This is a genomic window from Kocuria rhizosphaerae, assembly GCF_044462265.1.
Taxonomy (GTDB): domain Bacteria; phylum Actinomycetota; class Actinomycetes; order Actinomycetales; family Micrococcaceae; genus Kocuria; species Kocuria rhizosphaerae.
Map to the genome: position 1 here is coordinate 1 of NZ_JBISWL010000132.1, position 50939 is coordinate 50939.

General features: G+C 71.9%; 47 protein-coding genes. 25 read left to right on the top strand and 22 right to left on the bottom strand.

The genetic code is table 11. From position 1 onward, the window contains the following. The coding region (locus ACH9EU_RS15145; protein WP_396414744.1) for a fatty acid desaturase at positions 1 to 792 on the top strand (792 nt) is incomplete at its 5' end. A 109-nt stretch (positions 793 to 901) separates the two neighbouring features. Here the strand turns inward: ACH9EU_RS15145 and ACH9EU_RS15150 are convergent. Then, positions 902 to 1738 carry a TSUP family transporter gene (locus tag ACH9EU_RS15150; RefSeq protein ID WP_396414787.1) on the bottom strand — a complete coding sequence of 279 codons (837 nt, stop codon included), beginning with the start codon at positions 1736 to 1738 and terminating at the stop codon, positions 902 to 904. 46 nt (positions 1739 to 1784) lie between these two features. Continuing rightward, positions 1785 to 2570 carry an ATP-binding cassette domain-containing protein gene (locus ACH9EU_RS15155; RefSeq protein ID WP_396414745.1) on the bottom strand — a complete coding sequence of 262 codons (786 nt, stop codon included), beginning with the start codon at positions 2568 to 2570 and terminating at the stop codon, positions 1785 to 1787. A 100-nt stretch (positions 2571 to 2670) separates the two neighbouring features. Here ACH9EU_RS15155 and serB point away from each other — a divergent pair, with 100 nt between their 5' ends. From serB to ACH9EU_RS15175, 4 genes are all read left to right on the top strand, one after another. Continuing rightward, entirely contained in the window at positions 2671 to 3600 is a 930-nt protein-coding gene (serB, locus tag ACH9EU_RS15160) for a phosphoserine phosphatase SerB (protein WP_396414746.1), read from the top strand. 96 nt (positions 3601 to 3696) lie between these two features. Next, positions 3697 to 5472 carry a sensor histidine kinase gene (locus ACH9EU_RS15165; RefSeq protein WP_396414788.1) on the top strand — a complete coding sequence of 592 codons (1776 nt, stop codon included), beginning with the start codon at positions 3697 to 3699 and terminating at the stop codon, positions 5470 to 5472. Next, positions 5469 to 6137: a response regulator gene (locus tag ACH9EU_RS15170; protein ID WP_396414747.1), complete on the top strand. Its 669-nt coding sequence runs from the start codon at positions 5469 to 5471 to the stop codon at positions 6135 to 6137. The genes ACH9EU_RS15165 and ACH9EU_RS15170 overlap by 4 nt, the downstream gene beginning before the upstream one ends. Positions 6138 to 6540: 403 nt before the next feature. Continuing rightward, positions 6541 to 9312, top strand: coding sequence for a choice-of-anchor G family protein (locus ACH9EU_RS15175; RefSeq protein WP_396414748.1), 2772 nt, complete (start codon positions 6541 to 6543; stop codon positions 9310 to 9312). Positions 9313 to 9381: 69 nt separating this feature from the next. Here ACH9EU_RS15175 and ACH9EU_RS15180 read toward each other — a convergent pair whose 3' ends face one another. Continuing rightward, entirely contained in the window at positions 9382 to 10779 is a 1398-nt protein-coding gene (locus ACH9EU_RS15180; RefSeq protein ID WP_396414789.1) for an LPXTG cell wall anchor domain-containing protein, read from the bottom strand. 285 nt (positions 10780 to 11064) lie between these two features. Here ACH9EU_RS15180 and ACH9EU_RS15185 point away from each other — a divergent pair, with 285 nt between their 5' ends. Beyond that, positions 11065 to 11844, top strand: coding sequence for a class E sortase (locus tag ACH9EU_RS15185; RefSeq protein ID WP_396414749.1), 780 nt, complete (start codon positions 11065 to 11067; stop codon positions 11842 to 11844). Positions 11845 to 12099: 255 nt separating this feature from the next. Here ACH9EU_RS15185 and ACH9EU_RS15190 read toward each other — a convergent pair whose 3' ends face one another. Beyond that, positions 12100 to 12654, bottom strand: coding sequence for a dihydrofolate reductase family protein (locus ACH9EU_RS15190; protein ID WP_396414750.1), 555 nt, complete (start codon positions 12652 to 12654; stop codon positions 12100 to 12102). 107 nt (positions 12655 to 12761) lie between these two features. On the opposite strand from ACH9EU_RS15190, the gene ACH9EU_RS15195 reads away from it, so the two are divergent. The 3 genes from ACH9EU_RS15195 to ACH9EU_RS15205 are packed head-to-tail and all read left to right on the top strand — an operon-like array spanning position 12762 to position 14194. Beyond that, entirely contained in the window at positions 12762 to 13175 is a 414-nt protein-coding gene (locus tag ACH9EU_RS15195) for a VOC family protein (RefSeq protein WP_396414751.1), read from the top strand. A gap of 34 nt (positions 13176 to 13209) precedes the next feature. After that, on the top strand, positions 13210 to 13602 hold the full coding sequence (locus ACH9EU_RS15200) for a VOC family protein (RefSeq protein ID WP_396414752.1): 393 nt from the start codon (positions 13210 to 13212) through the stop codon (positions 13600 to 13602). 28 nt (positions 13603 to 13630) lie between these two features. After that, positions 13631 to 14194 (top strand): dihydrofolate reductase family protein, encoded by a 564-nt coding sequence (locus tag ACH9EU_RS15205; RefSeq protein ID WP_396414753.1) that lies wholly within the window; start codon positions 13631 to 13633, stop codon positions 14192 to 14194. A gap of 26 nt (positions 14195 to 14220) precedes the next feature. Here ACH9EU_RS15205 and ACH9EU_RS15210 read toward each other — a convergent pair whose 3' ends face one another. From ACH9EU_RS15210 to fabG, 5 genes are all read right to left on the bottom strand, one after another. Then, entirely contained in the window at positions 14221 to 14730 is a 510-nt protein-coding gene (locus ACH9EU_RS15210; RefSeq protein ID WP_396414754.1) for an SRPBCC domain-containing protein, read from the bottom strand. Between the two features lie 137 nt (positions 14731 to 14867). Further along, a complete protein-coding gene (locus ACH9EU_RS15215) occupies positions 14868 to 15704 on the bottom strand; it encodes an ABC transporter permease (RefSeq protein WP_396414755.1) in 837 nt (278 codons plus the stop codon). Next, positions 15701 to 16726 (bottom strand): ATP-binding cassette domain-containing protein, encoded by a 1026-nt coding sequence (locus tag ACH9EU_RS15220; RefSeq protein ID WP_396414756.1) that lies wholly within the window; start codon positions 16724 to 16726, stop codon positions 15701 to 15703. The genes ACH9EU_RS15215 and ACH9EU_RS15220 overlap by 4 nt, the downstream gene beginning before the upstream one ends. Positions 16727 to 16871: 145 nt before the next feature. Next, a complete protein-coding gene (locus tag ACH9EU_RS15225; protein WP_396414757.1) occupies positions 16872 to 17630 on the bottom strand; it encodes an SDR family oxidoreductase in 759 nt (252 codons plus the stop codon). A 44-nt stretch (positions 17631 to 17674) separates the two neighbouring features. Continuing rightward, on the bottom strand, positions 17675 to 18403 hold the full coding sequence (gene fabG, locus ACH9EU_RS15230) for a 3-oxoacyl-ACP reductase FabG (RefSeq protein WP_396414758.1): 729 nt from the start codon (positions 18401 to 18403) through the stop codon (positions 17675 to 17677). A 234-nt stretch (positions 18404 to 18637) separates the two neighbouring features. On the opposite strand from fabG, the gene ACH9EU_RS15235 reads away from it, so the two are divergent. The 3 genes from ACH9EU_RS15235 to ACH9EU_RS15245 are packed head-to-tail and all read left to right on the top strand — an operon-like array spanning position 18638 to position 20429. Continuing rightward, positions 18638 to 19174, top strand: coding sequence for a DUF3099 domain-containing protein (locus tag ACH9EU_RS15235; RefSeq protein ID WP_396414759.1), 537 nt, complete (start codon positions 18638 to 18640; stop codon positions 19172 to 19174). A gap of 14 nt (positions 19175 to 19188) precedes the next feature. Beyond that, positions 19189 to 19461 carry a hypothetical protein gene (locus ACH9EU_RS15240; RefSeq protein ID WP_396414760.1) on the top strand — a complete coding sequence of 91 codons (273 nt, stop codon included), beginning with the start codon at positions 19189 to 19191 and terminating at the stop codon, positions 19459 to 19461. Beyond that, on the top strand, positions 19458 to 20429 hold the full coding sequence (locus ACH9EU_RS15245) for an SURF1 family cytochrome oxidase biogenesis protein (protein ID WP_396414761.1): 972 nt from the start codon (positions 19458 to 19460) through the stop codon (positions 20427 to 20429). Before ACH9EU_RS15240 ends, ACH9EU_RS15245 begins: the two co-directional genes overlap by 4 nt. A 393-nt stretch (positions 20430 to 20822) precedes the next feature. On the opposite strand, the gene ACH9EU_RS15250 is transcribed toward ACH9EU_RS15245, so the two are convergent. Next, the gene (locus ACH9EU_RS15250; protein ID WP_396414762.1) at positions 20823 to 22055 is read right to left on the bottom strand and encodes a TerC/Alx family metal homeostasis membrane protein; all 1233 of its coding nucleotides are present in this window, start codon (positions 22053 to 22055) and stop codon (positions 20823 to 20825) included. 401 nt (positions 22056 to 22456) lie between these two features. Continuing rightward, on the bottom strand, positions 22457 to 23797 hold the full coding sequence (locus ACH9EU_RS15255; RefSeq protein ID WP_396414763.1) for a CNNM domain-containing protein: 1341 nt from the start codon (positions 23795 to 23797) through the stop codon (positions 22457 to 22459). Between the two features lie 255 nt (positions 23798 to 24052). Between ACH9EU_RS15255 and ACH9EU_RS15260 the strand changes: the two genes are divergently transcribed. Continuing rightward, on the top strand, positions 24053 to 24430 hold the full coding sequence (locus tag ACH9EU_RS15260; RefSeq protein ID WP_396414764.1) for a hypothetical protein: 378 nt from the start codon (positions 24053 to 24055) through the stop codon (positions 24428 to 24430). Between the two features lie 644 nt (positions 24431 to 25074). Beyond that, positions 25075 to 25236, top strand: coding sequence for a hypothetical protein (locus ACH9EU_RS15265; protein WP_396414765.1), 162 nt, complete (start codon positions 25075 to 25077; stop codon positions 25234 to 25236). A gap of 36 nt (positions 25237 to 25272) precedes the next feature. Here the strand turns inward: ACH9EU_RS15265 and ACH9EU_RS15270 are convergent, their stop codons facing one another. The 3 genes from ACH9EU_RS15270 to ACH9EU_RS15280 all read right to left on the bottom strand — a co-directional run bounded on the left by ACH9EU_RS15270 (position 25273) and on the right by ACH9EU_RS15280 (position 28494). Then, positions 25273 to 26031 carry a magnesium transporter gene (locus ACH9EU_RS15270; RefSeq protein ID WP_396414766.1) on the bottom strand — a complete coding sequence of 253 codons (759 nt, stop codon included), beginning with the start codon at positions 26029 to 26031 and terminating at the stop codon, positions 25273 to 25275. Positions 26032 to 26090: 59 nt separating this feature from the next. After that, positions 26091 to 27689, bottom strand: coding sequence for an ATP-binding cassette domain-containing protein (locus tag ACH9EU_RS15275; protein WP_396414767.1), 1599 nt, complete (start codon positions 27687 to 27689; stop codon positions 26091 to 26093). 121 nt (positions 27690 to 27810) lie between these two features. Then, positions 27811 to 28494 carry a histidine phosphatase family protein gene (locus ACH9EU_RS15280; RefSeq protein ID WP_396414768.1) on the bottom strand — a complete coding sequence of 228 codons (684 nt, stop codon included), beginning with the start codon at positions 28492 to 28494 and terminating at the stop codon, positions 27811 to 27813. A gap of 238 nt (positions 28495 to 28732) precedes the next feature. Between ACH9EU_RS15280 and ACH9EU_RS15285 the strand changes: the two genes are divergently transcribed. From ACH9EU_RS15285 to ypfJ, 7 genes are all read left to right on the top strand, one after another. After that, complete coding sequence (locus ACH9EU_RS15285; protein WP_396414769.1) at positions 28733 to 29701, top strand: glucosyl-3-phosphoglycerate synthase; 969 nt, start codon at positions 28733 to 28735, stop codon at positions 29699 to 29701. Then, entirely contained in the window at positions 29698 to 30837 is a 1140-nt protein-coding gene (locus ACH9EU_RS15290) for a glycosyltransferase (protein WP_396414770.1), read from the top strand. Before ACH9EU_RS15285 ends, ACH9EU_RS15290 begins: the two co-directional genes overlap by 4 nt. Further along, the gene (locus ACH9EU_RS15295; RefSeq protein ID WP_396414771.1) at positions 30834 to 31808 is read left to right on the top strand and encodes a Gfo/Idh/MocA family oxidoreductase; all 975 of its coding nucleotides are present in this window, start codon (positions 30834 to 30836) and stop codon (positions 31806 to 31808) included. The genes ACH9EU_RS15290 and ACH9EU_RS15295 overlap by 4 nt, the downstream gene beginning before the upstream one ends. Continuing rightward, positions 31805 to 32899, top strand: a complete 1095-nt coding sequence (locus tag ACH9EU_RS15300; RefSeq protein WP_396414772.1) for a zinc-binding dehydrogenase — start codon at positions 31805 to 31807, stop codon at positions 32897 to 32899. Before ACH9EU_RS15295 ends, ACH9EU_RS15300 begins: the two co-directional genes overlap by 4 nt. A gap of 104 nt (positions 32900 to 33003) precedes the next feature. Then, entirely contained in the window at positions 33004 to 34428 is a 1425-nt protein-coding gene (locus ACH9EU_RS15305; RefSeq protein WP_396414773.1) for an AI-2E family transporter, read from the top strand. A gap of 10 nt (positions 34429 to 34438) precedes the next feature. After that, positions 34439 to 35062, top strand: a complete 624-nt coding sequence (locus ACH9EU_RS15310) for a biotin transporter BioY (protein WP_396414774.1) — start codon at positions 34439 to 34441, stop codon at positions 35060 to 35062. A 44-nt stretch (positions 35063 to 35106) separates the two neighbouring features. Beyond that, a complete protein-coding gene (gene ypfJ / locus ACH9EU_RS15315; RefSeq protein ID WP_396414775.1) occupies positions 35107 to 36015 on the top strand; it encodes a KPN_02809 family neutral zinc metallopeptidase in 909 nt (302 codons plus the stop codon). Positions 36016 to 36100: 85 nt separating this feature from the next. On the opposite strand, the gene ACH9EU_RS15320 is transcribed toward ypfJ, so the two are convergent. Continuing rightward, positions 36101 to 36823 carry an NYN domain-containing protein gene (locus ACH9EU_RS15320; RefSeq protein WP_396414776.1) on the bottom strand — a complete coding sequence of 241 codons (723 nt, stop codon included), beginning with the start codon at positions 36821 to 36823 and terminating at the stop codon, positions 36101 to 36103. A gap of 156 nt (positions 36824 to 36979) precedes the next feature. Here ACH9EU_RS15320 and ACH9EU_RS15325 point away from each other — a divergent pair, with 156 nt between their 5' ends. Beyond that, on the top strand, positions 36980 to 40681 hold the full coding sequence (locus tag ACH9EU_RS15325; protein ID WP_396414777.1) for a hypothetical protein: 3702 nt from the start codon (positions 36980 to 36982) through the stop codon (positions 40679 to 40681). Between the two features lie 73 nt (positions 40682 to 40754). On the opposite strand, the gene ACH9EU_RS15330 is transcribed toward ACH9EU_RS15325, so the two are convergent. From ACH9EU_RS15330 to ACH9EU_RS15355, 6 genes are all read right to left on the bottom strand, one after another. Then, positions 40755 to 41546 carry a ZIP family metal transporter gene (locus ACH9EU_RS15330; RefSeq protein ID WP_396414778.1) on the bottom strand — a complete coding sequence of 264 codons (792 nt, stop codon included), beginning with the start codon at positions 41544 to 41546 and terminating at the stop codon, positions 40755 to 40757. Positions 41547 to 41729: 183 nt separating this feature from the next. Beyond that, complete coding sequence (locus ACH9EU_RS15335; protein WP_396414779.1) at positions 41730 to 42086, bottom strand: iron-sulfur cluster assembly protein; 357 nt, start codon at positions 42084 to 42086, stop codon at positions 41730 to 41732. A gap of 33 nt (positions 42087 to 42119) precedes the next feature. Next, positions 42120 to 42881, bottom strand: coding sequence for a Fe-S cluster assembly ATPase SufC (gene sufC / locus ACH9EU_RS15340; protein WP_396414780.1), 762 nt, complete (start codon positions 42879 to 42881; stop codon positions 42120 to 42122). Between the two features lie 47 nt (positions 42882 to 42928). Next, positions 42929 to 44185, bottom strand: a complete 1257-nt coding sequence (gene sufD, locus ACH9EU_RS15345; protein ID WP_396414790.1) for a Fe-S cluster assembly protein SufD — start codon at positions 44183 to 44185, stop codon at positions 42929 to 42931. A gap of 109 nt (positions 44186 to 44294) precedes the next feature. After that, complete coding sequence (gene sufB, locus ACH9EU_RS15350) at positions 44295 to 45749, bottom strand: Fe-S cluster assembly protein SufB (protein WP_396414781.1); 1455 nt, start codon at positions 45747 to 45749, stop codon at positions 44295 to 44297. Continuing rightward, positions 45742 to 46569, bottom strand: a complete 828-nt coding sequence (locus ACH9EU_RS15355) for an ArsR family transcriptional regulator (protein ID WP_396414782.1) — start codon at positions 46567 to 46569, stop codon at positions 45742 to 45744. Before ACH9EU_RS15355 ends, sufB begins: the two co-directional genes overlap by 8 nt. A 305-nt stretch (positions 46570 to 46874) precedes the next feature. Between ACH9EU_RS15355 and ACH9EU_RS15360 the strand changes: the two genes are divergently transcribed. The 3 genes from ACH9EU_RS15360 to ACH9EU_RS15370 all read left to right on the top strand — a co-directional run bounded on the left by ACH9EU_RS15360 (position 46875) and on the right by ACH9EU_RS15370 (position 49749). Then, complete coding sequence (locus tag ACH9EU_RS15360) at positions 46875 to 47879, top strand: ATP-binding cassette domain-containing protein (RefSeq protein ID WP_396414783.1); 1005 nt, start codon at positions 46875 to 46877, stop codon at positions 47877 to 47879. Next, positions 47876 to 48649 (top strand): ABC transporter permease, encoded by a 774-nt coding sequence (locus ACH9EU_RS15365; RefSeq protein ID WP_396414784.1) that lies wholly within the window; start codon positions 47876 to 47878, stop codon positions 48647 to 48649. Before ACH9EU_RS15360 ends, ACH9EU_RS15365 begins: the two co-directional genes overlap by 4 nt. 77 nt (positions 48650 to 48726) lie before the next feature. Beyond that, a complete protein-coding gene (locus ACH9EU_RS15370) occupies positions 48727 to 49749 on the top strand; it encodes a COX15/CtaA family protein (protein ID WP_396414785.1) in 1023 nt (340 codons plus the stop codon). Positions 49750 to 49755: 6 nt separating this feature from the next. Here the strand turns inward: ACH9EU_RS15370 and ACH9EU_RS15375 are convergent, their stop codons facing one another. Next, positions 49756 to 50670: a dihydrodipicolinate synthase family protein gene (locus ACH9EU_RS15375; protein ID WP_396414786.1), complete on the bottom strand. Its 915-nt coding sequence runs from the start codon at positions 50668 to 50670 to the stop codon at positions 49756 to 49758. Positions 50671 to 50939 lie beyond the last annotated feature (269 nt).

The following is a 50939-nucleotide window of genomic DNA, read 5'->3' on the forward strand; positions in this document are numbered from 1 at the left end:
CAGTGGGACTGGATGCGCGACCCCGACATCCACTCCACCACCTGGGAGTGGGACTTCGTGACCCCGTCCAAGGCGTGGCAGCACACCCACAACGATCTGCACCACACCTGGACCAACGTGGTCGGCAAGGACCGCGACGTCGGGTACACCATCCTGCGCATGGACGCCGACCAGCCGTGGCGGCTCAAGAACCTCGGCAACCCCCTCTACAACGCCCTGCTGGCGCCGGTCTTCGAGTGGGGCATCGCCCTCTACGACCTCGAGCTGGACCGGGTGCGCGAAGGCACCAAGTCCAAGGCCGAGCACCGTCGGTCGCTGAAGGCCCTGGGGGTGAAGTTCGCCAGGCAGGCCGCCAAGGACTACGTCGCGACCCCGGTCGCCGCCGCGGTCCTGAGCGGGTCGGGGAAGCAGGCGCTGGTCGCCGCGGCCACCGCCAACGCGGTGCGCAATGTGTGGGCCCACGCGGTGATCTTCTGCGGACACTTCCCCGCCGGGGCGGACACGTTCACGGAGGAGCAGATCGAGGGCGAGACCCGCGGCGACTGGTACGTGCGGCAGATGATCGGCTCCGCCAACATCTCCGGCTCGCGGCTGATGCACCTGATGACCGGGAACCTCTCCTTCCAGATCGAGCACCACCTCTTCCCGGACCTGCCCTCGAACCGCTACGCGGAGGTCGCCGTGACGGTCCGGGAGATCTGCGAGCGGTACGGGCTGCCCTACACCACCGGCCCGCTGCTCAAGCAGGTGGGCTCGGCCTGGGCAAAGGTCTTCCGCCTGGCCCTGCCCTGACCGACCGTCATGACGGCTTCGCCGTGCCCCGGGGGAGCCGACGACGGCGGGCACCCTTGGCACCCGGGCCCGGCGGACGAGCTCCCCGGGGACGCGGGTCCGAGGGCGCTCAGACCAGCCGGGAGACCAGGCTCACGAGGGCGACGACGCCCAGCACCACGATGACCGCGCGCAGGACGGGCGGGGGGAGCCGGCGGCCGATCTTGGCGCCGGCCCAGGACCCGGCGCTCGAGCTGACCGCGATCAGCAGCACGACCCACCAGTCGATCCGCTCGGGCGCGAACAGGATGTAGGAGACCGCGGCCACGATGTTGACCACGGCCACGAGCACCACCTTCACGGCGTTGGCCGACTGGAGGGAGGCCAGCAGGAACACGCCGAGGATGCCCAGCAGCAGGACGCCCTGGGCGGCGACGAAGTACCCGCCGTAGACGCCGGCCAGGAGCACGAGGACGTAGAGGGACGCCGGCTGGGACGTGCGGTCCGGGTCGAGGGGGCGGGGGCTCTCGCCGCGGGCCAGGGCGGCCGCCTCGGCGGCGTCCGCCTGCTGCTGCTTGCGCCGCCGGACCAGGGCCTGCAGCCGCGGCTGGAAGATCACGAAGAGCAGGGAGACGACGACGAGCACCGGGGCCGCGTAGCCGAACACGGTCTCCGGCAGGTGCAGCAGCAGGGCCGCGCCGCCCACGCCGCCCACCACAGAGAACGGCACGAGCTTGAGCAGGGTCCGTTCCACGCCCTTGAGCTCGGCGCGGTAGTGCCAGGCGCCCGTGAGGTTGCCGGCGATCAGCCCCATCGCGTTGGACATGGTCGCGGTCACCGGCGGGACGCCCATGGCCACGAGCACGGGGAACGTGACGAGGGTGCCCGAGCCCACGATCGTGTTGATCAGCCCCGCCCAGACGCCGGCGAGGAGGATGAGTCCGGCCTGCCAGGGCTCGAAGGGCATGGCGGCGGCGAGGTCGCCGAGGGTGTCCACGGGTGCGGTCCGCCGGTCAGTGCCGGGCGAAGGCCGCGTAGCGGTTGCCGACCTGCACCAGCTTCAGGGGCACGCCGAAGGTCTCGGAGAGGTTCCTCTGGGTCATGACCTCCCGCACGGGCCCGCGGGCCACCACCCGTCCCTCGCGCAGCAGCAGGGCGTGGGTGAAGGCGTCCGGGACCTCCTCGAGGTGGTGGGTGACCATGACGATCGCCGGGGCCGCCCCGTCCCGCGCCAGCTCGTCCAGGCGCGCCACGAGGTCCTCGCGCCCGCCCACGTCCAGGCCGGCGGCCGGCTCGTCCAGCAGCAGCAGCTCCGGGTCGGTCATCAGGGCGCGGGCGATGAGCACGCGCTTGCGCTCGCCCTCGGACAGGGTCCCGAATCGCCGCTCGGCCAAGTGGCCGAGTCCCCAGGCGTCCATGAGCCGCCGGGCCTGCGCCTCGTCGTCGTCGTCATAGCTCTCGATCCACCGGCCGGTGACCCCGTAGGCGGCGGTGACCACGCAGTTGAGCACGGTCTCCCCTGCCGGGATCTGCGCGGCGAGCACGGTGGAGCTGAGCCCGATCCGGGGCCGCAGCTCGAAGACGTCCACCGCGCCGAGGATCTCGTCCAGGATGTCGACCATGCCGCGCGTGGGGTGCAGGCGTGCGGCGGCGATGGAGAGCAGCGTGGTCTTGCCGGCGCCGTTGGGGCCGAGCACGACCCAGCGCTCGCCCTCGTTGACGACCCAGTCCACGGAATCCAGCAGGGTCTTCCGTCCGCGGACCACGCTGACGTCCACCATCTCCACCACAGCAGTCATACCCGCCACTCTAGGACACCGTGGACGGCCGTCGGCCCCAAGCCCGGCCCGGTCCCCGGCCCGGGCGGGTCCGGTGGGCCCGCCCGGATAGACTGGCGGCATGACGACCGACCTCGCCGTGATCGCGTTCGCCCAGAACCCCGACCCCGAGGCCCGGGAGCGGATCCTCACGCTCGTGCAGGACGTCGGCGCCGAGGTCGAGCGGTTCTCCGCCGTGCGGGTCACCGGCTCCGGCTCCGCGGGGCCCGACTCGGGAGTGCCCGGCTACAACGCCTTCACCGCCTTCGTCCAGGGTTCCGAGGCGACGGCGCTGCTCGCCGCGCTGCGACCGGATCCCCTGACCCAGCTCCTGCCGGGTGTGGACGTCAACGTGGTCCCGACCCGGCTGTTCGACCCGGAGCGCAAGAAGCTGCTGATCATGGACGTCGACTCCACCCTCATCCGGCAGGAGGTCGTGGAGATGCTCGCGGCCCACGCCGGGGTCGAGGCGGAGGTCGCCGCCGTCACCGAGGCCGCGATGCGCGGGGAGCTGGACTTCGCCGAGTCCCTGCACGCCCGCGTCGCCACCCTCGCCGGACTGCCCGCCACCGTGGTCGACGAGGTCCGCGCCGCCGTGCGGCTCTCCCCCGGTGCGGACGTGCTGGTCAAGGCGTTCCTGCGGGAGGGGCACGCCGTGGCGGCCGTCTCGGGCGGGTTCCTCGGCATCCTGACGCCGCTCGCCGAGCAGCTGGGCCTCACGCGGCACACCGCCAACACGCTCGAGATCGAGGACGGCAAGCTCACCGGCAAGGTGGTCGGCGAGGTCGTGGACCGCACCGTCAAGCAGCGGTGCCTGCGCACGTGGGCCGAGGAGCTCGGGGTGGCCCCCGAGGACGTGATCGCGGTCGGCGACGGCGCCAACGACATCGACATGCTCACCGCGGCCGGCCTCGGCGTCGCCTACAACGGCAAGCCCGCCCTGCGCGCCGCCGCCGACGCCCAGGTCAACCTCCCGAACCTGGACGCGGTCCGCTTCTTCGCCGACCTGTGAGCCGGCCCGCGGCGCCGTGAGACCCACCACCCGGCCGGAGGAGGAACCGTGACGTCTCCCGTGGCCCGGCCGCAGCGGCCCGGCTTCCTGACCCGGATGATGCTCCTGCACCTGGCCGTGGTCGCCCTCGTGGTCGCCCTGTGCGGTGGGGTCTACGGGTGGCTGACCTACGAGCGGCTGGGCCGCGACGCCGAGCACCAGGCCCTGGCCATCGCGCGGTCGGTCGCCGCCACGGACGACGTGCGCGCCGCCGTCGCCGATCTGGCCGACGCCGGCCCGGACGAACTGGCCCCGGGCGTGCTGGCCGGCGGCCCCCTGCAGTCCTCGGCCGAGGAAGTGCGGGCCCGCACGGAGGCCCTGTTCGTCGTGGTCACCGACGACGAGGGTCTTCGCCTGTCGCACCCGAACCCCGCGCTGCTCGGCGAGCGCGTCAGCACGGACCCCAGCGAGGCGCTCGCCGGGCACGAGGTGACCAGCCAGGAGCGCGGCACCCTGGGGCACTCCGCACGCGCCAAGGTGCCCGTCCACGCCCCGGGCTCGGACACCACCGTGGTGGGCGCCGTGAGCGTGGGCATCTCCCGGGAGGACGTGCTCTCCACCCTCCGGTCGGACATCACCCCGGTGGCCGCGACCGCGGTCGGTGCGCTGGGCCTCGGGGCCGCGGCCTCCACCGCGATCGCCCGCCGGCTCAAGCGCCTGACCCTCGGGCTCGAGCCCGAGGAGATCACCGCGCTGGTCCAGGACCAGGAGGCCGTGCTGCGCGGCGTGGACGAGGGGGTCATCGGCGTCTCGGCGCAGCACCGCATCACCGTGTTCAACCGGGAGGCCGGGCGGCTGCTCGGCGTCGCGGAGCCCACCCGGCTCGTGGGGCTGCCCCTGGAGACGGCCGGTCTGCCGGACTGCGTCCCCGCCCTGCTCGCCGCGGCGACCCCGGCCTCCCCCGCCGTCGAGCAGGTCGTGGGGCCCCACGTGCTGATCCTCTCCGCGCGGGCCGTGCGCCCGGCGGGAACGGGTCTTCCCGAGCTGGGCTGGGTGGTCCTCGTCCGCGACCGCACGGAGCTGCAGTCCCTGACCCGCCAGCTCGACGCCGTGGGGGCGCTCAGCACCGCGCTGCGCGCCCAGCGCCACGAGTTCGCCAACCGGCTCCACACGATCTCGGGCCTGCTCGGCATCGGGGAGGTCGAGGAGGCCCGCCGGTACGTCGCCGAGGTGACCGAGACCGGCCCCCTGACCTACCCCGCCGAGCAGGCCGAGCTGCTGCGGGACCCCTACCTGCAGGCGTTCCTGGGCGCCAAGAGCGTCGAGGCCGCCGAGCGCGGGGTGAGCCTGCGGATCGGGGCCGAGACGCTGGTGCGCGGGCAGGTCGTCGACCCCCAGGACGTCACGACAGTGATCGGCAACCTCGTCGACAACGCCGTCCGCGCCGCCGTCCAGGGCTCGGCGGCCGAACGCTGGGTCGAGGTCGAGCTGCTCGACGACTGGTCCGGCGGGGAGGGGACCCTGCACCTCGTCGTCGCCGACTCCGGCGACGGCCTGCCCCTGGAGGAGACCGAGCCGATCTTCGCCCAGGGCTGGTCCACGGCCTCGGGCCCCGGCCCGACGCAGGACGGCGCTCCCCGGGACGGCGTCGCCCACGACGGTGCGGCGGTCGCCGGGCGTGCCGAGGCGCACGGCCAGGGCTTCGGCCTCTCGCTGAGCCGAGAGCTCGCCCGGCGACGCGGCGGGGACGTGTGGGTGGCGGACCGGGGCCGACCCGGGGGCCCTGGCGCGGTCTTCTGCGCTCGCCTCCCCGGTACCGTGGTCCGTGCCCCCGCCCCCGGCACGGAGGCGCAGGGCGGCGCCGGCGCGAAGCGAGCGGGAGGAGCGGGATGAGCGACGACCTGGTGGTCCTCGTGGTCGACGACGACTTCCATGTGGGGCGGCTGCACGCCGGCTACGTCAACGCCGTGCCCGGGTTCACGGCCCTGACCCCCGTGGGCACGGCGGAGCAGGCGATGCGCACGGTCCACGCCCACCAGCCGGACCTCGTGCTCCTCGACGTCTACCTGCCCGACGCGCTGGGGCTGGACCTGCTCCGTGCGCTCGACGTCGACGTCATCATGCTCACCGCCGCCGCGGACGCCGCCTCCGTGCGCGCCGCGGTCCGCCGCGGGGCGCTGGGCTACCTCATCAAGCCCTTCACCGGGGAGCGGCTGGCCCGCACGCTGCGCGCCTACGCCCGGTACCGGCGGCTGCTCGCCGACCGGGACGGCCTGACCCAGGAGGGCGTGGACAGGGCCCTGCACGCCCTGCACCCCGGCGAGGCGGCCCCCGGCGAGCGCGCCCGCTCGGCGACCGAGACCTCCGTGCTGGGCGCCCTCGAGCCGGGGAACGCGCTCTCGGCGGCGGAGATCGCCCGGAAGGTCGGGATCTCGCGGGCGACCGCCCAGCGGTACCTCTCCGCGCTCGCCGAGGACGGGTCGGTCGAGATCCAGCTGCGCTACGGGAGCACGGGCCGCCCCGAGCACCGCTACGGTCCGGCGTCGGCCGGAGGCTGACCCCAGGATTACCGAACCGTGCGTGTCCGACCGCACGACGGGGCGGGCAGTTTCGGCAGATGACCCCGACCGTCCTCACAACGACCCACAATGCGTCTGACATGCGCCGACGCCACGTCCACACTGAGGCCCACACGGGCCGAATTCCCTTCTCGAACGCAAATACCCGGCGGTAGGGTCGGTTCCACGCGTCGGCCACATCAATTCCAGGCTCCCACCTGGAGCCCTCCCACCGGGCCACGCTCCGTATTCCGCCGAGGACGTGGGGTCGTCCTCGGAACCCTCCGAAAGTTGCAGCATGCAAACGCTCCCAATTCCAGGGGCGCCCGTGGGCCGACCACAGCGGTGGCGACTCGTCGCCGCAGCGGCGGTTGTGTTCGCTGTGCTCACCGCGAACAGTGCCGTGGCCCTGGAGCCCGAGGACCGATCTGCCGCGCTGGCCCGGCTCGTCGACTCCAGCCTCTTCCGTTCGGACACGAGCCTGCTCCGGGCGATCTCCGCCGCCCAGGGGTATCCGAGCGACGCCGGGGAACCGGCGTCCACCTCGGGGATCGAGGTCCTCGAGTCCGTCGACGTGGAGGTCCGGGCCGGAGTCCCGCTCCTGGGATCGCCCGATCGACCCGGCATCCTGACATGGGGTGAGGCCGGGGTCCTCCAGGCGTTCGCCTCCGCCCCGGACGCCCGGAACGCGGCCGCCGGCGCCGGTTCGGTGGGCGACGACGGCAGCATCGACCTGGACACGAGCGGCTCCGACCCGTACGACTCCCCGTATGCCTCGGTCGATCTGTCACCGCTCCTGAGCGACCTGGAGATCGAGAGTCTCGTCGACGGAGCGCGTCTGGATCTCGGGGTGCTCGCCTCCTCGGCACGCCGGAGCAGCCCCGACGGTCCGACCTCGGACTACCACGTGGCGGGTGGTCGTCTGCTCCTGAGCAGCCCGGCGATCCAGGTGCTCGGAGCGGACGTGACCCGCTCGATCGGCGACGCGGAGACGTTGATCCAGCAGAGCCTGCGCTCTCAGGTCGAGACCCAGGAGCTGGACCTCACGGCCCTCGGACTGGTCGATGCACGGGTGGACGGCGTCTCGGTCTCCACTCCCGGCCTGGGCACAGCCCTCGGCGAGATCTCACAGGCCCTTCTGGACGAACCGCTCCAGGACCCCGATCACGTGGTATCCGTCTCGTTGGCCGACGGCGGCATCAGCATCGATCTCGACCGATTGGCACAGCGCGTCCATGGGCGGAGCATCAACGACCTGCCCCCGAACACCGAACTCCTCACCGCCGAGGCGATACTGGTCATCGAGACTGCGCTCGCCGAGGCCCTGCAGACCGTCTCCGTCCCGTTGTCGGAGACCCTGAACCAGGCGCCCTTCCAGATCAGCTTCGGCGTCCGGGCCCGCATTGCCCCACTGAATCTGCCCCTGGTCGGCGGCACCGTGACGGTTCGGGGCACCCTGGGCGACCTGGCCGGCACTTCCGGTCAGCCACCGGTGGTCGAAGCCAACGCGGCGCTGCTCGGTGTCGTCGACGCGGACGAACTCGTCCGCGCTGTGACGGAACAGGTGGTGACCCCGCTCTCCGTCGTGGCAAGCGGTCTCCTGTCCGACACGTCCTCCGGCATTCCCGGCGGCATCGGGGAACTCGCCGATGAGACGTACGTTCTGCTGGCCCCCGCTGTGACAACCGTTCTGGACACCCTGCTGGAGGTTGTGGTGAACGAGCAGCCGACCGAGGGCGATCTCGGACCGGACTCCTTCACGGTCAGGGCCATTGCCCTCACACTGCTCCCACACGCGGACGCCGTGCTGGTGCACCTGGCGTCCTCGACGGTTCGGGTCTCCGAGGAGATCGTCCTGCCGCCCGACCCCGAGCCGGAGCCGGACCCCACGCTCGAGCCGACACCGGACCCCACGCCCGAACCCACCCCTGAGCCGACACCGGACCCCACGCCCGAACCCACCCCTGAGCCGACACCGGACCCCACGCCCGAACCGACACCGGAACCCTCGCCCGCCCCGACACCGGAGCCCGAGCCCTCGGCCGAGGCTTCACCGGAGCCCACGCCTGAGCCCACGACCGAGGCTTCACCGGAGCCCACGCCTGAGCCCACGACCGAGGCTTCACCGGAGCCCACGCCTGAGCCCACGACCGAGGCTTCACCGGAGCCCACGCCTGAGCCGACACCGCAGCCCGAGCCCTCGCCTGAGCCCGAGCCCTCGGCCGAGGCTTCACCGGAACCGTCCCCCGAGCCGAGTCCGGAGCCCTCGCCCGCCCCGACACCGGAACCCTCGCCCGAACCCACGCCCGCCCCGACACCGGAGCCCGAGCCCTCGGCCGACGCTTCACCGGAACCGTCGCCCGAGCCCACGACCGAGGCTTCCCCGGAACCGTCGCCCGAGCCCACGACCGAGGCTTCCCCAGAGCCCACGCCCGAGCCGACACCGGAACCGTCACCCGAGCCCACGCCTGAGCCGACACCGGAGCCCGAGCCCACGACCGAGGCTTCACCCGAGCCCACGCCTGAGCCCACGACCGAGGCTTCCCCGGAGCCCACGCCCGAGCCGACACCGGAGCCCGAGCCCACGACCGAGGCTTCACCCGAGCCCACGCCTGAGCCCACGACCGAGGCTTCCCCGGAGCCCACGCCCGAGCCGACACCGGAACCGTCGCCCGAACCCACGCCTGAGCCGACACCGGAGCCCGAGCCCTCGGCCGAGGCTTCACCGGAACCGTCACCCGAGCCCGAGCCCACGCCCGAGGCTTCACCGGAACCGTCACCCGAACCAGAGCCCTCACCCGAGCCCACGTTTGAGCCGACACCGGAACCGTCCCCCGAGCCCAAGCCCGAGGCTTCACCGGAACCGTCGAAGCCCGAACCGTCGCAGGGCGGATTCGCATTGCTGGAGTCTGGGCATCCCCCCGGGGGTGCTCTCTCGCCGGCTGCACGGTTCCCGGATGTTCCTCCTCGGGAGCCAGATCTGCTGCGCTCCGAGGGCATGACGGAAGCGTGGCCCAGCCACGATGTCGAACGACTCTCGCGGAACCATCCCGGCTCCGGTGACGTCCTCGCCCTGACGGGAGTCAACGTCTCTCTGCCGGTGGCAGCGGGACTGGTACTGATGCTTCTGGGATGTGCCGCTCTCTGGAAGGGTCACCGGCGCAGGAACGGCTGATGACGGCATGGTCCTGACCGCCGAGTCCGCACGGGTCCGGCGACCGCCCGGCAAGGACTGCTGCCGGACTCAGCGATCGATGCGTCTGCGGCGCGCGAGGCCCAGTGCCCCGGCACCGGCGAGCATCAGCGACAGTGCTACGGCCGCGTCGTGAGCGATCCCGGCACCCGTTCGTGGGAGGTCACCGGCCGGACCCGGCGGAGCGGCAGCCGCCGCGGCCCGGCCGTGGGCTGCGGGGGCGGGTGGGCCTGCGGCCGCTGCGGCCGGTGACCTTGGCTGCGCCGGTGGCAAGCGCGCGCCGTCGGCGACCGCCGATTCGGGGAGGGCGCCGGAATTTCCCGGGCGTTGCGGCGCCTGGGATGCCGGGGCCTCCAGCGTCGGCTCCTCCGGCTCTGGGACCGCCGGGGTGGGCGCGGGCGACGTCGGCGCCGGACCGGACGGCGTGCCGAGTCCTCCGTTCGGGTCGACGCCCTCGGCGGCCGCCACGGTGTGCTCGCCAGGGGCGAGCCCCTCGGTCGACACGTCCACCCAGTACGTCCCGTCCTCGTCCAGGTCCGGCTGGTAGGACCTCCCCGTACCGCGGACGGTGACCGTGACGCCCCAGGGGCTGCCCGTGCCCTCGACGGAGAGCGACTCGCCCACCCGGGGGACGGGCGTGGTCACGGCGACGGACAGATAGGCCGGGACTGAGAACAAGACCAGGAACTCCTGTCCGGAGACCGTGTCCGTCACGATCAGGTAGTATCCGGCGCCCGGGTACAGGTGGCCGGTCGGCAGTGTCACGGAGAAGGTGCCGTCCGCCCCCACCAGGACGGTTTCCACCGCGGTGTTGTGCAGGCCCCAGGCCATCAGGGTCATCTCTCGGTGCGGCTCGAAGCCCGTGCCGCTCACGGTGACCGGCTCTCCGGAGCCGGGATTGCCAGGCACCACGGTCACCCGACCATCCGTGTGCTGCGGTTCCCCGGCCGTGAGCACGAAGTTGTTCACCACGCTGTTGCCGGTCATCCGGTCGACCACGTCGAAGACGTAGGTCCCGGGCACCAGGCCGGTGGTCGGCAGCTGCACCGAGAACGTTCCGTCCGCGGCGGCGGTCGTGGACACGGTGGTGTCCGTCCCCCGCAGGGTGACGGTGACCTCGTGTCCTGCGAAGGACGCGGAGCCCTCCACCGTCACGGGCTGGTCCACCCACGGGACCTCCGTGACCACCCGCGCCCTCAGGGCGTTGTAGAGCAGGACGTCGGCGGACCAGGACGCTCCGGACGCGCGATCCGTGAAGTGCACAGCGTGGTATCCCGGCTGCAGGCCACTTGTCGGCAGCCACTTGTCGAACCGGCCGTTCTCGTCCACATCGATGGTGATCTCCAGTCCGACTCCGTCGTCCCCGATGACGACAGCGAGCGGCGTGCCGGGCTCGAAGCCCTCACCGAGCACCCTGATGTCGTTCCACAGCTCCACCTGGGCCTGCATGACCCGCACCGTGGGGGTGTTCGCGGCCGCGTCGGCCTGCGCTCCCCCGTCCGTCGGTTCCGCGTGGTCCGCCGCCGACGCCGCGCCGACAGGTGGCTCCGGGCCTCGTCGCGCACTCTACCGTCATCAATTTGCTATCGACACTCATTACGGGATCGCAAGACGTCCGGGGTCGTTGCTGAGCCGGACCGGCCTCCCAGGAGTAGCATCTGCGGGCAGACGGCCTGCACCCCCCAGCACGCTGCAGAACGCTACCCGCCGTCCGAATCCCCCACCGGAGACGCGATGCCCACGACCACAGGTCACGCACCCGGCGGTTCTCGCCGGGCCGGCGATCCGCCACGGCACCACACCCGTCCCACGGGTCTGCAGGTCGTCGGGGAGTTGCTGCTGACGGCGGGCGCCGTCCTGCTCCTGTTCGTGGCCTGGCAGCTGTGGTGGACGAACCTCGAGGCCCAGGGCTCCCACGCCCGCGCCGCCGCCGCCATCCAGGGGGATCTCGGTGGACCCGTCGTCCCGCAGGACGGTGTCCAGAAGACCGGTCCCCCGGCGGTCGGCAGCCCGCCCGGGTACGGAGAAGCCATCGGCGTGGTCCACATTCCCCGCTTCGGCGACGACTACCTCCGGCCGGTTGTCGAGGGCACCGGGACCGACGTGCTCGACGCCCTGGGACTGGGTCACTACGAGCACTCTGCGATGCCCGGGGACGTCGGCAACTTCGCCCTGGCCGGGCACCGGCAGACGAACGGCAAGGTCCTGGACCTCGTCCACACGCTGGTTCCCGGGGACAGGATCTACGTCCGCACCGGTGAGGGCTATTACACCTACACGGTGCGATCCCACGAGATCGTCGCACCTACGGAGACCCGCGTCGTCGCCGCGGTCCCGGCCGACCCGGGGGCCCGCCCCACGGAAAGGCTGCTCACCCTGACCACCTGCCACCCCCGCTACGGGAACACCGAGCGCTACGTCGTCCACGCTGTCCTGGACACCTGGCGCCCGGCCGCCGCGGGGCCACCCGCCGAGGCCGCCGACGCGTTCTTCCCCGGCGGCCCGAGGAGCTGATCGTCCTGTACGCATGGATCTTCCGTCATCTGCCGGGCCCGTTGTGGGCGCGGGTCCTGACCGCCCTCGTCCTTCTCCTCGCCGTGGCCGGCCTGCTCCTCGAGGTCGTGTTCCCCTGGGCGGCACAGTTCTCACCGCTCACCTCGGGGGTCACGGTGGGAGGCGATTGAGCCCGCGGACCGTCGCGACGGTTCCCGTCCCGGCGATCCCGGGACCTGCCCCGCGCACGCGTCGCCGGGCCGCCGCGGAGGCCGGTCAGGCCTCCCAGCCCGGGTGCTCTGGGCCGTGCAGGGCATAGCGCAGCTCCACGGCACCGCCCTCGAAGTGCGTGGTGCTCTGCAGCCGGAGGTCCACGGGCCTGGCGGTCGGCAGGACGGGGTGTCCCCCGCCGAGCACCACCGGCATGGAGGTCAGCCAGAGCTCGTCCAGCAGGCCCTCGTCCGCGAACTGAGCCGCGAGGACCCCGCCGCCGACCACCCAGAGGTTCCGGCCGCCCCCTGACGCGATCACGTCCTGCGCGTGCCGGGCCACGGGGCCGCGGACGAAGCGCACGTCCGCGCCCTCCGCGGGCGGCAGGTCCCGGTGCGTGAACACCCACGCCGGGAGGCCGCCGTAGGCCCAGGCGCCCTGCTCGAGGAGGAACTCGTAGGTCCGGGCCCCCATCGCGAGCGCCCCCACCTCGGCCAGGAAGGCGTCGTAGTGCTCCTGGTACGCCTCGAAGCCGTACTGCAGCAGCCAGTCGAGGTGGTTGTCCCGGTCTGCGATGTACCCGTCGGCGCTGGCCGCGACGTAGTACTGCGTCCTGCTCATGCGCCCCAGGTTACGCAGGCCGCCGGCCGGTGCCCAGGGTCCCTTCCGCCGTGACCGCCGTGGCGCGATGATGGGGACAGCGAACCGTCCGACGGAGAGGTCCCATCGTGTCCATCCAGCTCAATCCGTACCTCACGTTCCGGGACACGGCCGAGGAGGCCATGACCTTCTACCGCTCCGTGTTCGGGGGCGACCTGACCGTCACCCGCTTCTCCGAGTTCGGGGCGAGCGAGGACCCCGCGGAGGCCGACAAGGTCATGCACGCCATGCTCACCACCGACGCCGGGATGGTGCTCATGGCCTCCGACACGCCCGACAGCATGGGCCTGACCCCCGGCGACAACATCTCGATCTCCATCAGCGGCGACGACGCCGCCGCCCTGCGCCGCCACTGGGACGACCTCTCCGAGCGCGGGAGCACCACCATGCCCCTGGACCGGGCCCCGTGGGGCGGGCTCTTCGGCATGTGCACGGACCGCTTCGGGATCCAGTGGATGGTCAGCATCGACGACGAGACCTAGACCCACCCGCACGCGTCCCGAGGAGGACAGTCCCATGAGGATCACCCACACCAGCGTCTTCGTCGACGACCAGCAGCAGGCGCTGCTCTTCTACACCGGCAAACTGGGGTTCATGGTCAAGCACGACGTCCCCGCCGGTGGCGCCCGCTGGCTGACCCTCGTCTCCCCCCAGGCCCCCGAGGGCGTCGAGCTCGTCCTGGAGCCCTCCGACCACCCCGCTGTCGGCCCCTTCAAGGCGGCGCTCGTGGCCGACGGCATCCCCTTCACCAGCTTCGGCGTGCCGGACGTGCGGGCCGAGCACGAGCGGCTCGTGCACCGCGGCGTGCACTTCGTCAGCGAGCCCGCCAGCGCCGGCGGGTACACCACCGCGGTGTTCGACGACACGTGCGGCAACCTCATCCAGATCGCGAGCCCGGACCCGACGTGAGCCCCCGCGCCGCACGGAGGGATCGATCATGGGCATCGTGCGCTGGCACGTCCAGATGAGCCTCGACGGATTCGTCGCGGGGCCGCACGACGACATGCGGTGGGCCTTCGAGGCCGAGGCGGGACCGGACGAGACCATCGACGAGGTGGTCCGCGGCACCGGAGCGCTGCTGGTCGGACGCCGCACCATGGACGTGGAGGACCGGAACCGGCCCGGCTTCTACGGCGGGGCCTTCCGCGGCCCGTTCTTCGTCCTGCGCCACGACCCGCCGGCGGATCCACCCGTCGTGAAGGGCGTCACCGGCCGGTACCTCAGCACGGGGATCGAGGAGGCCGTCGCGATCGCGCGGGAAGCAGCCGGGGAGCTCGACGTCGGGGTGCTCGGACCGACCGTGGCCCGGCAGTGCCTGGCGGCGGGCCTGGTCGACGAGATCCTGGTGCACGTCACCCCGGTCCTGCTCGGCGACGGCGTCCGGTTCCACCACCACCCGGGCGGCACGACCATCTGGCTGCGGCGCACCTCGGTCGGCGAGAGCGGGCAGCTCACCGCGCTGCGCTTCACCGTGGACCGCGACCGCACCGCCCGCGGCTGACACCGCACGAGCTCGGCGGGACGGGCTCAGCCGGGCGGCCGCAGCTGTCCGGCGAGCTCCCGGTAGTACCCGGACATGGCCGGGTGGTAGTCGCGGGCGAAGTCCACGGCGTCCGGGTCCCCGCCGGTCTCGGCGGCGACGAGCCGGTCCAGGTAGTACTCCCAGCCCGGACCGACCGACTCCAGCTCGGCGGGGTCCGGGTACCGGTGGGTCAGGCGCAGCAGCGACGTCCCGTCGTCGTCGTCGAGGTCCAGGTCCACCCGCCAGGAGTCCGCCGTCGTCCCGAGGGTGACCCCGAGGCGGTGCGGCGGGATGCACCGGCGGATGATCACCGGTTCCGGCCGGTCCGAGTTCTCCGCGGTCATCAGGAACTCGACCCGGCCGGAGGAGGGGTCACCGGTCCACGTGCCGATCCATCGGGCCAGCCGCTCCGTCTCGGTGACGGCAGCCCACAGGTCGTGGACCGAGGTTCGGAAGGTCCGGGTGAGGACGAGGTGGGCGCCGGACTCGAGGTGTCCTGTGGGTCGGGCGGTCATGGGTGCTCCTCCCTGCGTGCCGGCGCACCGGGAACGGTTCCCTGTCCGGACGGACGGCACCGGGCCGTCTGTTCCATGCCTAGCACCGCAGTGGCCGCCGCTCGTCACGATGCGGACTCGGTTGTGTCACGGCACGGTCAACGCGAGCTGACCGTGGCGAACTTGCGCAGGCACAGCGGCACGAAGACCACCAGCATCAGCAGGCTGCCGAGCACCACGGTCAGCACCGGGTGCTGCATGGGCCACACGTCCGGCACCGGCGCGGAACCCGTGTTGCCGAACAACTCGCGTGCGGCGTGCACGAGCGCTGAGACCGGGTTCCAGTTCGCGAAGGTTTCGAGCGGGCCGGGCATGTTCTGGGGCTGGACGAAGGCGTTGGAGATGAACGTCAGCGGGAACAGGATGACGAATGACGCGTTGTTGACCGTCTCCGCGCTCCGCACGCTCATGCCCACCAGCGCCATGACCCAGCTGAAGGCGTAGCTGAACAGCAACAGCAGCCCGAGGCCGGCCAGGAACGAGCCGAACGACGTCGTGAACCGCCAGCCGACCGCGACACCCGTGCCGATCATGATCGTCATCGACACGGCGTTGAGCACCAGATCGCTGTTCGTGCGCCCGATCAGGACGGCGGAGGGGTTCATGGGCAGGGTCCGGAACCGGTCGACGATCCCCTCCTTGAGGTCCTGCGCCATCCCGGCGCCCGAGAACGTGGAGCCGAAGAGCACGGTCTGTCCGAAGATCCCGGCCATCAGGTAGTCGGTGTAGTCGGTGCCCTGCACCTGGATCGACCCGGCGTAGACCTGGCTGAACAACAGCACGAACATGATCGGCTGCAGGACCGCGAAGACCATCATGTCGGGTGAGCGCCGCAGCTTGATGAGGTTGCGCTGGGTCACGGTCCATCCGTCCGAGGCCCAGGTCGCGAGGGAGGCGGGCGGGCTCGAGGCCGCCGGCAGGGCTCGTGCGCTCATCGTCCGGGCCTCCCTGCGGTGGATGCCGGGGCAACACCGGCCGATCTGTCGCCGGTGGGCGGGCCTGGAGCGGCCGTGTGCCCGGTGACAGAGAGGAACACGTCGTCGAGGGTGGGACGGCGCATCCCGGCGTCGTGCAGCCGGATACCCGCCGCGTCGAGGTCTGCGAGCACGCGCTGGAGCGCCGCGGGGCCGTGCCGCACCGCGACCTGCAGCTCGCGACCCTGCTCGCCCACCGCGGGGGCCCCTTCCCCGTGCCGGGCGAGGATGGCGGTGGCACGGCCGATGTCGGCCCGGTCCTGCACGACGACGACGATGCGGTGTCCGCCCACCTGGGACTTCAGCTCGTCGGGGGAGCCGGCGGCAATGACCCGCCCGCCGTCGACGACGGAGATCTCGTCGGCCAGCTGGTCGGCCTCCTCGAGGTACTGGGTGGTCAGCAGGACAGTGGTCCCGTCCGAGACCAGATTCCGGATGACGTCCCACAGGTCGATGCGACTGCGCGGGTCCAGTCCCGTGGTGGGCTCGTCGAGGAAGAGGACGCGGGGCCGGGTCACCAGGGCGCCGGCGAGGTCCAGACGGCGCCGCATGCCGCCGGAGTATCCCTTGACCGGGCGGTTGCCGGCCTGAACGAGACCGAACAGCTCGAGCAGCTCGGCGGCCCGCCGCCGAGCTGCGGCCCCGCCCAGGTGATAGAGCTTGCCGATCATCCGGAGGTTCTCGGCTCCGGTGAGGTTCTCGTCGACCGCCGCGTACTGTCCGGAGGCGCCGATCATGCGGCGGATCCTCGCCGGGTCGGCGAGCACGTCCACCCCGTCGATGCGGGCCGTACCGGCGTCGGGAGTGATGAGGGTCGTGAGCACCTTGACGACGGTGGTCTTGCCCGCACCGTTGGGGCCGAGCAGTCCCTTGACGACGCCCTCGGGCACGGTGAGGTCGAGTCCCGCCAGCGCGTGCACGGTCCGGGACCGCGTTCGGTACACCTTGGTCAGGCCCTCGACCTCGATGAGCGGCCTTCTCATGACCTCACCCCGTTCCGGGGCGTGCGCCCCTGTGCCTCGACGCCCTCGTGGCATGACCGGGCCCCGCTGTCCCGGGGCGTCGTCCCGGCGTGCCACCCGCCTCGGACAGTGCTGTCGGCGACCCGCCGGGGATCCTGCCCGGAGCCTACTGGTGGCCCGCCTGGGCGAGGAAGTCGTCGGCCCCGCCCACGAGCTCCACGTGCCCGGTCGGGACGTCCGCGGTGACCATCCTGGCGATCTCCTCGGCGAACTCGTGCACCGAGTACAGCTTGCCCGCGGCCTCACGGCGGGCCTCGAGCGCGCCGGGGCGGGCCCGGTCGAGCAGGGTCGCGGTCACGGTGCCCTCGATCATGTCCCCGGAGACCACCACGAAGGTGATGCCCTTCTCGGTCAGCTCCGGGATGCGCGCCGTGAGGGTGTCCTCCCCGGCGCGCTTGGACTTCGCGACCTCCACGTACTCGGGCATGGTCTCGACGTCGTTGATGAAGTGGGCCTGGTGGCTCGTGACGAACACGACGCGCCCGCCCTCCGGCAGGTGCTCGAGCGCCGCCGTGAGGGTGTCGTTCTGCGCGTCGCGGTTGAGCTTGAGGGCGTAGTCCTCGCCCAGGCCCGTCTCCATGCCGCCGGAGGCGTTGAGGACGAGCACGTCGACCCCGCCGAAGGTCTCGACGGCCTGGGCAAAGAGGTTGCGGACGTCCGCGGGGTCGGTCATGTCCGCCTGCACGGCGATGGCCCGGCCTCCGGCCGCCTCGATCTCCTTGACGACCTTGTTGGCGCGCGGGGCCTTCTGGCGGTAGTTGACGACGACGTCGGCGCCCGCCTCCGCCAGCAGCTTGGCGGTGTCGGCGCCGACGCCGCGCGAGGACCCGGTGACGACCGCGGTCTTGCCTGCAAGTGAACTCATGGTGCTCCTTCGGTGGAACGTGCGGGGATCGTGGGTGGCCGGGCTCAGTGGCCCATGCCCAGGCCGCCGTCCACGGGGATGACGGCGCCGGAGATGTACTTGGCCTCGTCGGAGGCGATCCAGCGCACGACGGCGGCGACCTCCTCCGCCTCGGCGAACCGGCCGGCGGGGATGGAGTCGATGTAGTCCTTCTGGGTGTCCTCCGGCAGCGCCGCGGTCATCTCGGTGTTGATGAACCCGGGCGCGACGACGTTGGCGGTGACGTTCCGCCCGCCCAGCTCACGGGTGATCGAGCGGGCCATGCCGACCAGCCCGGCCTTGGACGCGGCGTAGTTGACCTGACCGGGCGAGCCGTAGAGCCCGACCACGGAGGAGATGAGCACCACGCGTCCGCGCTTGAGCCGCATGAAGCCCTTCGCCGCGCGCTGCACCACGCGGAACGCGCCGGTGAGGTTGGTGTCCACGACGTCCTGGAAGTCCTGCTCCTTCATGCGCAGCAGGAGCGTGTCGCGGGTGATGCCCGCGTTGGCCACGACCACCTCGACGGGGCCGAACTCCGCCTCCACCGCCTTGTAGGCGGCGTCGATGGAGGCGGCGTCGGTGACGTCCGCGCGGACCCCGAAGAACCCCTCGGGCGCCTCGCCCGAACGGTAGGTGACCGCCACGTTGTCGCCGTTGTCCAGGAAGGCCTGTGCGATGGCCCGGCCGATGCCCCGGTTGCCACCGGTCACGAGGACGGTGCGGGGGGCCGGGCTGCGCTGCTCGTCTGCCATGGGAAGGGGGCCTTTCGGTCGTCGGTCGCCGGGCAGCGCCGTCCGCGCTGGAGGCGTGCCCGTGGGAGATCTCCCCCATCGTACCGATCGGGCGGCCCGACCGGACGGCGCCCGGCACGTCCGGCCCCGGCGCGGCTGCGGGCCCGCCGGCCCCCGCGGCCCGGAGCGAGTCCCCCGAGGTGCCTCGTGGATGTCGGCCCCGAGTGGGACAATGGGGTCCATGTTGGGAGGACCATGAGCAACCGCTATCTGACGACCGACGAAGCCGCCGGTCCGGACGACGTCCACTCCATCACCGCCACACCGGAGCCGCACACCAAGGACATGGTGCACCGGATGAAGGTGTACAGCCTCCAGATGGGCCTGCGGGTCGTGTGCCTGCTGGTGTTCGTCGTCGTCGACAACATCTACGTCCGCGCCGTGGCGCTCCTGGGCGTCGCCATCCTGCCCTGGATGGCCGTCATGCTCGCCAACAGCGGCGCCGACCGTTCCGCGCGCACGACCCGCTACTACGAAGCACCGGCCGCTCCCGCCCTGGAGGCCCGCCCGGACGGCGACCCGCGCACCGGTGCCCCCGTGGAGGACGTCGTGCTGGAGGGCGAGTTCACGTCCGGCCACGGCGAGATCGGGCCCGGGCGTCCGGCCCCCGCCGGCGCGGAGGCTCCCAGCGGGCCCTCGGATTCCTCGGCTAGGGTCGGGGACGGCCCGCCCGACCCCGGGGGCGCCGGCCCGGCCCGCCCCCGAGCGCACCGCCCCGACCGCACACCCTGAGGAGCACGACCGCCGTGGAGTTCGACCTGCTCGGATCGCTGTCCCCGCGAGGGTCCGGCACTCCCCCGGCCGGACCCGACGCCCCGCAGTGCTCCCGCAAGGGGTGCCGTGCCGGCGCGGTCTGGCAGATCCGCTGGAACAACCCGCGCATCCACGCGCCCGAACGCCGCAAGATCTGGCTCGCCTGCCCCGATCACCGGGAGCACCTCGAACAGTTCCTGGGCGCCCGGGGCTTCTGGAAGGACACCGTCCCCCTGGGCGATCCCACGGAGGAGCCGGCGGGATGAGGACCTACCGCTTCCTGCTCAGCGGGACGTGGATCGGCTGGTTCCTCGTCGTGTGCGCCGCCGCCGCGCTGGCCGTGTACCTGGGCGGGTGGCAGATGGACCGCAACGACCACCTGGTCGGCGAGAACTCCGCGATCACCGAGAACTACCACGCGGAGCCCCTGACGGGTCCCGAGGCCGTGAGGCAGTTCGCCGACCTCGACGAGCGCCTCGTCTGGCATCCGGTGCGGCTGACCGGGCAGTACCGGCCCGAGGACCAGGTGCTGGTCCGCAACCGGCCCCAGGACGGGCGGGTGGGCTACGAGGTGCTCGTGCCCTTCCGCACGCAGGACGGGGCCCTGGTGGTCCTCGACCGCGGCTGGGTGCCGACGGGCTCCGCGGCGGACGGGATGCCCGACGAGGTCCCCGCCCCGCCGGCGGGCACGGTCACCGTCACCGCGCGCCTGCAGCCCGGGGAGCCCTCCGTCGACCGCGGGGCCCCCGAGGGGCAGATCGCCTCGATCGAGCTCCCCCTGCTGGCCGAGCAGCTCGACCAGCCGGTCGGCACGGAGGCCTACGGCGAGGTGTTCGCCGAGGACCCGGCACCCGCGAACGCCCCGGCGCCCGCGCCGGAGCCCGAGACCGACTCGGGACCGCATCTGTCCTACTCCCTGCAGTGGTACGCGTTCGCGCTCCTGTTCTTCGTCGCCTACGGCTGGGCCGCCCGCCAGCAGGTGCGCAACGAGGAGTGGGACCGCCAGTACGCGGCCGAGACGGAGCGACGGCTCGCCCGGTTCTACGACGAGCACGGCACCTACGTGGGCGAGGGCGACGAGGAACTGGTCCTCCGGGAGCTGGAGATGGCCGACGACATGCCGCCCCACCTGAAGTCGATCATGCGGCCGAAGCCGCAGCGGCGGCGGAACCGGCCCACGTGGGAGGACGAGGAGGACGCCCTGCTGGACGCCCTCGAGCGCCAGGAGCGGTGATCGAGGCCGAGCGGAACCGTCCCCCTTCTCGATCCCCTTCTGCACCGTAGTTCTTGTGGGCAGTGTCCGGTAGCCGGACCACATCCGAATTCCCACCTGAGGAAGGCTGGGCTCATGTCAGTCCTGGCGCGCCGATCGTCAACTGCCGCAGACCGCCGTAACTGGTTTCCATCACTGTGACCGCGGGGCCGCTTCCGAGGTGTGACTCTCGNCTCGGAAGCGGCCCCGCCTGCCGGTTCTCCTAGAAGGTGCCCATGGGCGGCCTCATTGTCGTGGACGGTCTCAGACGGCGCTGCTGCCGTCGTCGCCGCGTCGGGTGTCCGGGATGGTGGTGCCGGCGGAGGCGTGGGTGTCGGCCCGCGCCCCCTCCACGGACCCGGCCTGGGCCTGGGCCTAGTGGGTGGGGAAGGACTCCGGCCCCGGGCCTACCCTGGTGCGCTCGTACTCGCGGTGCGTGCCGTGGACGCGGTCCAGCAGCTCGTGGAAGTGCTTCTCGGACTCGATGAGCTCCTCCCGGTACCGGGGGGAGATGGAGTCCATCTGCTCCTGGTAGCGGGCGGCCTTGGCGGCCAGCCGGCGGCGCTCCTCGGCCGGCGCGGCCTGGGGCAGGGACACGTACTGCTCGGCGACGGCCTGCAGGGAGCTGATGATGCGCACGGCCCGGCCCTTGGGGCTGAACAGGGAGGCCAGGACCGTGACCACCAGCACCCCGATGATCACCGACAGGGACAGCCCGATGCTGATCTCCACGACGTCGACATGCTCGCCGTTGTTGATGAAGCCCAGGTTGTTCTCGTGCAGGGCGTGGATGACGAGCTTCACGCCGATGAAGCCCAGGATGATCGCCAGGCCCCAGGACAGGTAGATGAGCCGGTCCAGCAGCCCGTCGATGAGGAAGTACAGCTGGCGCAGACCCATCAGCGAGAACGCCACGGCGGTGAACACCAGGTAGGTCTGCTGGGTCAGACCGAAGATCGCCGGGATCGAGTCCAGGGCGAAGAGGACGTCGGTGCCACCGATCGCGACCATGACCAGCAGCATCGGGGTCATCGCCCGCTTGCCGTTGTGGATCGTGAAGAGCCTGTCGCCGTCGTAGTGGTCGGTGGTGTGGATGAAGCGCTTGGCCAGGCGCACGATGAAGTTGTCCGCCTGGTCGTGCTGGGCCCCCGAGAGCTCGCCCTTGATGAGGGAGCCGGCGGTGAGCAGCAGGATGAGCCCGAAGGCGTAGAAGACCCAGGCGAACTGGTTGATCAGCCCCGCCCCCACGAAGATCAGCGCGGTGCGGGCGATGAGGGCGAAGGTGATGCCGAAGAGCAGGACCTTCTGCTGATCCTCCCGCGGCACCTTGAAGGAGGCCATGATGATGAGGAAGACGAAGAGGTTGTCGACCGACAGGGCCTTCTCCGTGATGTATCCGGCGTAGTACTCCCCGGCGTACACCCCGCCCCACTGGACGAGGACGAAGAGGCCGAACAGGAGGGCAAGGCCGACGTAGATCGCCGACCAGATCGCGGCTTCCTTCAGCTGGGGCTCGTGGGCCTTGCGCACGTGGAACACGTAGTCGAACAGGAGCAGGCCGACGATCGCGACGATCGTCACGGCCCACACGGTGGGCGAGACATCCATGGACTTCTGCTTTCAGGGGAGGAGACGGTCAAGCCCTAAGTCTCTCCGCCGCTCCGCCAGGACCTCTTCGGTCCGTGCTGCCGAGTTCGGCCGCTGCGTCCGGCCGGGAATCGATTCCCCGACGTACTGACGTCCGCAACGCTGAGGGATACTCCCCTAAGGCCTTTGCCAGTGTACATGAGACCCCGCACCGGCCTCTGTGACGGCGAGCACAACCCACCCGGGCGGCCCATTCGTCGGGGACCAGGCCGTGAGGTGAGGCAGCACCGCCGCCCCGAGGCAATGGCTGGGAACGACCGGTGAAGGCGGACGTGCCACGGCCCGGCCTTGATGACCTGCCCGCTGAATTTATGGTCCTGAGCGTAGGCTCCGGGACACGGCCCTCTCGTCCCCCAGGAGGCCTAACCGGTCGGATCGGTCGCGGTGGCCCCTGCCTGCGGCAGGGGGGTGATCCGGACCCGTTCCACACGTGTGCGGTCGGTGGCCAGGACCTCGAGCCGGTACCCAACCACCTCCACGACGTCGCCCGGGCGGGCGACCCGACCCAGACGGTCCATGACGAATCCGCCCACGGTCTCGTAGGGACCCTCGGGGATGACGAGGCCGGATTCTTCCGGGACCTCCTGAATGATGAGCCCACCGTCCACGAGAACGGCCTCGCCCTTGCGCAGCACCGTGTCCTCGTGCTCGCGCGGCCCGGTGTCGAACTCGTCGTAGATCTCTCCCACGAGCTCCTCGACGAGGTCCTCCAGGGTCACGATGCCGGCGGTGCCGCCGTACTCATCGACGACCAGCGCGATGTGGTGGCCGCCCTTGCGCATGAACTGCAGGGTGCGCAGCACGTGGTTGGTTCTGGGCAGGAAGGGGATCGGTCGCACGATCTCACGCAGGGTGCACGGTGGGGCCTCGATGACGCCGTTCCCGTCGGCATCGGCCACCACGAGGTCGCGGATGTGCACGAAGCCCAGGATGTCGTCGATGTCCTCCCCTGTGACGGGGTAGCGGGAGTGCGGCAGGGACAGCGCCACGCGGTAGGCCTGCGTGGCAGAGAGGGTGCCGTCGAGGAAGTGCACGTCGGTGCGCGGTCGCATGACCTCGGCCAGGCGGCGGTCTCCGGCCTCGAAGACGTCGGTGAGGATGGAACGGGAGACGGGGCCGAGGCCGCGGGTGTCCACGACCATCTCCCGGATCTCGTCGGCGGTGACCTCCTGCGAGAGGACGTAGGGGTCGGCCCCGAGCAGACGGACGACGGCGTTGGTGGAGGCCGAGAGCAACCAGATCACCGGGCGCATCAGCTTCGCGAACAGGTTCAGGGGCGGGGCGAGAACCCGGGTGAAGCCCATTGCCCGCTGCATGGCCAGACGTTTGGGCACCAGCTCCCCGAACACCAGCGAGAGATAGGCGATGACCAGGGTCATGCCGATCAGCGCCAGGGTCTGCGCCGCGGCACCAGACAGCCCTGCCTGTTCGAGCAGAGGGGCCACATCCGGGGCGATGGTGGAGGCGCCGTAGGCCGACGAGAAGAACCCCGCCACCGTCACACCGATCTGCACGGCCGAGAGGAAGAGATTCGGGTCTCGCACCAGCGCCGCCGTCCGGGCGCCCTTGCGGCCGGAGCGTTCGATTCTCTTGATCTGGCTCTCCCGCAGGCTCACGATCGCCATTTCGGTGCCGGCGAAGACACCCCCGATCACCACGAAGGCCAGCACGAGCACGAGGTTCACCAGGGTGTCGGAGTCCATGGCGTCCACGCTACTGGCCTCCCAGGCCAGGCCGGCGAAGCATGGGCAGGGCGATCGGGCCGGAGGAGAGTGCTTCAGATCGCCGCCCACCGCCCCTTCTCGCGGGACGCTGGTTCGCTTCTGCATCTGGCAAGTCCCTGGGGACACAGCTCCGCCCAGAACACCGACGGTCTCCTCCACCAGGACCTCCGGCTCGTGCCTGGTGAAGCGCGGTCGATCACAACCCCGGCGCGGGCCTCGGCTTAGGATCATCGCGTGGCGGAACTCAGCGCGATGGTACTCATCAAGGTGATCAGCACCGCCTGTACGACGACCGGAGTGGCGCTGCTGGTTGCGGCGCTGCTGGTGCGGTGCTGCTACGCGTGGTGGGTCAAGACCGCGGCTATCCACGTGCACGATGACGAACGGCACCGGCTGCGCTGGCACACCAACCGCTACGAGCTCCATGAGGAGTTCTGGCCTCACCCGCCGGAGCCGCCTCCGCCTCCCGGGGCAGAAGTGATCGTTTACTACCACGCTCACGACCCCGCGCGCTGGTCTCTCACCGATCCGGCGCGCTGGACCCGTTTCCTCGCCGTCGTGGGGGTGCTGCTGGCCGCAACAGGATTTCTGGTGCGCTTCCTTCCAGCGTGAGCACGTGCGCGGGCCGCTGCGGGGCCTGGGGACGAAACGGACCGGATCGGGCCGACGCCTGGCGCGGCGACGCAAGGCCGACGGGGATCGGGTCGGGCGGGGCGACAAGCCCTGAGTGGCGTCGTGACGGGCGCCCGCCGCCGCCGACCTCCTCGTTCTCGTAGACGTCCTGGACACCGTCGTGATCGGCGTCGATGGACTCGCTCTTCTCGATGGCCCGGTAGCGGCGGTTCCGCGCCCGCAGCAGGACCCTGGACAGTGGGGCCTCCAGGCCGGAGGCCGTCAGGACGGCGACCTTGGCCTGATCGGCCCCCGCACTGCCGGGGGGAAAGCTCAGCTCGAAGATGGGACTGTACGTTTTTCGGTGTAACTCCCGAACTGGGTGGTATGACCGATGGACAACCTCATGACGTCGCAGGACGTGGAGGTTTGAAGGCCCGTGACCGTGCTGTGTGATGTCCTGAGACATCACAGTTCGCGGTGACCACCCGGATGAACCCCCGGGGCGCCAAGGCGATCGCCGGCATTGACGGGTACGCCTGGACAACGATCCGCTACCCCAGGCGGTCTGGGAGGAGGCCGAGCAGCACTGGATCTCCGACGCGCAGGTCGCCAGGGTCCCCTTCACCGCCTTCACCTCCCGGGTGGCCGAGCACCTGGCCTGCCGTCCGGTCGTGCGCCGGGTGAAACGGCTGCAGCCGCTGGCCCACCTGCCCTCCGCGAAGTACGCGGACAACGCGGCCTGGATCTCCTGCACGGCGATCGCCTTCAATCTCGCCCGCGGCCACCGCGGTGGCCGCGCATGACCCGCGACCGCCGGGCCACGCTGCGCACCCGGATCATCAACATGCCCGCCCGGATCGCCGCCACCGAACCACCCGCCACCGCCACCGCCTGACGATCCAGTCCACCACGGGCGCGTTGCGAGGACCGAAGTGCCAGAGCCGGGGAGACCGGCGACTCACTCCTGCCTGCCGAACCCATCGACTCGGACACCGCTCAGCAAACACGGCTGCGCACCCACGTCGGCAAGTCAGGGCGCAGAGACCCAGGACGGCCGAGGCGATGAGGAAGTAGACGATCACGCCCGAGGCGTCCACCAAGGTCGTGATGAACGGGTTGGAGAACACGGCGGGTGGACCTCGAGGAACGGGTATGAGCCCGCCGACCGTGGCCGCGGGGACGCTGACCACGAGCAACGTCAGCCCGATGACCGCACCGACGGCCCAGGCGTAGACGGCCCCGACCCCCAGTAGGCCCGCGGCGCCCAGTCTCGCGCCGAGCAGGGTCCGGACCCGCACCTCCCGGAAGCCCACCCGGCCGACGTCCCGCACGCCCATGTCCCGCACGACCACGTCGCCCAGCGCCAGGGCCCGGGTGACCGTCGTGGCCGCCTGCTTGCCGGTGCTCCCGCCCGTGCCGTCCACGACCGGCAGCGCCACGAGCTGCTCGGCCGCGCCCAGGCGGGCCGCGTCCTCCGCGGGCACGTGCGCCTCCACGGTGACGGCCTCCCGCATGACCCCGGCGACCGGCTCCGCCGCGTCCGTCCCGAGCAGCCGCCGCAGACCCGTGCGGATCCGCTCCGTGCCCGGGACGTCCACAGTGCCGCCATTCCGGCCCGGAACCAGCCTGCCCGCTCCGTCGAGGTCCCCGTGAGGTCTCAGGCCAGGGAGATGAGGTCCTGGTACTCCTGGCTCCACAGGTCCTCGGTGCCGTCCGGCAGGATCACGACGCGCTCCGGGTCGAGGGCCTCCACCGCGCCCTCGTCGTGGGAGACGAGCACGACGGCGCCCTCGTAGGTGCGCAGCGCGTTGAGGATCTCCTGCCGGGAGGCCGGGTCCAGGTTGTTGGTCGGCTCGTCCAGCAGGAGCACGTTCGCCGAGGACGCGACGAGGGTCGCCAGCGCCAGACGGGTCTTCTCCCCGCCGGAGAGGACGCCGGCGGGCTTGGCGACGTCGTCGCCCTGGAAGAGGAACGACCCGAGGATGTTGCGCACCTCGGTGTCCGCGAGGTCCGGGGCGGCGGTGCGCATGTTCTCCAGCACCGTGCGGTCGTGGTCGAGGGTGTCGTGCTCCTGGGCGAAGTACCCGAGCTTGAGCCCGTGGCCGGGGCGGACCTCGCCGGTGTCCGGCTGGGCCTCGCCGGCGAGCATCCGCAGCAGGGTCGTCTTGCCCGCGCCGTTGAAGCCCAGGATGACCACCCGGGAGCCCTTGTCGATGGCGAGGTCCACGTCGGTGAAGATCTCCAGGGACCCGTATGACTTGGACAGCCCCGAGGCCGTGAGGGGGGTCTTCCCGCAGGCGGCCGGCTTCGGGAAGCGGATGGCCGCCACCTTGTCCTGCTGCCGTTCCCCCTCGAGGCCGTCCATGAGCCGCTCGGCGCGCTTGATCATCTGCTGGGCGGCCACGGCCTTGGTGGCCTTCGCGCGCATCTTGTTGGCCTGGTCCATCAGCGCGGAGGCCTTCTTCTCGGCGTTCGCGTACTCCCGCTTGCGGCGGTGCGCGTCCTGCTCGCGCTGCTGGAGGTAGTTCTTCCAGCCCATGTTGTAGACGTCCACCACGCACCGGTTGGCGTCGAGGTAGAGGACCTTGTTGACGACCATCTCCATGAGCTCCACGTCGTGGGAGATCACGAGCAGCCCGCCGGAGAAGTTCTTCAGGAAGTCCCGCAGCCACACCACCGAGTCGGCGTCGAGGTGGTTCGTGGGCTCGTCGAGCAGCATGGTGTCCGCGGCCGAGAACAGGATGCGGGCCAGCTCCACGCGGCGGCGCTGACCGCCCGAGAGGGTGCGCAGCGGCTGGTCGAGGATCCGCTCCGGCAGGTCCAGGTTCGAGGTGATCGTGGCCGCCTCGGACTCCGCGGCGTAGCCCCCGCCGGCCAGGAACTCCGACTCGAGCCGGTCGTAGCGGCGCATCGCCTTGGCGCGCACGGCGTCGTCGTCGGAGGCCATCTCCTGTTCGGCCCGGCGCAGGCGGGCCACGACGCCCGCGAGGTCGCGGGCGGAGAGGATGCGGTCGCGCGCCAGCTGATCCATGTCGTCGACCTTGGGGTCCTGCGGGAGGTAGCCGATGCTCCCGGTCCTGGTCACCGTCCCGCCCGCGGGCAGGGTCTCGCCGGCGAGCACCTTGGTCATGGTCGTCTTGCCCGCTCCGTTGCGTCCGACGAGCCCGATCCTGTCCCCCCGGTCCACGCGGAAGGAGACCTCGTCCATCAGCAGCCGGGCGCCGGCACGCAGTTCGAGGTTCTGGACAGTGATCACGGAGGAGACCTTTCGGCAGGAGGTGGGGTGGGGCGCCCGGACGGGCAACCCATCCATCCTACCGGAGCACCCTGCCGCGGCGCTGTGACCTGGATCAGGTCCCGGCCCTCAGACCCGGGGGTCAGCCGTGGTGCGGGGGCATCTCGTCCGCGAGCGACGACGAGGCGTCCGGCAGCGTGACGGCGTTGTACTCCACGATCTGCCAGCCGCGCTGGGGGTGCTCCGCCAGGACGGTCCACGCGCAGTTGCCCATCCCGGCGAACATCTCACGCATCCGCGGCGGGGCGTCGAAGAACGCGAGCACGCCGCCGCGCATGGCGGCGCCGTGGCCCACGAGCACCCCCGTGCGGCCGGGCTCCAGGGCGTCCGCGGCGTCGCGCATCACCGCCCGCATCCGTTCGTCGACCTCGGAGGGAAGCTCCGCCCCCGGGACGCGGTAGTCGTCCTCGGTGAGGAACTTCTCGTAGACCTCGGGGTGGCTCCGCCGGAACTCGGCGAAGGTCGTGCCCTGCCGGATCCCGACGTCGTACTCCCGCAGGCGGGGGTCGAGCACCACCTCCTGGCCGGTGAGGGCGGCCAGCTGCTCGGCCGTGCGGCGGGCCCGCTGCAGGTCGCTGGACCAGATGAAGGACGGCTCGAACGAGGCGAGCGCGGGGGCCGCCCGGCGCGCCTGGCGGCGCCCCACCCGGTCCAGGGGGATGTCGGCCTGGCCCTGGGCCCGGTCCTGGACGTTCCACTCGGTGCGGCCGTGGCGCCACAGCACCAGCCGGCGGCCGGCCACCCGGCCGGTGGACTGCTCGGACATCGTCGCCTCCCCTCCGGCTGCTCGGCGGCACGCCGCCGGTCCCATCCTGGCTGAGGCCCCCTTCCACGAGGGGACGCGGTGCGTTCGTGTCGTCCGTGTGACGTGCCCCACTCTTCCGCATCGGACGCCCCACCAGTAGTCTCCGGCTCGGATCCACCCGCCGGTCCGCCGGGGTCGTTCTCCCGGGGGAGTCTGCTCGTGGCCCGGCCCGCGTCCTCCGAACCGGAAGTGAGCACCCATGCGCCAGGACGTCCAGAAGTGGTTCGCCCGCCGGAGCTACCACGGATCGCAGTGGTCCCCCGAGCAGCTGCTCGCCCACAAGGGCGGCCGGACCGTGAGCGTGGTCCTGCCGGCCCGGAACGAGGCGGAGACCGTGGGGCAGATCGTGGCCGCCCTGCGGGAGGGGCTCGTGGAGACCGTGCCGCTGATCGACGAGCTCGTCGTGATCGACTCCGACTCCACCGACGAGACGGCGCTGATCGCCGCGGCGGCCGGTGCCCGGGTCTTCTCCCAGGCCGAGATCCTGCCCGGGCACGGGAACGTCCCCGGCAAGGGCGAGGCCCTGTGGAAGTCGCTGGCGGTGACGAGCGGCGACGTGCTGGCGTTCATCGACTCGGACCTCAAGGAGTTCGACACCGGCTTCGCGGTGGGCCTGCTCGGCCCCCTGCTCACGGAGCCGGGGGTGCAGTTCGTCAAGAGCTGCTACGACCGCCCGCTCAACGACGGCACCACGATCCTGCCCGCCGGCGGGGGCCGGGTCACCGAGCTGGTCGCGCGGCCGCTGCTGAACCTCTTCTGGCCGGAGCTCGCGGGCCTCGTGCAGCCGTTGGCCGGGGAGTACGCCGGTCGGCGCTCGCTGCTGGAACGGATCCCCTTCGTCTCCGGCTACGGCGTGGAGATCGGGATGCTCATCGACGTGCTGGAGACCGCCGGCCTGGACGCCATGGCGCAGGTGGACCTGGGGGTCCGCTCGCACCGCAACTCCAGCGACGCGGCACTGGCCCGGATGGCCGCGCAGATCCAGCTGACCGTCAGGTCCCGGCTGCGGTGCGAGGTCCCGGCCGGCGGGCACGCCACGCAGCTGACCCAGTTCCTGCGCGAGGGCGACCGGTTCCTCGCCGACACCCACGAGATCGTCGTCGGCGAGCGCCCGCCGATGGTCGAGGTCCCCGAGTACGGGGCGCTGCCGGCCGGCCGGGTCGCATGAGCGGGCTGCGCGTCCTCGTCAACGCCGGTCCCTGGCTGCCGGTGCCGCCGGACGGGTACGGGGGGATCGAGACCGTCGTGGCCACACTCGTCCCGGAGCTGCGGCGCGCGGGGGCGCACGTCACCCTGGCCACCGTGGGACCCTCCACGCTCGAGGCCGACGCCCACCTGCGGGTGCTCGACGAGCCGGCGTTCCGCTCCATCGCCATGCCGTACAACCGGGTCTCCGGCATCGCCCACGCTCACATGCAGGGTGTCGTCGCCGCGATCCGGGACGGCGGGGACTGGGACGTCGTGCACGACCACCTCGAGGTGGTCGGGCCCGCGGTGCTGGGGGCCATGGGCACCGCCGCACCGCCCACGCTGCAGACCCTGCACTGGGACCTCCGGAAGCACCCGGACTTCTACGCCCGCTTCGACGGCCGCGGTCGGGTCGCCTTCGCCGCCGTCTCGGCCTCCCAGCTGGAGCGGGCGCCCCGGAACCTGCAGGAGCAGACCATCGGCGTGGTGCCGCTCGCGGCACCCCCGGCCCTGGCGGTGGACGTGGACCCCGGGTCCCACGCCCTGGTGCTCGCCCGGATCACCGCGGACAAGGGACAGGACCTCGCCGCCAGGATCTGCCGGCGTGCCGGGATCCCGCTGGTGCTCGCCGGGCCGGTCGCGGGCATCGGCGACCCCGCCGAGCTGGAGCGCAGGCTCGCCGACGGCGACGAGGCGCTGCAGGCCCACCCGGACGTGCAGTACTGGTGCCAGGACGTCCGCCCGCTGCTGGACGGCACGACCGTGACGTGGGTGGGCGGGGTCGCCGGCGAGGAGAAGGAGCGGCTGCTGCGCTCCGCCCGCGTCCTCCTGACCCCCAACCGCTGGGCCGAGCCCGGCGCCACGGGAGTGGTGGAGGCCCTCTCCCGGGGCGTCCCGGTGCTCGGCACCCCCCTGGGCGTGCTGCCGTCGCTGGTGGAGCACGGCCGGACGGGCTTCCTGGCCGCCGAGGAGGACGAGCTCGTGCGCCTGCTGCACCGCGTCGACGAGCTGGACCCGCAGGCGTGCCGGGCCGCCGCCGAGCAGTGGACGCCGGCCGGCATGGCGCGCCAGTACCTGGACCTGTACACCCGGCTCCTGGAGGAGAACCGCTCATGACGCTGCGCATCGCCCTGGTCGGGGCCGGCTCGGTCGCCCGCCGTCACGTCGGTGTCCTGCACCGCCTCGGCGGGGCCCGGGTGGTCAGTGTGACCGACCCGCACGAACCGGCCGCGGAGGCCCTGGCGACCGAACTCGGCGCCGCGGCCTTCCATGACCCCGAGCAGGCGCTCGACGCCGTGGCGGCCGACGCAGTCTACGTGTGCGTGCCGCCGTTCGCGCACGGACCCGGCGAGCGCGCCGCGCTGCGCCGCGGGCTCCCGCTGTTCGTGGAGAAGCCCGTGGGCCTGGGCCTGGACGTCGCCGAGCAGATCGGAGCCATGGTCGAGGCGGCCGGCGTCGTCACGGGGACCGGCTACCACTGGCGCTGCCTGGACACCGCGGGCCGGGCCCGCGAGCTGCTCGCGGAGTCCCCTCCGCTGCTGGCCAACGGGTACTGGCTGGACAAGCGCCCGCCCGTGCCCTGGTGGGGCTGGACCGAACGCTCGGGCGGGCAGGTCGTCGAGCAGCTCACGCACGTGCTGGACATGGCCCGCTACCTGCTGGGCGAGGCCGTGGAGGTCTACGCCGCCGGGATCCGCAAGGCCCCCGACGGGGCGCCCCAGGACTTCGGGGACGTCGACGACGCGACCGCCGCGACCGTGCGCTTCGACTCCGGAGCGGTGGCCACGCTCGCGGCGACCTCGGCACTGGCCGCCAAGCACCGGGCCGCGCTGCACACCGTGAGCCGCGGCCTCTACCTGGAGCTCTCCGAGGACGGGCTCACCGCGTTCGCGGCCGAGCGCACCGACCACTGCCCCGGCGAGGACCCCCGGGTCACCGTGGACCGGGAGTTCCTCGAGGCGGTCCGGGGCGAGCGCGAGGCCACCCGGGCGCCCTACGGCGAGGCCCTGCGCACGCACCGGCTGGCGTGCGCGATCGCCGAGTCGGCCCGCTCCGGCGTCCCCGTGCGCCCCGGAGGCACCGGGTGAACGGACGCCGCAACCTCGTGGTCCCCGCCCGCGGCCGGATCGAGATCGTCGACGAGGAGCTGCCCGCGGTCCCCGACGGCGGGCTGCTCCTGGAGACCCTCGTCACCGGCCTCTCGGCGGGCACCGAGCTGGCCTTCGTCAAGGGCGACCACCCCGGGCTGCACTCCCGGCACGACACGGAGCTGGGCCTCTTCCGCTCCGGGACCCCGGAGCAGGGCTACCCGGTGCGCCGGCTGGGCTACATGGAGGTCGCCCGGGTCGCCGAGTCGCGGACCCCGGCCTTCGCGCAGGGCGACGTCCTGGCCACCGCGTACGGGCACGCGACCGCGCACGTGGCCGACCCGATCGCCGAGCACCTCGTGCCGCTGCCGGACGAGCTCGACCCGCTGCTGGGGGTCTTCGTCGCCCACTTCGGACCCATCTGCGCCAACGGGCTGCTGCACGCCGCAGCGGACGCCGGACCCGTGCGCGGGCTCGGCGACGGCGTGGCCGGCCGCCTGGTCCTGGTCACCGGCGCGGGACCCGTCGGCCTCGTCACCGCGCTGTTCGCCCGCGCCCTGGGCGCCCGTGAGGTGGCGGTGGCCGACGCCGACCCGCGGCGCCGGGCGCTGGCCGAGCGGATGGGCTTCTTCCCGCTGGACCTCACCGACGACCCCGGCCGGGTCCTCAAGACCCGCTGGCGCCACGGGCCCGGCGACCACGGCGCGGACGTCGTCTTCCAGTGCCGGGGCAAGCCCGAGGCGCTGCACGCCGCCCTGCGCGCCGTGCGCCCCCAGGGCAGCGTGATCGACCTCGCGTTCTACACCGAGGGGGCCGACGCCGTGCGGCTCGGCGAGGAGTTCCACCACAACGGGCTCAGCCTGCGCTGCGCCCAGATCGGACGCGTGCCGCGCGGGCTCGCCCACACCTGGGACCGGCAGCGGCTCTCCGCCGAGACCACGCGCCTGCTCGCCGGCCACGCCGGCGAGATCCGCGGGCACCTCATCAGCGACGTCGTGCCCTTCGACGACGCCCCGGCCCTGATGCACGACGTCGCCGCGCGGCGGCGGCACGTGCTGACGGCCGTCTTCGTGGTCGAGGACCCGGCGTGAGCCGTTGCGGGCACCCCGGCCGCCGGTGGACAGCCGACCGACAGTCCTCTTAGTGTTGGGACGATCTCCACCCTTCCCCGCCCACGCCCCCGAGGAGCGCCCGCATGGCCACCCCACCACGCCCGGATCCCCAGACCCCCGGCTCCGCTCCCGGCTCCGGGTCCGGGTCCAGCTCCGCCCCCGACGTCCTGGCCCGGCGCTCGCCCGGGGACCACGAGCGCAACCACGAGCCGGAGCACGACGAGATGGGTCAGCTCGAGCACGCGGCCCAGTCCCTGGCCCCGGCCGTGGGGCCCTGGTCGGACACCCTCGGGCGCGCCGGCTCACGGGCCGCGCAGTCCCTGCTCGTCGCCGCGGTGGTCGTGGGCCTCATCTGGATCCTGCTCCGGGTGAAGATCGTCGTGATCGCCGTGATGGTCGCCCTCATCCTCGCCTCCGCGGTGGCGCCGGTGGTGAAGTGGCTCGAGCGCAGGGGCTGGTCCAACCTGCTGGCCACCCTGACGGCGTTCCTGGGCATCCTCCTGCTGCTCGGGGGCATCGTCACCGGCATCGTGTTCACCATCCGCAGCGAGTGGGACACGCTGACCTCGCAGGCCTCCAGCGGCTGGAACGAGCTGCGCCGCCTGCTCGAGTCCACCCCGCTGCCGGTGGACACCGCCAGCGTGGACGCCGCCGTGCGCCGTGCCTCCGAGTTCGTCACGAGCGGCAGCTTCGCCGGCAGCGCTCTCAGCGGGCTGTCCGCCGCCGCGTCCTTCGTCACCGGCCTGGTGCTGATGATCGTGATCCTGTTCTTCTTCCTGAAGGACGGGGAGAAGATGTGGAACTTCACCCTGCGCTGGTTCCACGGCGAGCGCCGGGCCAAGCTCGCCGAGTCCGCCGACCGCGGCGCGCAGGTGCTCGGCGGATATGTGCGCGGCACGGCCTTCGTGGCCCTCATCGACGCCGTCTTCATCGGCGCGGCCCTGCTCATCCTCGGGGTGCCGCTGGCCGTCCCGCTGGCGGTGCTCGTCTTCGTGACGGCGTTCATCCCCGTGGTGGGGGCGACCATCGCCGGGATCGTCGCGGCCCTGGTCGCCCTGGTCACCAACGGCCCCGTCGTCGCCCTGATCGTGGTGGGCTGGATCATCGTCGTCAATCAGATCGAGGGCAACATCCTGCAGCCCGTGATCATGGGCCGCACCCTGAGCCTGCACGCGCTCGTCGTGCTGCTCGCCCTGACCGTCGGGACCCTGATCGGGGGCATCTTCGGCGCCATCCTGGCGGTTCCCTACACCGCCGTCGCGTGGGCCGTCATCCAGGTCTGGTCCGACCGATACCAGGTGGGCGACGACCCCGTGCTCGGACCCGACCCGTTGAGCCCCAAGGACCGGGTGGCCGCCAAGGCCACCATGGCCGAGCGGTGGAAGTACCAGCGGATGCGGCTCCAGCAGGTCGGCGGCAACCGGCTCGGGGCCACGAGGCGGGACGCGGCACGCGCCCGGCCCGACTCCGGGGACGCAGATGCCGAGGACCCCGCCGAGAAGCTCTAGGCTGGCAGACATGACCAACGCCGAACGCCGCCGCACCGTCACCGCCGAGGACTACGTGAACATCGGCCTGTTCGCGGCGCTCACCGCAGCCCTGTCCCTGCTTCCGGGCATCTCGCTCGGCGCGGTCGGGGTGCCGTTGACCCTGCAGACCCTCGCCGTGTTCCTCACCGGCCTGGTCCTGGGCGGCACCCGCGGTCTGCTCGCGGTCGGCCTCTACGTCGTCCTGGGCCTGATCGGGGCGCCGATCTTCGCCGACTTCCGCGGCGGACCCGACGTGCTCGCCGATCCGTCCGCCGGGTACATCCTCGCCTTCCCCTTCGCGGCGGCCGCGACCGGCTACCTCGCGCAGTGGCTGATCCCCGCCCGCCGCTACAACGACGGCGGAGCCACGAACGCCCGGTACGAGCGCACCGGCACCTACACGCTCCGGCTGCTCCTGGGGACGCTGGCGGGTTTCGTGGTGATCCGGCTCGGCGGCATCCCCGGGCTGGTGGTCAACGGGGACCTCACGTGGGGGGACGCCTTCCTGGCCGACCTCACCTTCTGGCCCGCGGACCTCCTGAAGTGCGTGCTCGCCGCGGTCATCGCCGTCGGCGTGCACAAGGCCTTCCCCCGGATCGCGGGCGCCCGCTGATCCCGGCCGGGCCTGTCCTCCGTGCGACGGCTTAGTCTTCCCGCATGACGTTCAGCAACGACTCCCAGCTGGATCCCGGCCGCGTCGGCGGCGGACGCGGCCGGCGCGGGGCCGCGATCGGCGGTGGGGTCGGCGGCACGCTGCTGCTGCTCGTCGTCGCCCTGATCTTCGGCCCGGACGCCGTGGACACCCTGACCGGCGGGGACCCGGGCCCCGGAGCAGGAACCACCGCGGAACAGGAGCGCGAGCAGCGGTGCCGGTCGGGCGAGGACGCCAACCGGTACACGGACTGCCGGATGATCGCCACCGCGCAGAGCCTCGACCAGTTCTGGGACGAGTACCTGCCGCGGACCACGGGCGAGGCCTACGTGCTGCCGGACGTGTTCCTCTTCGAGGAGCGGACGAACACCGGATGCGGCGCCGCGTCCTCGGCCGTGGGGCCCTTCTACTGCCCTGCCGACCGGAGCGTCTACCTCGACGTCGGATTCTTCGACGAGCTGCAGCGGCAGTTCGGCGCCGAGGGCGGGCCGCTGGCCGAGGAGTACGTGCTCGCCCACGAGTTCGGCCACCACATCCAGCACCAGCTCGGCACCCTCGGCTACGCCCAGCAGGATCCGCAGGGCCCCGAGTCGGGTGCTGTGCGCGTGGAGCTCCAGGCCGACTGCTTCGCCGGTCTCTGGGCGAACGGGGCGTCCGGGGACACCTCCGGCGCCGTGCAGCTGGACGAGATCACCCCGGCGCAGCTCGCGCAGGCCCTCGACGCCGCCGAGGTGATCGGCGACGACCGCATCCAGGAGACCATGCAGGGCCGCGTCTCACCCGAGGCCTTCACCCACGGCACCTCGGCCCAGCGGCAGGCCTGGTTCACCGCCGGCTACGAGACGGGCGACATCGCCCGCTGCGACACCTTCGACGCGCCCGACCTGGACGATCCCGCCTCGCTCGCCCGCTGAGCCCGCACTCCGGCTCACCCCCCTCGGTGTGGCCGCCCGCTCGGGCCACGCGGCAGTCCGGAGCGGGCGCTCCGGTCCGGGGTCCTCACCGACGGCGGCTGTCCCGCACCTGCACGGCCACGTTGTCCCGGCGGACGTCGAACAGGCCCGTGGCCTCGATCAGATCGCTGAGCTTGCGGTACCCGTAGTTCCGGGAGTCGAAGGACGCCTGGTTGCCGATCTGCTGGCCCACGGCGCCGAGGTGGGCCCAGCCGTCGTCACCACTGGCGGCGTCCACCGCGCTCCGCAGCATCCTGACCAGCCGGGCGTCCCCGCGCAGCGTCTGCTGAGGCGTCGCCGTGGGCGCCTCCCCCGGCGCCTCCCCCACGGGCTCGCCCAGGCTCTCCACGTAGGTGAACTGGGAACACGCATTGATGAACGGCTCCGGGGTCTGTCGCTGACCGAAGCCGTAGACCTTGTGACCGTCGGTGAGGATCCGCATCACCAGCGGGGTGAAGTCGGCGTCGCTGGAGACGATCGCGAACCCGTCGACCGAACCGGCGTAGAGCAGGTCCATGGCGTCGATCACCATGGCCATGTCGGAGGCGTTCTTGCCCGTGCTGTAGGCGAACTGCTGGATGGGCCGGATCGCGTAGGCGTGCAGGACAGCCTCCCACTGCTGCAGGTGCGGGCTCTTCCAGTTGCCGTAGGCCCGCCGGACGTTCGCGGCGCCGTGACGGGCCACCTCGGCCAGGATCACGTCGATCTTCGCCGCCGGGGCGTTGTCGGCGTCGATGAGCAGGGCGATGCGCTTCTCGTCGGTGTTCACGTCCCGAGCATGCAGGTCTCCCTCCCTCGGGTCAATTTCGGTCCCCGGGCACGACGACGCACCGCACGGCCGGTGCCCCTTCGGGCAGGCCGGCGTGCCCCGTGGAACGGCTCCCCGCGATCGGCGCCACGGCAGGGCGTCGGCGATCCTCGATGCATGACCGGCGCACACCGGACGGCCGATGCTCAGCGGGCCGAGGTCGGCGACGCCCTCGCGGCGGGTCGGCAGCGGGCCCGCGGCACGACCGCGGGTCCCGTCGTCGGGCCCCGCGCGGTGCTCGCGCTGCAGCGCCAGGCCGGCAACTCCGCGGTCGGGGCTCTGATGGCCGCCCGGGCCCGGTCCCCCGGCGAGCAGGCCGTCGCGGACATCGACGCCGCCCTGGTCGAGACACGCCGCGATCGGCCCTCGGTCGACACGGTCGAGAAGGGCCTGCGGGCCGCCCAGGCGGCGGGCGTCGCCGTCGAGCTGGAGGGCCCCAAGCCGCCGGCCTCCGCGCTGGCGGTGACCCGCACCGGCTTCGGACCCGAGGCGGTCGCGCCCCGAAAACCGGTGCCCCCGCCCAAACCTGTCCCGGCCGTCAGCCCGCTCGGCAAGGCCGCCGCGAAGGGAGCACGCCCCGGCAAGGCCGCCGGGAGACCGGCGGCGAAGGCCGGGCCCCGAGCTCCCGTCCCGGCCGCGGGCACCGGTCCCGGCCCCGCGCCGGGTCCCGCCTCCCTGACCGCCGACAAGCTGCTCCAGCCCCCGGTGGCGCCGACGCCCGTGCGCCCGGAGGAGGACCCGGCGTTCGCGGGGGTCGTCGGCTCCGTCAAGAGCGCCGCCACGGCCAAGAAGGCGCATCCTCCCGCGTCGGCCAAGGCGCAGGAGGCGCAGGGGGCCGCCGTCGCCCCGGCCGACGATCTCGGTGCGCAGGCGAAGGCGGCCAAGGTCGACACGATGGACGCCCAGCCGCCGGGCAGCTTCGACAAGAAGGCGTTCATCGCCGCGGTCAAGGCCGCCATCGAGGCGAAGTCGCCGAAGACCCTCGAGGAGGCCGCCGAGTACAAGAAGTCGGGGAAGGCCGGGGAGGTCAAGGGCGCGGTCAAGGGCCTGGTGGGTCAGGGGAAGGAGGGGCAGACCAAGGACATCGAGACGGCCACCGAGGCTCCGCCCGACCCGTCCAAGGCGGTGGCCAAGCCCGTCACGCCGATGGCCCAGGAGACGCCCGGGCCGGCGCCGACGGTGCCGCCCGCCGGAGCCGTCCCGAAGCCCGCGCCGCCCGAGCAGACCAACCTCGCCGCCGGCAAGCACGAGGCCGACCAGGAGATGGCCGACGGCGGGGTCACCGAGGACCAGCTGGCACGGTCCAACGAACCGGAGTTCCAGGCTGCCCTCGTCGACAAGAAGGCCGCCGCCGAGCACGCGGACACCGCACCCGCCGCGTACCGCCGACAGGAGCAGCAGACGATCGCACAGGACCGGACCGAGGCCGCCGCCGTCACCACGGCGGGCGTCACGGGCATGCAGGGCGCCAAGGCCACGGCCGTGGCCCGGCTGGTCGCGGCCAAGGGGAAGACCAAGTCGAAGGACGAGGCGCGCCGCGCGGAGGTCACGGCCAAGGTGCAGTCCATCTTCACCGCGACCGAGGCCGACGTGAAGAAGATCCTCGACGGCATCGACCCCAAGGTGGATGCCGCCTTCGAGAAGGGCGAGGCCGCCGCCCGGGCCGCGTTCGAGAACTACGTCGACGCCAAGATGTCGGCGTACAAGAAGGACCGCTACAGCGGGTGGCTCGGCGGCTACCGCTGGCTCCGGGACAAGGTCCGCGGCATGCCCGCCAAGGTCGACGAGTTCTACGCGGCAGGCCGGGAGCTCTACCTGAAGCGCATGGACGACGTCATCTCCGGGGTCGCCACGATCGTGGGCGACGACCTCACGAAGGCCAAGCAGCGGATCGCCAAGGGCCGTGCCGAGATCGCGTCCTACGTCGGCGGCCTGCCGGGGGACCTGCAGAAGGTCGGCGCGGAGGCCTCGCAGGAGATCGGCGACAAGTTCGACCAGCTCGAGGCCGACGTCGACGCCAAGCAGGAGTCCGTGGTGGACGCGCTGGCCACGAAGTACGCCGAGTCCCGCCAGGCGCTCGACGCCCGCATCGAGGAGCTCCAGGCCGCGAACAAGGGCCTCGTGGACAAGGCCATCGGCGCGATCAAGGCCATTGTCAACACCATCCGTCAGCTCGCCGCGATGCTCCGCAACGTCCTCTCGCGCGTGGCCGGCGTGGTGGGCGACATCATCAAGAACCCCATCGGCTTCCTCGGCCACCTCATCGCCGGGGTGAAGGGCGGCATCCTCCGGTTCAAGGACAACATCCTCGACCACCTGCGCAAGGGCCTCATGGGCTGGCTGTTCGGGGCCCTGGCGGAGGGCGGCGTCGAGCTGCCGGACACCTTCGACCTCAAGGGCGTCGTCAAGCTCCTGGCCTCCCTCTTCGGGCTCACCTGGGCCAGGATCCGGGCCCGCATCGCGAAGCAGATCGGCGAGCCGGCGATGGCCGCCGTCGAGAAGGGCGTGGAGATCTTCCAGCTCATCGCCACCCAGGGCGTCGCCGGGCTGTGGCAGCTGATCGTCGAGAAGATCGGCAACGTCAAGGACATGATCCTGGAGAAGGTGAAGGACTTCGTGGTCACGAAGGTCATCACCGCCGGCATCACGTGGCTGATCGGCCTGCTCAACCCGGCCGCCGCCTTCATCAAGGCCTGCAAGCTGATCTACGACGTCGTGATGTTCTTCGTGAACAACGCCGCCCGCATCGCCAAGTTCGTGGACACGATCATCGACTCGGTGGCGGACATCGTGCGCGGCAACGTGGGCGGCGTGGTCGCCAAGATCGAGAACGTGCTGGGCCAGATGGTGCCGATCCTCATCGGCTTCCTCGCCAGCGTGATCGGCCTCGGTGGCATCGGCCAGAAGATCCGCGAGATCGTGACCTCGCTGCAGAAGCCGGTCAAGCGGGCCGTCGACGCCGTCATCAAGGCCGGCCTGAAGCTCGCCGGTCCCATCATCCGCGGCCTCAAGAAGCTCGGCGGCACGATGAAGGCCAAACTCCGGGGAGGCGACGACAGTCCGGAGGGCAAGCAGAAGCGGCTCGACGCCGGCACCGCCGCCGCTCTCCAGGTGATGGACCGGTATGCGGGCCGTCCGGTCGGGGCGGCCGTCATCAAGCCGCTGCTTGCGGTGATCCGCACCCGATACGGATTGACGCGGCTGGAGCCTGTGGCGACCGGCGAGACGTGGTCCATCGACGCGGAGGTGAACCCCAAGAAGCGCTCCCCCACGTCGGCGAAGGTCGCGGGACCGAAACGTGGCCACCACGTGTTCGCCCTGGGTGTCGGCAACGCCATCGGGGACATGCACGCGGCCGGGCTGGAAGCGTTCGAGGGTCTGGACCTGACGCAGGCACCCGGAGCACGCATCCTCCTGACCGGCTTGCTCCAAGGCCAGGTGACCGCCCGCTCCATCCCAGAACTCACCGTTGCCAAGCCGGACGAGACACCGGCCGGAGGCGACGTGCATTCCAAGATCCATGGCGCCCGGCTCGCCGAGGCCCGCGCAACGGTGAAGACGCTCGCCTGGAGCCTGAGCCGCATGTACACCAGCAGCCCCGGCCGGGTGGACCCGGAGATCTCGACGGCTCATGTGGCCGCCTCCAGCGCTCGTGCCGTCATCGCGGTCGGTGCCTGGCTGGATTCCGTGGTGGATCTCGATGCCGCCCGGCTCGTCACCCAGGCAGCTGATCGGCGCGCGCTGAGCACGGGGCAGGCGAGGATCGCTGTGCTGAGAAGTCAGCTCGTGGACGTGATCCGGGGCGTCGCGGGCCGCTGACGAGCCGAGGCCCGGTCACGAGGTGGATGGCACAGCACGATGGACTGCTGCGGCCTCGCTGAACCGGCCGACCTCACGCCAGGGACAGGGCGAAGGACAGCGCGAAGCCGGCCGCGGTGCTCAGCGCCACCGCCGGCCCGCCGTGCTCGTAGGCCTCGGGCATCAGGGTGTCCGCGAGAGAGGCGATCACGGCGCCGGCGGCGAAGGCCAGCGGCAGGGAGATGGTCTCGGGGGCGCTGCCGGCGAGCGGGCCCGCCCCCAGCAGCACGGCCCCGACCAGCAGGACACCACAGACCGCCCAGAGCCCGACGGCCTTGCCGGCGGTCATCCCCTGCTCGCGCATGGACGAGGCGCCCACCAGGGACTCGGGCAGGTTCGACACGAAGATCGCGGCGAGCAGGGCGAGACCGCCGGTGCCCTCGGTGAGGGAGACGCCCAGCGCGACGTTCTCCGGGATGCCGTCCAGGGTCACCGCGGCCAACAGGGCAAGCCCCGCGGCACCGCCGGTGGAGGCCGCCGTGGGTCTCTTGCCCTCCGCCGCGGCGTCCGTGTCCAGCTTGACGCTGCCCTGCTCCTTCTCGGCGTCCTCGGCCCGGGGTCCGGGCTGGGCCCAGCGGTCCAGGAGCGCGCTCAGGACGGTGAAGACCACGGCCCCTGCGAACAGGCCGATGACGGCCAGCCAGATCCCGCCCCTCTCGTAGGCGTCCTCGAAGAGCTCGAAGGCCAGCGCCGTGATGAGCGCGCCGGCAGCGAAGGAGAGCAGGATGGCCAGAAGCCGCTTGGGCAGGTCGAAACGCACGCCGACCAGGGCCCCGATCACCAGGGGGCTGGAGGCGACGAGGCCGAAGATCAGTGCACTTCCCATATCTGAAGTGTATGGAGTCCCTTCCCCCGGTGCACGGACGTGGCCGTTGAACCGCTGGAATGTCGACTCCAGCTGTGCGCTCGGCGGGACGAGGCGGGACGACGTGAGATCGGGAGACGGAGACGACGGTGCCCCGACCACCTCACAAGAGGTGGGCGGGGCGCCGCCGTCAGGACAACGAACTCAGATGTTGAAGCCCAGGGCCCTCATCTGGTCGCGCCCGTCCTCGGTGATCCGCTCGGGACCCCACGGCGGCATCCAGACCCAGTTGACGCGCCACTCGTCCACGAGGGGCTCGAGGTTCGACGCGCACTGGTCCTCGATGACGTCCTGCAGCGGGCAGGCCGCCGTCGTCAGGGTCATGTCGAGCACCAGGGCGCCGTCCTCGGCCCACCTGCTGCCGTAGAGCAGCCCGAGGTCCACGATGTTCACACCGAGCTCGGGGTCGATGACGTTCTTGAGCGCCTCCTCGACCTCCTCGGTCGAGGGCCGGCCCGCCGTGGTGGACTCGGCGGCGGTCTCAGCGGGGGTGTCGGCCATCGCTGGCCTCCTTTCGGAGCTGGTCGGGCGGGACTACTGGGCCGCGGTCAGGTAACGGTCGTAGCCCTCGGCCTCGAGCCGGTCGGCGAGCTCGGGGCCGCCCTCGTCGACGACGCGGCCGTCGTGGAACACGTGCACGAACTGCGGCTTGATGTAGCGCAGGATGCGGGTGTAGTGGGTGATGAGCATGACGCCCATGTCGTTGTCCTCGAGGGCGCGGTTGACGCCCTCGGAGACGACCTTGAGCGCGTCCACGTCGAGGCCGGAGTCGGTCTCGTCGAGCAGGGCGATCTTCGGCTGGAGCAGCTCCAGCTGGAGGATCTCGTGGCGCTTCTTCTCACCGCCGGAGAAACCCTCGTTGACGTTGCGCTGGATCATGTCCGGGCTGATCTTCAGCTGCGCCATGGCGGCCTTGACGTCCTTGGTCCAGGTGCGCAGCGAGGGCGCCTGGCCGTCGATCGCGGTCTTGGCCGTGCGCAGGAAGTTGGAGGTCGTCACGCCGGGGATCTCCACGGGGTACTGCATCGCCAGGAAGAGCCCGGCGCGGGCGCGCTCGTCCACGGACATCGCCAGGACGTCCTCGCCGTCCAGGAGGACCTGGCCGGAGTCGACGACGTACTTGGGGTGGCCGGCGATGGTGGAGGCCAGCGTGGACTTGCCGGAGCCGTTGGGCCCCATGATGGCGTGCACCTCACCGGAGCTGATGGTCAGGTTGACGCCCTTGAGGATCGGCTTGGTGGTCTCGTCGTCGAGCACGACGGACGCGTGCAGGTCCTTGATCTCGAGAGTTGCCATGGATGGTTCTCCTGTGGTCGGAAAAGTCGGTGCGAGAAGTGGGAAGGTCAGTGGTTCGCGGAGGCGAGCTCGTCCTCGACGGCGCGGCGCAGCCGCTCCTCGATGTCCTCGACGCCGATCTGCTGGAGGATCTCGAAGAGGAAGCCGCGGACCACGAGCCGGCGCGCCTCGTCCTCGGGGATGCCCCGGGACATGAGGTAGTACAGGTGCTCGTCGTCCAGCTGCCCCGTGGTGGAGGCGTGGCCGGCACCGGCGATGAGGCCGGTCTCGATCTCCAGGTTCGGCACCGAGTCCATGCGCGGGCCGTCCTCCAGGAGGAGGTTCCGGTTGAGCTCGTAGGTGTCGGTGCCCTCCGCGGTGGCGCGGATGAGGACGTCGCCGACCCACACGCCGTGGGCGTTCTCGCCCTGCAGCGCGGACTTGTAGGTCACCCGCGAGGTGCAGTTCGGCTGGGAGTGGTCCACGAACAGCCGCGACTCCAGGTGCTGGCCGGCGTCGACGAAGGTCAGCCCGTACATCTCGACCGAGGCGCCGGGGGCGTCGAAGCGGGTCGAGGGGGTGACGCGCACGAGGTCCCCGCCCAGGGAGACGAGCACGTGCTTGAACGAGGACGCCTTGCCGAGGCGCGCGTGCTGGGCGGAGGCGTGCACGGCGTCGTCGTCCCACTCCTGCAGCGTCACCACGGTGAGGTTGGCGGACTCGCCGACGCGGAACTCGACGTTCTGGGACAGCACGGCGGACCCGTGGTGGCGCAGGACGACGAGGGCCTTGGAGAAGGGCTGGGCGTCGATCACGAGGTGCTGGGCCGCCGGGGTGGTGCCGGAGCCGTGGACGTCGACCACCACGGGGCCCTCGAGCTCGGCCTCCTGCGGCACGGTCAGCACCGTGGCCTCGGCGAAGGAGCTCCAGGCGTTGGCCGAGAGCCGGTCCTCGGGGACGCCGGCCGAGCCGATGCGGGCGTCGTCGCGGCCGACGGTCTCCACGCGCACGGCGTCGGAGTCGACGGTCACCACGGGCGCGGCGCCGGTCAGGGCGTCGGCGTGGAGCCCCTTGAGCCGCTTGAGCGGGGTGAACCGGAAGTCCTCCTCCTTGCCCGTGAGCTTCGGGAAGTCGGCGACGTCGTAGGACGTGCGCCGTCCGGCCCGGGAGGAGTCCGGCACGCCGGAGATGTCGCCGTGGGCGGTGTGCCGCACGAGGGTGTGGTCCGTGGCGTGCTCGGCGGCGAGCTTCTCGCCCTCCTGGGACATGCCCGGGATCGCCACGCGCTGGTCCCCGGTGGGTACGCCGTCGACCTTCTCGCCCATGTTGTCGCGGACGCCCTTGGCCGTCGTGACGGCCTTGTCGGCCACCGCGGTGGCCGTGGAGGCTGCGGCCTCCGCGGCGGTGCGAATCGTTTCGTTCAGCTTGGACATGTCAGCCAACGGATCCTTCCATCTGCAGTTCGATGAGGCGGTTCAGTTCGAGGGCGTACTCCATGGGGAGCTCGCGGGCGATCGGCTCGACGAACCCGCGCACGATCATCGCCATGGCCTCGTCCTCGGCCATGCCGCGCTGCATCAGGTAGAACAGCTGCTCCTCCGAGACGCGCGAGACGGTGGCCTCGTGGCCCATCGTCACGTCGTCCTCGCGGATGTCGACGTACGGGTAGGTGTCCGACCGGGAGATCGTGTCCACCAGCAGGGCGTCGCAGACCACGTTGGACTTCGAGCCGTGCGCGCCCTCGCGCACCTGCACGAGGCCTCGGTAGGCGGCGCGCCCGCCGTTGCGGGCCACGGACTTCGAGACGATCGATGACGACGTGTTCGGCGCGATGTGGACCATCTTGGAGCCGGTGTCCTGGTGCTGCCCCTCGCCGGCGAAGGCGATCGAGAGGGTCTCGCCGCGGGCGTGCTCGCCCGTCATGTAGACGGCCGGGTACTTCTGGGTGACCTTCGAGCCGATGTTGCCGTCGATCCACTCCATGGTGGCGCCCTCGTGGGCGATCGCACGCTTGGTCACGAGGTTGTACACGTTGTTCGACCAGTTCTGGATGGTCGTGTACCGGACGCGGGCGTTCTTCTTGACGATGATCTCGACGACGGCGGAGTGCAGCGAGTCGGTCTTGTAGATCGGCGCGGTGCAGCCCTCGATGTAGTGCACGTAGGAGTCCTCGTCCGCGATGATCAGCGTCCGCTCGAACTGGCCCATGTTCTCCGTGTTGATCCGGAAGTAGGCCTGCAGCGGGATCTCCACGTGCACGCCCTTGGGGACGTAGACGAAGGAACCGCCGGACCACACGGCCGTGTTCAGCGAGGCGAACTTGTTGTCGCCCACGGGGATGACCGTGCCGAAGTACTCCGCGAAGATCTCGGGGTGCTCCTTGAGCGCCGTGTCGGTGTCCAGGAAGATGACGCCCTGTTCCTCCAGGTCCTCACGGATCTGGTGGTAGACGACCTCGGACTCGTACTGGGCCGCCACGCCGGAGACGAGGCGCCCGCGCTCGGCCTCGGGGATGCCCAGCTTCTCGTAGGTGTTGCGGATGTCCTCGGGCAGGTCCTCCCAGGTCTGGGCCTGCTTCTCCGTGGAGCGCACGAAGTACTTGATGTTGTCGAAGTCGATGCCGGAGAGGTCCGCGCCCCAGGTGGGCATGGGCTTGCGGTCGAAGAACTTCAGGCCCTTCAGCCGCAGGTCGGTCATCCACTGCGGCTCGCTCTTCTTCGCGGAGATGTCCCTGACGACGTCCTCGTTGACGCCGCGGCGCGCCGAGGCGCCGGCGACGTCGGAGTCGGCCCACCCGTACTCGTAGGTGCCGATGCCCTCGAGCTCCGGGTTCTTCTCCAGGATGTCGGCGATGACAGTGTCGTTGCCGCTGGCGATCTGGTCAGTCATGACGGCCTTCCTCTGTGGTGTGGTCCGTTGTCCGGTCTGTGGTGTGGTCCGTGATGTCGTCCGGGGCGTGGTCCGCGACGGTCTGCGCCGCGACGGCCGCGGGGCGCAGGAGCGGGACGTGCGTGGTGCACACGTGCGCGCCGGCGGCCTGGGTGGAGAGCCTGCGGACGTCGGTGCCGAGCAGCCGGGCGATGAGCGCCGTCTCCAGCTCGCAGAACTGCGGGTAGCGTGCGGCGAGCTCACGGACGGGGCAGTGCCCCTGGCACAGCTGCGCCGAGACGATGGTGCGCTGCTCCCCGCGGCCGACGGCCACCTCGTTCGTGGAGGCCGCGAAGCCGTCCTGGCTGAGCAGGCGCACCAGCACGGGCAGCCGGTCGGCGACGTCGTCGCCCGCGGCCTCGACCTCGGGCCGGTAGGCGGCCTCCAGCCGGTCGACGCGGTCCTGGATGAACGCGCGCACCGCCTCGGGGCCGGCGACGCGCCGGATGGTCTCCATGGCGTCGGTGGCGATCTCCAGGTAGTCGTCGCCGAGCTTGGCGTGGCCCTCGGGCGCGACGACGTAGCGGCGTGCGGGACGGCCGGCACCGCCGCTGGGCCGGCGCACCATCGTCACCTCGACGATCCGCTGCTGCTCCAGGGCGTCGAGGTGGCGGCGCACGGCGGCGGGCGTCAGTTCCAGCATCTCCCCGAGATCGGCGGCGGAGACCGGGCCGTGCTCCAGGACGGCGCCGAGCACGCGCGAGCGGGTGTTCTCGTCCTGCTCCGCCCGCGGGCCGCCCGCGGAGCGGGCACTGCTCCGGACGTCCGTGGTCTGGGTCATGGAGAAACCGTGCGCTTCCTGGTCGGGGGTGGTGCTGGGATGCTTCCGTGCTGTTCCCGGCGCGGAGCTGGGGCCCCGTGACGTGTCGAATACACAACCGAAGTATGTCGTAATTCATTCCGGGGTCGCCAGTAAGCTGACCCTTACTCCGCACACCGGAGTCCGCTCCGGGGAATTCTTGACTTACTCATAATAACGGCTCCTCGGCTCGGGGCCAAGCGATCCGGGGCCCGGGCGCGCCCCACTACACTGGTCCGGTGCCCGCCCACAGTCCTTCCGGTTCCTCGCCAGCAGTCTCCTCGCCAGTGGTCTCATCCTCAGCGGTTCCCCCGTCCGCGGCGTCCTCGCCCGCACTGTCCATCGACCAGCTGGTCAAGGAGTTCCCGGTCGGCCGCCGTCGGCGCCGGGGCGGTACGCGGACCGAGACGGTGCGCGCCGTCGACGGGCTCTCGCTGACGGCCCGCCACGGCGAGGTCACGGCGTTGCTCGGACCCAACGGCGCCGGGAAGACCACCACCCTCGAGTGCGCCCAGGGGTTGCAGCGGCCCACAGGGGGAACCGTCCGCCTGCTCGGCGAGGACCCGTGGCGGGCCAGCCCGGACCTGCGGTCCCGGGTGGGCGTGATGCTCCAGGACGGCGGACTGCCGCAGGCGGTGCGCCCGGTCGAGCTGCTGCGCCACGTGGCCTCCCTCTACCGCAACCCCCGTGACATGGACGCCCTCGTGGAGCGCCTGGGGATCAACGCCTTCGACCGGACCGTGGTGCGCCGCCTCTCCGGTGGCCAGCGCCAGCGGGTGGCCCTCGCGGCCGCTCTCGCGGGCAACCCCGAGGTCGTCTTCCTCGACGAGCCCTCCTCGGGGATGGACCCGCAGTCCCGCAACATCGTGGTCGACCTCGTGCAGCAGCTGCGCCGCGAGGGCGTGTGCATCATCCTCACGACCCATCTGCTCGACGACGCCCAGCGCCTGGCCGATCAGGTCTACATCGTCGACCACGGCCGGGTCATGGCCCAGGGCTCCGTCGCGGACCTCGTGGCGCCCGGCGCCGACGGCCCCGCCGTGCTCACCCTGACCCTGGCTCCCGAGCAGCTGGACGCGCGCCCGTTCCCGTGGGAAGGGCCCGGCTTCCAGGCGGTCCGGGCCAGCCGCTCCGGGCGCACCGTGACGCTGACCGGGCCGCTCACTCCCCCGCTGCTCGAGGTCCTGACCCGGTGGTTCACCACCACGGGCGCGATGCCCGCGGCGATGTCCCTGCAGCCCCGCACCCTCGAGGACGTGTTCCTCGACATCTCCGGACGGGAGATCCGATGACCGCACCCACCGCCGAGCGCACGGCCCCCGCGCCCCTGGCCCGCCGGGTGGCCGCCCAGGCCGGCTACGAGACGCGCGCCGTGCTGCGCAACGGGGAGCAGCTGCTGCTGCTCGTCGTCCTGCCGCTCATGGGCCTCGTGGCGCTGACCCTCACGGACCTGCTGGACGGGGTCGTCCCGCAGGGCGCGTCCCGCGTGGACGTGGCGGTGCCGGGGGTGCTCGCCCTGTGCGTGCTCTCCAACGCCTTCTCGGGGCAGGGCATCCAGACCGGGTTCGACCGCCGCTACGGCGTGCTGCGCTTCCTGTCGACCACTCCCCTGGGCCGGGGCGGGCTCGTCGCGGGCAAGCTGCTGGCGATCCTGGCCGTCCTCGTCCTGCAGTACGTGCTCGTCGCCGCGCTGGGCGCGGCCCTGGGCTGGCGTCCCGACGTCGCCGCGGTGCTCGTCTCCCTCCCGGTCCTGCTGGTCGGGGCCGCCGCCTTCACCGGTCTGGGCCTGCTCCTCGCGGGCACCGTGCGCGCGGAGGCCACCCTGGCCGTGACCAACCTGGTCTGGGTGCTCCTCGCCGCCGTGGGCGGCACCCTGTTCCCCTCGAGCACCCTGCCCACGGGCCTGACCTGGCTCGTGGACCTGCTGCCCTCCGGGGCCCTGGGCGCCGCCCTGCGGGAGACCTTCCTCACCGGCGCCCCGAGCCTGCTGCCCGTGCTCGTCCTGATGGCCTGGGCCGCGGCGGCCTGGGCCGCGGCGGTGCGCTGGTTCCGCTGGAGCTGACCCGCGGCCGGTGCGCCCGCGCCGACGGATAAACTGGGCCCGGAGACACCACCGCCACCCCTTCCGGAAGTGACACCATGACCCGTGCCAGCGATCCCGCCGACGTCCGCGCGCGCGGCAGCCTCCTGCTGCCGACGCGGATCACCCCGTGGGTACGGTGGCTCGCCGTCGCCTCCCTGCTGGCCAACTCGCTGCTGATCCTCACCGGCGGGCTCGTGCGGCTGACCGGTTCCGGCCTGGGCTGTCCCACGTGGCCGCGGTGCACCGCCGAATCCTGGACCAACACCCCGGAGATGGGCGCGCACGGCGTCATCGAGTTCGGCAACCGGCTGCTGACGTTCCTGCTCGCCGCCGTCGCCGTGCTGACCTTCCTGGCCGTCCTGCGTCTGCGCGACCGGCACCGCGACCTCTTCCGGATCGCCCTCGTCCTCGGCCTGGGCATCCCGCTGCAGGCCGTGGTCGGCGGGATCACCGTGCTCACGGGCCTGAACCCGTGGGTCGTCGGGATCCACTACCTGATCTCCGGCGCGATGATCGCCCTGGCCACCGTGCTGGTGAACCGCACGCGCCGCCGCTCCCTGTCCACGGTCCAGGAGGCGGAACGGCCCGGCCAGGCCCCCACCCACCGCCGGACCGTCCGCCGTCTCATGGTGGGGATGGGCGTGCTCACCGTCCTCGTCCTCTACCTCGGCACCCTGGTCACGGGAACCGGGCCGCACGCCGGGGACGACTCCTCGGCCCGGCACGCCTTCGACGCCTACCTCATCACCCGCGCCCACGCCGTGCCGGTGTACCTCGTCGTCACGACCGTGCTGCTCGGCCTGTTCCTGGCCCGCCGGCAGCGCTGGCCCGTGCCCGTGGCCTCGAGCCTTCAGCTGGTGCTGGCCGTGCTCGTGCTCCAGGCGCTCATCGGCTACTACCAGTATTTCAACGGGGTCCCGGTCGTCGCGGTCGCCCTGCACCTGGTCGGCTCGGCCGTGCTGGTCTGGGCGGTCGCCCGGACCGTGGAGAAGGGCTTCGCCGTGACCCGCACCGAGGGCATGGTTCCAGGCCCCGCTCCGGACAGCCGTGGTGCCCGCACGACCGCGGCCCGGGGCTGAGGTCGCTCAGCTGCGCGCGTCCGGAGCCTCGTCGAGCAACTCCTCGACCGCCTGGGCGAGACGCTGACGGCTCGCCGACGGGATCGGCAGCAGCGGCCGCCGGGGCGGCGTCGTGCTGACCCCGCACACCTCCGCGAGGGCGTAGAGGGAGCTCAGCGGCCGCTCCTGCCGCAGGATCTCCAGCAAAGGCGCGAGGGCGGCTTGCCACGTCCGCACACCGCGCTCGTCGCCGTCGAACACCGCGGCCCGGTAGGCCGCGTACTGCCGCGGCAGCACGGCGGCGATTCCCGAGTGCCACGCCGCGTCCGGCGCCGCCTCGTGGATCAGCCGCTCTCCGCTCACCCCGTGGGCGGTCCCCGGCTCGGCGAGCTCCGCGAAACGCCGGCGCCGCGCCGCGAACTCCGTGCCGGACTCCGCGGTGTCCTTGAAGGCCGTGACATTCTCCAGCCAGGACAGCTCCGCCGCGAGCTCGACAGGGTAGGTGAAACCCGTCGTCGTCGGATTGTTGTAGATGCACAGGGGCAGGGACACGGCTGCGGAGACCGTCTCCACCTGGTCCGCGATCTCCTGCGAGACCAGCGGGATGTAGGACAAGGGATTGAGGACGAGCCCGTCGGCACCGCCGTTCTCGGCGGCGTACGCCATCTCGAGGACCTCGCGCGTGGTCATAGCCGAGATCCCCGCGGCCACCGGGGTCTCCGAGCCGCGGGCGGCCTCCACAGCCACCCGGACGACCTCCGCCCGCTCCTCCCCCGAGAGATAGGCGAAGCTGCCGGAACTGCCCAGGACCACCACACCGTCCACGCCGGATCGGGCCAACCGGCCGACGTAGCGCTCGAGCGACTCGAGGTCCAGTCGGCCACCCTGCCGGAACGGCGTGATCGGGTAGGCGACGAGTCCGGTGAAGGTCATCCTGAGCATGCAACCATCCTAGATCCGGGCCGGGGGCAGCCCGGTGCGGGGTACGGCGGAACGGCTCAACGGCCTCGGGCCGGGGACGGCGTGGACCTCGACCGGGCGAACAGAGGTGAAGAAAGGCGGGGTGCGTGCGCGCAAGCCCTGCCTGCAGGACCAGAAAACCTTCACCCGGTGCCTGAACCTCTCCGAGCTCCGATCCGGCCGTAAGGCCCTCGCCGGCCTGAGCGCCGGCAGCGCCCCCGGGGAAAAATGACGGTCCGAGAACCCCGTCG

What these genes read in the sequence shown, in the direction of transcription:
- ACH9EU_RS15370 (WP_396414785.1), top strand. Translation starts at nt 48,727, where the DNA reads ATGACCCGTGCCAGCGATCCCGCCGACGTCCGCGCGCGCGGCAGCCTC.
- ACH9EU_RS15280 (WP_396414768.1), bottom strand. Translation starts at nt 28,494, where the DNA reads ATGTCCGAGCAGTCCACCGGCCGGGTGGCCGGCCGCCGGCTGGTGCTG.
- ACH9EU_RS15225 (WP_396414757.1), bottom strand. Translation starts at nt 17,630, where the DNA reads ATGAGTTCACTTGCAGGCAAGACCGCGGTCGTCACCGGGTCCTCGCGC.
- sufB (WP_396414781.1), bottom strand. Translation starts at nt 45,749, where the DNA reads ATGACTGACCAGATCGCCAGCGGCAACGACACTGTCATCGCCGACATC.
- ACH9EU_RS15190 (WP_396414750.1), bottom strand. Translation starts at nt 12,654, where the DNA reads ATGAGCAGGACGCAGTACTACGTCGCGGCCAGCGCCGACGGGTACATC.
- ACH9EU_RS15205 (WP_396414753.1), top strand. Translation starts at nt 13,631, where the DNA reads ATGGGCATCGTGCGCTGGCACGTCCAGATGAGCCTCGACGGATTCGTC.
- ACH9EU_RS15285 (WP_396414769.1), top strand. Translation starts at nt 28,733, where the DNA reads ATGCGCCAGGACGTCCAGAAGTGGTTCGCCCGCCGGAGCTACCACGGA.
- sufD (WP_396414790.1), bottom strand. Translation starts at nt 44,185, where the DNA reads ATGGGCGAGAAGGTCGACGGCGTACCCACCGGGGACCAGCGCGTGGCG.
- serB (WP_396414746.1), top strand. Translation starts at nt 2,671, where the DNA reads ATGACGACCGACCTCGCCGTGATCGCGTTCGCCCAGAACCCCGACCCC.
- ACH9EU_RS15295 (WP_396414771.1), top strand. Translation starts at nt 30,834, where the DNA reads ATGACGCTGCGCATCGCCCTGGTCGGGGCCGGCTCGGTCGCCCGCCGT.
- ACH9EU_RS15245 (WP_396414761.1), top strand. Translation starts at nt 19,458, where the DNA reads ATGAGGACCTACCGCTTCCTGCTCAGCGGGACGTGGATCGGCTGGTTC.
- ACH9EU_RS15220 (WP_396414756.1), bottom strand. Translation starts at nt 16,726, where the DNA reads ATGAGAAGGCCGCTCATCGAGGTCGAGGGCCTGACCAAGGTGTACCGA.
- ACH9EU_RS15150 (WP_396414787.1), bottom strand. Translation starts at nt 1,738, where the DNA reads ATGCCCTTCGAGCCCTGGCAGGCCGGACTCATCCTCCTCGCCGGCGTC.
- ACH9EU_RS15250 (WP_396414762.1), bottom strand. Translation starts at nt 22,055, where the DNA reads ATGGATGTCTCGCCCACCGTGTGGGCCGTGACGATCGTCGCGATCGTC.
- ACH9EU_RS15255 (WP_396414763.1), bottom strand. Translation starts at nt 23,797, where the DNA reads ATGGACTCCGACACCCTGGTGAACCTCGTGCTCGTGCTGGCCTTCGTG.
- ACH9EU_RS15200 (WP_396414752.1), top strand. Translation starts at nt 13,210, where the DNA reads ATGAGGATCACCCACACCAGCGTCTTCGTCGACGACCAGCAGCAGGCG.
- ACH9EU_RS15185 (WP_396414749.1), top strand. Translation starts at nt 11,065, where the DNA reads ATGCCCACGACCACAGGTCACGCACCCGGCGGTTCTCGCCGGGCCGGC.
- ACH9EU_RS15155 (WP_396414745.1), bottom strand. Translation starts at nt 2,570, where the DNA reads ATGACTGCTGTGGTGGAGATGGTGGACGTCAGCGTGGTCCGCGGACGG.
- ACH9EU_RS15335 (WP_396414779.1), bottom strand. Translation starts at nt 42,086, where the DNA reads ATGGCCGACACCCCCGCTGAGACCGCCGCCGAGTCCACCACGGCGGGC.
- ypfJ (WP_396414775.1), top strand. Translation starts at nt 35,107, where the DNA reads ATGACGTTCAGCAACGACTCCCAGCTGGATCCCGGCCGCGTCGGCGGC.
- ACH9EU_RS15165 (WP_396414788.1), top strand. Translation starts at nt 3,697, where the DNA reads ATGATGCTCCTGCACCTGGCCGTGGTCGCCCTCGTGGTCGCCCTGTGC.
- fabG (WP_396414758.1), bottom strand. Translation starts at nt 18,403, where the DNA reads ATGGCAGACGAGCAGCGCAGCCCGGCCCCCCGCACCGTCCTCGTGACC.
- ACH9EU_RS15325 (WP_396414777.1), top strand. Translation starts at nt 36,980, where the DNA reads ATGACCGGCGCACACCGGACGGCCGATGCTCAGCGGGCCGAGGTCGGC.
- sufC (WP_396414780.1), bottom strand. Translation starts at nt 42,881, where the DNA reads ATGGCAACTCTCGAGATCAAGGACCTGCACGCGTCCGTCGTGCTCGAC.
- ACH9EU_RS15310 (WP_396414774.1), top strand. Translation starts at nt 34,439, where the DNA reads ATGACCAACGCCGAACGCCGCCGCACCGTCACCGCCGAGGACTACGTG.
- ACH9EU_RS15365 (WP_396414784.1), top strand. Translation starts at nt 47,876, where the DNA reads ATGACCGCACCCACCGCCGAGCGCACGGCCCCCGCGCCCCTGGCCCGC.
- ACH9EU_RS15180 (WP_396414789.1), bottom strand. Translation starts at nt 10,779, where the DNA reads ATGCAGGCCCAGGTGGAGCTGTGGAACGACATCAGGGTGCTCGGTGAG.
- ACH9EU_RS15355 (WP_396414782.1), bottom strand. Translation starts at nt 46,569, where the DNA reads ATGACCCAGACCACGGACGTCCGGAGCAGTGCCCGCTCCGCGGGCGGC.
- ACH9EU_RS15170 (WP_396414747.1), top strand. Translation starts at nt 5,469, where the DNA reads ATGAGCGACGACCTGGTGGTCCTCGTGGTCGACGACGACTTCCATGTG.
- ACH9EU_RS15235 (WP_396414759.1), top strand. Translation starts at nt 18,638, where the DNA reads ATGAGCAACCGCTATCTGACGACCGACGAAGCCGCCGGTCCGGACGAC.
- ACH9EU_RS15305 (WP_396414773.1), top strand. Translation starts at nt 33,004, where the DNA reads ATGGCCACCCCACCACGCCCGGATCCCCAGACCCCCGGCTCCGCTCCC.
- ACH9EU_RS15375 (WP_396414786.1), bottom strand. Translation starts at nt 50,670, where the DNA reads ATGCTCAGGATGACCTTCACCGGACTCGTCGCCTACCCGATCACGCCG.
- ACH9EU_RS15215 (WP_396414755.1), bottom strand. Translation starts at nt 15,704, where the DNA reads ATGAGCGCACGAGCCCTGCCGGCGGCCTCGAGCCCGCCCGCCTCCCTC.
- ACH9EU_RS15290 (WP_396414770.1), top strand. Translation starts at nt 29,698, where the DNA reads ATGAGCGGGCTGCGCGTCCTCGTCAACGCCGGTCCCTGGCTGCCGGTG.
- ACH9EU_RS15330 (WP_396414778.1), bottom strand. Translation starts at nt 41,546, where the DNA reads ATGGGAAGTGCACTGATCTTCGGCCTCGTCGCCTCCAGCCCCCTGGTG.
- ACH9EU_RS15210 (WP_396414754.1), bottom strand. Translation starts at nt 14,730, where the DNA reads ATGACCGCCCGACCCACAGGACACCTCGAGTCCGGCGCCCACCTCGTC.